The following is a 57,671-nucleotide window of genomic DNA, read 5'->3' as shown; positions in this document are numbered from 1 at the left end:
AAGTCCGCGTGGATTTAAGCCTGCAACAATATAAGTTAGATTTTCCGCGTAATTTTTATGATCCAACTCTAGGTTTTGCAAATGCGCTCGCAATCGAGCTAAACCTAAAACGCTAAGCTCCGATGCAAAAATTGTTGGAACATTCGCTAGAGTTGGAAGACTTTGTAAAAGCCTTCTTGCCGAAAATCCAGATCCAATATCTACAATCACAACGTCGCAAGCTTTAGCAAGACCCCTAATTGCAGCCTCAATAACCCACGGCTTAGGCTCCTGATTTTTCCAAGGTGAGTAGGCCAGAATATCCACATTGTTCCAATGCAAAAGCTCACAACGCAAAACGTAACCGTCTAATCTTCCTAAAGGAGCTTGAACCTCTTGCAATCTTCTGCCTTCGTCTTGCTCCAATCCAAGTAAAACATCTAAACCGCCATTAGAAATATCTGCATCGATTAAAGCTACAACGTATTTTTTACTAGCAATATTGCTTGCAAGAAGTGCAAGAGTAGTGCTTAAGCCAATTCCGCTATTTGCTGCAGAACCAATTACAACATTTTTTGGAAAAGGCTTTAGTGAATAGTTCAAGCTTCCAGTAGTTTCTTGAGCAACACTATTGTCTTTAAGAACACGATTATTTATAACGCCAAAATCTTTGTTAAACGTAGGATTTTCAGCCAGTTCATAACTGCGATTAAAAGATGCAATAACAGTTGAGTCGTTAACATTGTTAGACTGATTAATGGCGTTTTTAAGCGCACTCGCCTGCGGAGGGTACGTGTTAAGTACCCTAGCGGCGTACGAAGGCGCATCGTAGTTATCAATACTCATATTGCTCATGCAGCTATTGAATCGCATACAAAATAAATAAGCAATACTTTTGTAAGAATGTGGTTAAAGGCTCAATAAACGTTGCAAATCCGCCAAAAAGTTATCCACATTGCTGTTTTAGCGTATTTTTGTACAAGCGTATAAGCATATTAACGCACAAGTTTTGGATTGGAAGCCATGTACCTTTCCAGAAGTTCGCCATAGATTGGCTTAGTGTGCAAAATATCGGATACAAGAAGCGCAATAAAAGCAGATGCAGCAACTGGAAGAGTGTGAATCATTGTTCCCGACATTTCTACAGTTAGCAAAATCGAAGTGAGCGGAGCTTTTACAGAAGCCGAAAGCGTGCCAGCCATAACACAAACTGTAAAAATTGGCATTAGCTTTGCGTCAATGCCAAGAATCGGAATGCTTATTATTGTGCGAGAAGCAACGCCGCCTGCAAGTGCTCCAACAGCAAGAATTGGCATAAAAATTCCGCCAGGCGCTCCGCATCCAAAACTTGTAGAAGTAAATAGCATTTTTGCAACAAACAGAATACACAAAAGCGCTATGCTTGCTTTTCCATATTCAGAGAGCTTAACAAGATTCGATCCTCCGCCAAGAACATCTGGCAAATATAAGCCAACAGGAATCGCGATTAAGCATGCTATAGATACAGGAGCCCACTTTGGCAAATATTTATACATCGTTTGCAATCCAAGTAAGGATCTATTCATTAAAGAGCCAATAAGTCCCGCAAAAATGCCAAGCGGAATCAGCCAAAAATGAAGCGTCATTGGCAAGTCTGGAATCTTTCCAAAGTCTAAAACAGGCCGAAGTCCAAAGCATGTTTGAGACACAAAGTCCGCGCAAATAGATGCAGCAGCAGCTCCCATAAGAACTGTAGAAGACAATCCGTGTTGAACTTCTTCCATAGCAAACATAAGCCCAGAAAGTGGAGCGCTAAATGCTGCAGATAAGCCAGCTGCAGCTCCAGCGGTTACAACATAGTGTTCTTGCGTATCGTTTTTATTGCCTTTTCTAAAAATGCGAGACATCATTTGCGCGCCGCAAGCTCCGATTTGAATCGAAGGGCCTTCGCGCCCAAGAGATAAGCCAAATAGCGAACCCAACAATCCGCCTACAAATCGAACAGGCAAAATAGTGTTCCAACACATTTTTAGACCGCGCTGAACGTATCCAACAACTTGTGGAATGCCGCTTCCAGACGCCATGCTTTCTTTGCGACTCATCCAGCCAATAAAGAATCCAGCAACAATCGCAAAAGCTACGCACGGCACAATCCAAAGCATGTTTTGCAATATTCGCACATACATCCATCGCGCAAAATCGGTTCCGTACTCAATCCCAAGTCTATAAGTTGCTACAAGCGCTCCCGAAACAAGGCCAACAACTACGCCTGCAAGAACCATCTTCCATCTAAGATGCTTAAGTGTTTTAAGAATGCGATCCGAAAAGTCGCGCAAAAAGTCGCGTATAAAACCGCCTACGTTCTTTAAAGTCACAATAAACCTATTCTTAAATCAAATCGCAAACAAATACACAAAGCATTTTAACATTTTAATAACACAATAAACGTTAATTAATAAAATACATTAATTAATAAATAAAATACGTCAATTAATAAAATTAAAAACTAAGACTTTAGAAGTAAAAACATTACAAAACACGGTCCAGCGTATGCAATAAATGCGCACAAGAATGGCACTATTAGTTCGCTAATAAAAAGACATAGTCCAAGCTTGATTTTCTTTAGCTTAAACAGGCTTACGACTTCTAAGATTGCGGTTGAAAACGTTGAAAATCCACCTAAAAATCCCAATGCGCACGTGTAGATAATAGTCGAAGCAAAAGTTAAATCGTATATAATCGAAGAACTTAAAAATACAACTAAGCCCATTATAAAAGACGCAAAAGCGTTGATTAGCAAAGTCGCGATTGGAAAATCATGGTTATAAACGCGCCCGATTGCGTCAGATATTGCGCAACGAAGAACGGCGCCAAGTCCCGCAAAAACAAGAGGCAGCCAAAAAAGAACGTATGCGTAAGACATCATTTTGCACCGCCCCTGTTAGCGTCTATTTTATTGATGGCGTTTGCATCACCAGCATTTTTTACGCTGCCATTGCCTTTAAAAGCAAAAATTTTATCTCCAATTAGACTCCCAACAAGCACTGCTAAAACGCCAAGAACCATAGACAACGCCATAATGGCAATTACTTCTACAATGTTCATTGCAGTAAATGCGGAATGCGCGCCCTCAAAGGCAAAAGTAGACATTGTTGAAAGTCCGCCGCAAAATCCTGTGCAAAAGCCGTATTTTATTAAGTCTTTATTTTTGCTGCGCAATCTATTTGCTACAAGCGAACTTACTAAAGCAAGAATAAAACATGCTAAAACGTTAGATAAAAGAGTTGCAAAAGTAAAGCGGCTAAAAAGCATAGAATATCCCGAATCCCAATGCATGCCGTACGTAAAAACGCCTATTTCACTACGCACAAAAGCGCCAAGCAATCCGCCAATAAACACAACAAAATAGATTTTTGCTCCAAGTGTTTTATGCTGGCGCTTTTTAGGCAAGTCTGGGCGATTTTTGCTCGGAACACTCATATTTTTAGCCGCCTTAAATCGCCTTAAATTACTATTTAATAGCCACTAGTCAATCAACGAATGAACGCTAATAATGTGGTCGCGCTGAGGACCAGTACCAATTGCAGAAATGCGGCAATGGGAAAGCTCTTCCAAGCGCTTTACATAGCTTTGAGTGTTTGCAGGCAAGTCTTCAAACTTGTGCACTTTAGAAATATCTTCACTCCAGCCTGGAAGCATCTCGTAAACTGGCTTAGCGCTAGCAAACAAAGACTGATCTACTGGCATCTCGTCTACGCGCTCAACGCTTCCGTCAGTTAAAGTTACATCGTAAGCTACGCAAACTGGAATCTCTTTTAAGCCAGTCAAAACATCTAGCTTTGTAAGAACAATATCAGTTAGGCCATTTACGCGAGTTGCATAGCGGCTAACAACGGAATCAAACCATCCGCATCGACGAGGGCGGCCAGTAGTTACGCCATATTCGTGACCCTGCTCGCGCAGCCAATCGCCGCTTTCGTCCAAAAGCTCTGTAGGGAATGGGCCTTCGCCAACGCGCGTAATATAAGCCTTAGCAACGCCGATTACGCGATTAATGCGAGTAGGACCAACGCCCGTACCCGTGCAAGCGCCTCCAGCTGTAGGATTAGAAGACGTTACAAATGGGTATGTTCCGTGGTCAACGTCTAGCATAGTTGCCTGGCCGCCTTCAAAAAGCACGGTTTTACCATTTTCCATTGCCTGGTTTAGAACAAGCGAAGTGTCGGCAACGTATGGCTTTAAGCGCTTTCCAAGCTCTACAAGCTGGCTGGTAACGTTATCAATATCAATTGGATGTTGGTTGTAAAGCTTAACAAGCATTTGATTCTTTTGATGCAAGCTGGCTTCTACTTTATCTCGCAAATGATCCGCGTTAAACAAATCGTGTACGCGAATTCCAACGCGATTAATCTTATCGGCATAAGTCGGTCCAATTCCGCGACCCGTTGTGCCAATCTTGTGCTTTCCAAGGAATCGCTCCGTAACTTTATCGATTACGCGATGATAAGGCGTAATAACATGCGCAGACTCGCTAACAAGCAACCTCGAGCAATCAACACCACGTGATTCTAGCGCGTCAATCTCTTCAAAAAGAACCTCTGGGTCTATAACGACTCCGTTTCCAATAACAGGAGTTACATTTGGGCTGATTATGCCGCTAGGAAGTAAGTGCAATGCGTAAGATTCGTTTCCTACAACAACAGTGTGGCCAGCATTATTGCCGCCATTAAAACGCGCAACAATATCTACCTTAGAACCAATTAAATCAGTTGCTTTACCTTTGCCTTCGTCACCCCATTGAGCGCCAATAAGCACAATTCCAGGCATGCCGCACCTCCATTTTTTGGGCTAACATTGCCCAAATAAACACAATTCCTACGTGTTAAGACTAGCGCAAAGCCAATACCGAATAATGCTAAATAATGCTGAATAATGCCAAATAATATTTGTGATTACACTATTTTAGAGCTTTTCCAGCAGACCCAAGCTGCACGCATGCTTCAACAACGCGCTGAGCCATTGCTTTTTCTGCCTCTTTGCCCCAAGACCTTGGGTCGTAAAGTTTCTTGGCACCAACTTCGCCGTCGATTTTAAGAACCGAGTCGTAGTTGTGGAACATGTGGTCGGCGATTGCGCGCGTAAAAGCGTATTGCGTATCTGTGTCAATATTCATTTTTACAACGCCATATTTTACAGCTTGCGCTATTTCTTCGGCCGTGGAGCCAGATCCGCCATGGAACACTAGCAAGAATGGTTTTGTTGGCACACCAAACTTGCGATTGCACAAATCAAGCTTGTACTTGTTGTATACAGCGCTTTGAATGTTGTCTAGCAACTGCGGCCTAAGCTTAACAACGCCCGGCTTGTAAGCTCCATGAACGTTTCCAAACGTAAAAGCAGCCATATATTTTGCGCGGTCTTCTAAACCTAATCGCTCAACAACGCGCATAGCGTCCTGTGGTGTGGAATACAACTTTTCGTCAATATCTGCTCTGTGGCCGTCTTCTTCGCCGCCAACTGCGCCGATTTCAATCTCTAGAATCGTGCGCGCTTTATTTGACTCTTCTAGCAATTCTTCTGCAATGTCTAAATTGTGCTCAAGTTTAACTGTGGAGCCATCCCACATATGCGACTGGAAAATCGGCTCTTTGCCGTTTGCAACTTGATCTGCCTCATAAGCTAAAAGTGGCCTAATCCAATCGTCTAAATAGGCTTCTGCACAATGATCTGTGTGCAATGCAACCGTAATGTTTGGGTATTGTGCAGCAACTTGATGCGCGAATTGCGCAAATGCGATTGATCCAACAACGCGATTATTTACGCACTGGCCAGAAAAATATGCGGATCCTCCAACAGACACTTGAATAATGCCGTCGCTTTGTGCTTCGGCAAATCCTTGTAGTGCTGCGTTTAAGGTCTGTGTGCTAGTAACGTTAATCGCAGGGTAGGCGTATCCGCCTTTGCTGGCTGCATCAAGCATTTGTGCGTAACGTTCAACGGTTGCAATAGTCATATTTTTATTATGACTCTAAGCGCGCATATTTTTTAGATTTTGCTAGATTTTTTGCTAGATTTTACTATTTTTGACTAGATTTGATTAGATTTGATTTCTTGATGACGCTTTTTTGCGGCAGCTACAACAAAATGTAGATACTCTAGCGCGATTTCTTCTTTTAATCCAGATTCTTCAGCAATTTTTTTAAGTCGATTCGCCTGGCGATTTTCCCTAGACTTATCTTCTGTAGCCAAATTTGCGCGAGCTTTTATTTCTCCGACTTTTTCCGTAACTTTAAAGCGCTCTGCTAGAAGCGAAACAATTGCATTGTCAATATTGTCAATCGACTGACGCAGCGCAAAAATCTCATTCATTGAATCGTTGCAATCACTATAATCGCTGCAATCGTTGCAATGCGATTCATCAAAATATTCGCGTGCGTCAATCGACTCTTTAGAAAAGTTGAACATGCTATTTTTAGTCAAAATAAGTTTGCAAAACCATTGTTGTTTCTGTGCTAACTGGAACAACACGATGAATTGTGTTGATTAGTTCTTCTAGCTTGCTAGGAGTTGCAACGCGAACAACAAGCATAAAGCTTGGGCTTCCAGTAATCGAATAGCACGCTTCAATGCCGTCAATGTCTTTCAACTTGGTTGGAACGGAAGCTTCTTGCTCAAAATCAAGAGGCGTAACTGCAACGAATGCACTTACAGGCAATCCTCTGCGCTCGTAGTCAATCAAAGCGCGATACCCAGTTATGATCCCTTTGCGCTCGAGCTTTTGAACTCTGGATTGTACAGCGGAAACAGACAGTCCAGAAGCTTTAGCTAGCTTGGTTAATGTTGCACGACCATCGTGCTCAAGAATGTCTACAATGATTGCGTCTGTAGAATCTATTGGAGCAACTGTGCTCGCGCTGGCTTCCAAGCCAGAAGGAATATTGTTTTCAATCCTATGAGAGTTTCCCGTCATGCGACCTCCATCCTCATACAGCGCATCCAAAATCTTTGTTTTGCTTCTTCGACTTTAGCTGCGCCCCCTGCAGTCTCTTTAATCGTATCGTATTTTTTAATGAAAAAGAACAAAATTAGATAAAAAATCACGGTTTTTCACATTATTTAACACATGTTTACGTATATAAACTTTTGGCCATTCTATTTTTATGTATGTTTTTGTATGTTTTATGTATGAGATTATTAAAAATGCCTCATGATTATTAAATCAAGAGGCATTTAATTTAGATTCTTATTTTACGCGTAAAGTTTATGCGATTGCGCCTGTTCCGCCATTTGTGGAATTGTTGGCTTGCTGAACAATAGCCGAAAGAAAATCGCGATTAGAAGCGGTCTTCTTTAAGCGCGGAACTAAAGTCTGATAAGCCTGTTCTGGCTCCAGTCCGCCAAACAATCGCCTCAATCGATAAATAATCGGCAACTCTTGAGCAGGAGTAATCAACTCTTCGCGGCGCGTGCCAGAAGAATTAATGTCTACAGCTGGGAACAGTCGCTTATCTGCCAAATCGCGGCTCAAACGAAGCTCCATGTTTCCAGTGCCCTTAAACTCTTCGAAAATAACTTCATCCATCTTTGAGCCAGTTTCCACCAAAGCGGAAGAAATAATAGTCAAAGAGCCGCCATTTTCAATGTTTCGTGCAGCACCAAAGAACTTCTTAGGAGGGTAAAGCGCTTGAGCATCCACGCCGCCAGAAAGAATGCGGCCAGAAGCAGGAGCTGCAATATTGTATGCGCGAGCAAGGCGAGTCATAGAATCAAGAAGAACAACAACATCTTGGCCAAGCTCTACAAGCCTCTTAGCGCGCTCAATCGCAAGCTCTGCAACAGTAGTGTGGTCTGATGCTGGGCGGTCGAATGTAGAAGAAATAACCTCGCCTTGAACAGTGCGCTCCATGTCGGTAACTTCTTCTGGGCGTTCGTCTACAAGAACAACCATCAAATGTACTTCTGGATTATTAACAGCAATCGCGTTAGCAATATTTTGCAAAGTGATTGTTTTACCAGCCTTAGGAGGTGAAACAATCAAGCCACGCTGACCCTTGCCAATAGGAGCTACAAGATCGATGATTCTGCCAAGCATACGATTTGGCGTAGTCTCTTGCTTTAAGCGTTCATGTGGATACAAAGGTGTGAGCTTAGCAAATTGTGGGCGATTTTGAGCCTCTTCTACGCTCATGCCGTTAATGCTGTCAACACTTTGCAAAGGAACGAACTTTTGACGCTGATTCCTGCGATCTCCCTCGCGAGGAGCGCGAATAGAGCCTTGAACCGCGTCTCCCTTGCGCAAGCCGTACTTTTTGATTTGGCTCATAGAAACATAAACGTCATTTGGGCCAGGCAAATAGCCAGAAGTGCGCACAAATGCGTAAGATTCAAGAACATCTACAATGCCAGCAACTGGAACAAGCTCTTCTTTTGGCTCTTCGCGGCGTTGAGCTTGCTCGTGAACCTCATGCTCTTCACGAATCTCGGAGCGTTCCGAGCGTTCAGCACGTTCTGCACGTTCCGCTTTAGAATCGTAGTCGTCTCTAACGCGTCGCGTTCTGCGCTGGAATCTATCAGATCTGTCTGCTTTAGAATCGTAATCATTTTCTTCGCTAGAGCGATTAGACATACGCATTCTGCGCGATTCCGAATTGCGGTTAGTACTTGAAGCAGAAGACTTTTCGCTTGGCAAAGTGGCAAGAATCTGATCTAAATTAGCATCCACTTCGTCTGTTTTAGCAAAATTACTACCATTATTTTGTTCAGTGTTTGCACTTGCATTTGTACGAGTATTATCTTCTCTCGTAACATTTGTAGAGTTTTCTTTGCGATAGCGATGAGTCTGATTGTCGCGCGCAAAATTGCGATGACGCTCACTCCTATTTGCATTGCTTGAATCAGAAGATTCATCAAAATCGCGATTTGCATCAATGCTCGAGTGCAAATCAACCGAAGACAAATTGTTTTGCGTTTCGTCATCGCTTTGAGAAACACGATTTATTCGTACAGTGCTTTTAGGAACATGAACGCTAACGCCAGCTGGCGCATCCCCACCATTGCGCGCAGCAGTTAGCGTAGCAACCAAATCTGGCTTGCGCATTGTAGACGTACCGCGCAGACCCATTTGCTTTGCAAGATCCTTAAGCTCCGAAAGCTTCATATCATCAAGATTTTGGCTTGTTGCCACAGTTATGCCTTTCCCTAACTCCAAGATAGACTGCTTGGAGCTTTACGTGGAAGATTACGGAAAATCCGTTGTGAATATAACGACAAACACATATCAATGTGTATTAATCGCTGATAAATGTATGCTACTACACTCATACGACTCACAACACACGCGTGGCAATGCAGACGTTATAAACGTTACAAGCGTTACTTCTTTTCGTGATACGACTTTTCGGTATTAACAGACCAAACGTTATCTTTAGACTTCTTACCACTATCGATGTTTTGTACAGCTTCAATAGCAGTTGCCATTGAGTGATCCTGGTTATTGTAGCGGTGCTGGCCATTTCTACCAACGCAATACAAGTTGCCAAAACCGTCTAAGTACTTAACAAGCTCAGGCATTTGAGCATAAGTGTCAAAGTAAGCAGGGTAGGCCTTTGGAACGCGTTCGCGATGAGCGTCTAAAACGTCATCTTCGCTGTCAATAACTTGCATGCGAATCAGCTCGTCAATGGCGTTTTTGCGAGCCTCTTCGTCGCTCATATTCCAAAAATCGTCGCCTTCGCTGCAGAAGTATTCAAGACCAATCCAAACGGTATTATCAACATCCTTAACAAGGTATGGACTCCAGTTGTTAAAGATTTGCAAACGTCCAACCTTGTAGCCAGGGTCTTGAACGTAAATCCAGCAATCTGGCACAATAGGTGGGTTGCCAAGCGTTGGAATGTCGGTAGTGTTGCGCAAACGCATGCGCTTAACAAGCAAGCCAACAGTCACAAAATCGCGGTAAGGAAGGCCAGACGCAACTTTTTGCAAGTCTTGTGGAACTTCCGCATTTGCATCGCCATTAGCGCCTTGCTCAATAGACGCAACTAAATCTTTAATTGGCATAGACGAAATGAACTGATCTGCATGAAGCTCACTGCGATCGCCATTTTGATTTTCAACAACAACGCTGCAAATCTTGCCGTCCGCCTGCTTTATGGCAACAACCTTAGAGCCAGTTAAAACAGTAGCGCCATTTTCTCGGCAACGGCGTTCAACAGTCTCCCAAAGCTGACCTGGACCAAGCTTAGGGTACCAAAATTCCTCAATTAAAGAAGTCTCAACTTCTTTCTGACTTGCCTTCTTTTTAGGCATAAGCTTAGAAATAGCGTTCTTCAAAACTTCAACAATGCTCAAGCCCTTAACTCGCTGAGCGCCCCAATCGGCAGAAATCTGGCTTGGATGCCTGCCCCAAAGCTTTTCGGTGTATCCTTCAAAGAACATGGAATACAGCTTTTTGCCAAAGCGATTAATGTAGAAGTTTTCGAGGTTTGTTTCTGGCAACTTGTGAATCATGGACCAAAGGTAGCTAAAACCAACTTTCATGGTAAGAGCAAAGCCCATAGATCGCAAGGTGGATGCAGAAAGAGAGATAGGGTAGTCAAAGAAATGATGATTCCAGAAGATTCTAGAAACACGATGACGCTTAAGCATAACTTCATCTTCGACTTCTGGGTCTGGGCCTCCAGCCTCTAAATCGTGATGCCTGCCAAGCTTCTTATCGTCGTAAGAAGGAGCGCCCTGAAGAGGCAACATATCTCGCCACCATTGCATAATGCGATCGTCTTTAGAGAAGAATCGGTGTCCGCCAATATCCATGCGGTTTCCGTTGTATTTTACGGTGCGAGAAATGCCACCAAACTCGCTGGTTGCCTCAAGAACAGTCACATCGTAGCGGCTAGAGCCGCCATCTTTTACAAGCTCCCAAGCTGCCGTCAACCCTGCCGGACCGCCACCAATAATCACTACAGATTGTTTCTGGGATTGTGTATCAGCCAATTTTCCTCCATAACTAAAAACCGCTTTATAAAGTCAAAAACGCAAAATTGCAAGCACGTATTTATACTGAAATCTAAATATAAGCTTTACTAGTATACTCTTATCACGCGATAGATTCTGGAATATCAATATCTGTTTTTTGTACTTCTTCCACATTTACGTCTTTAAACGTAACAATACGAACGTTTTTCACAAACCGCGAAGGGCGGTAAACATCCCACACCCAAGCGTCTGTTAATTGAACGTCAAAGTACACGTCTTGACCTGCGGAGCGCACGTTAAAATCAACCTTATTTGCCAAGTAAAATCGGCGCTCTGTTTCTACAACGTACGTAAAAAGCTTAATAACGTCACGATATTCCTTGTATAACGCAAGTTCGGCGTCTGTTTCGTAATTGTCGAGGTCTTCGGCGCTCATTGCTTCCCTTCCGTTGGCGTGATTTGCGTATTTGATGCAGCTTTATTCGCTGCGTCGTCTTCTTGAGCACGCTTGCGGCCTCGTCCTATAATACGCCACCATGCGCGCTTAGAGGAATCGCCTGCCTGCTTAACACTAGACTCGGCTTGTTCGGTTGCTTGCGACTTGCGCGAATCGCCATTTTTAACTGGGATTGCAATCGAATGTTCGTGCGCGCTTAAAGCCTCGCAAACGCCAGGATTATCTTCAATAACGTGTAGTCCAAAAGCGTCTAGTGAACGAATCGCATCGTACTCGTCTACAAGAGTATCCATTACTACAAAATCTTGATACTTTTGGCTTTGAGAATCCCACAAAGCGTCGCGAGCTGTTCCCGTCTTCATAAATCCAAGCGACTGGTACACGGAAAGCGAGCGCGTGTTTGTTGCAGGAACGCCAACCCAAATTCTGTGCAAAGCAAGACCCACCTCGCTTGGTGCAAAACCGTAAGTCATAACTCTAGGCATTGCGTCTCTAGAATATCCACGACCCCTATAATCGCGTCCTAGAATCACTTGAATCCTAGCGGATTTAGACCAACCGTCAATGTCAATCAAAAATATCATTCCAATAATATTGCCATTAGCATTTTCGGAGTCATCAATAAAATCTGGCACAATTGACCATGCGATTGTTGGACGCGATTGAGCGTCGCTAGAGGCGGCATCATGATTAGATTTTGCTTCATTGATTCCAGCCGAAGACCATTGCACAGAACGATTTACCCAAGCGCGAACCATCGCGCGCTCTGATTGCGAATCTTTGCCTGTTATAACGGCAGCTCCATCAAAAGCGTGCAATGCGTCCATTTGCGCCAAATCTTCGATTGTTGCTGGCCTAAGACGTGCCATTTCGCCGCGGATTGGTGGAATCGTAATATTTTCTGGCAACTCGCGGTGGCTTGTAGAATCAGCATTGAATCCTTGCATATTCACCTTTTTCGTACAATCGACTTACGTGTTACAAAAGCTTACAAAAAGCGCTACAGCGATTAGTAAAAACCGCGTTATAAAATCGCACTTTTTGCACCCTATACAATGCTATAAAACACAAAGTTAAAACGCAAAGTATAAAGCGCAAAAAGTGCAAAGTAAAAGCTAATCTAAACTAGCCTTTGATTTTTGCCATTACAATCTTAGTAACGGCCTTAGCGTCTGCTTGACCCTTAGTCGCACGCATAACGGCGCCAATAATAGCGCCCATTGGCTTCATATTTCCAGACTTAAGCTTTTCGGCAACCTCTGGGTCTGCTGCAAGAGCAGCATCAACAGCAGCTTCCAAAGCGCCATCGTCGTTCATAACCTTAAATCCGTGCTTCTTAACAACTTCATCAGGCTTGCCCTCGCCAGCCAAAACGCATGCAACAGTTTGCTTAGCGAGCTTATCGTTAAGCTTACCGTCTGCAATCAGCTTTTCAACTTGCGCCACATCTTGTGGAGTAATAGGCAATTCTTCCAAAGTTACGCCACGAGTGTTTGCTTCGCGAGCAAGCTCACCAAGCCACCACTTTTTAGCACCTGCAGCACTTGCGCCAGCCTTAACGGTTTCTTCAACCAAATCAAGAGCATCCGCGTTAAGAATATCGCGCATTTCAAGATCGCTAATACCCCATTCGCTTTGCAAGCGGTTGCGGCGCTCGCGAGGCATTTCTGGCATTTCGGCCTTCATGCGCTCAATATGCTCCTTAGTGATGTGAAGCATAACCAAATCTGGGTCTGGGAAGTAGCGATAATCGTCGGCGTCGGACTTTACGCGGCCGCCAGCAGTAGTCTGAGTTGCCTCATCCCAGTGACGAGTCTCCTGCAAAATCTCGCCGCCTTCGCTCAAAATAGCAGCCTGGCGACGAATTTCGTATTGAAGCGTCTTTTCGATTCCGCGGAATGTGTTCACATTCTTAGTTTCCGAGCGCGTACCGAATGGATCGGTTGGCTTTCTGCGGAGCGAAACGTTTACGTCTGCGCGCATATTGCCCTGCTCCATACGAGCATGGGAGATGTTGAGAGCGCGAACAATATCGCGAATAGCGCGCATGTATGCGCCTGCGATTTCTGGAGCGCGGCTGCCAGCACCTTCGATTGGCTTAGTTACAATCTCGATTAAAGGAACGCCTGCGCGATTGTAATCAACCAAAGAATGATTTGCGCCTTCAATACGACCGTCAGCGCCGCCAACGTGAGTATTCTTACCAGCGTCATCCTCAATGTGAGCACGCTCAATCGGCACGCGGAACACAGTGCCATCTTCCAGCTCAACATCCAAGTAGCCATTGCCATTAGTAGGCTTATCGTACTGGGAAATCTGATAATCGCGAGGCATATCTGGGTAGAAGTAGTTTTTACGAGCGAACTGGCTCCACTCAGCAATTTCGCAATGCAACGCCAAACCGAGCTTAATCGCGTAATCAACTGCAGTCTTGTTTACAACTGGCAGAGAGCCTGGCAAACCAAGGCTTACAGGTGTTAGCTGAGTGTTTGGTTCGCCGCCAAAAGATACTTCTGCTGGGCAGAACAGCTTTGTGCGCGTGCTAAGCTCAACGTGAGTTTCCAAGCCGAAAACTGGGTCAAACTGCTCCACAGCATCGGCGTATTTCATAAGTTTTTCAGCCATGAGAATCCTTCTTATTTAAGCTTTATTTCACTTTACTTAGCCAATGAATCGAGCCAACCAGCTTTAAGCGACTTCCAGATTGGGCCGCTCCACTTTTCTTCGAGCGCTGCTTCCAACGCTGCTGCAGGCTTGTACATCTTTTCATCATGGCATTGCGGAGCAATAATCTGAATGCCAACAGGCAAGCCATCATCGCTCAAGCCAGCTGGGAGGCTCAAAGCTGGAACGCCAGCCATGTTTGCAGGAATCGTAGCAATATCGTTCATGTACATAGAGAGTGGATCGTTCATCTTCTCACCAAACTTGAATGCCGTTGTAGGGCTTGTTGGGGAGACTAGAACATCTACCTTATTAAACGCTTCTTCAAAGTCGCGAATAATAAGCGTACGAACCTTTTGTGCCGAGCCATACCAAGCGTCGTAGTAGCCAGCGGAAAGTGCGTAAGTGCCAAGAATAATACGACGCTTTACTTCGTCGCCAAAGCCAGCTTCACGAGTTGCAGCCATCATGTTTGCTGCAGTTTGAGGCTTGTCTGCTGGTGGCATTACGCGCAGACCGTAGCGCATGCCGTCGTAGCGAGCCAAGTTGGAGCTAACTTCGGAAGGCATGATTATGTAGTATGCAGATAGCGAGTAAGGGAAGTGAGGGCAGGAGACTTCTGTTACTTCTGCGCCCATATCTTTAAGCAATTGCACAGCCTCATTAAAGCGTGCTTCAACGCCTGGCTGGAAGCCTTCGCCGCTAAGTTCCTTAACAAGACCAACCTTTACGCCCTTCAAATCGCGGCGAGCACCCTCGCGCGCAGCCTGAGCCATTGGAGGAACAGGAGCTGGAATCGAAGTTGAATCGCGCTTATCGTTGCCGCCAATGATTTCCTGCAAAAGTGCAGAGTCAAGAACGGTACGAGAAACAGGACCAATCTGGTCTAGCGAGCTTGCCATGGCGATTGCGCCAAAACGGCTAACTCCGCCGTAAGTTGGCTTTGCGCCGACTGTACCAGTTAAAGCGCCTGGCTGACGAATGGAACCACCAGTATCTGTACCCAAAGCAATAGGGGCTTCGAATGCAGCAACAGCAGCTGCAGAACCGCCGCCAGAACCGCCAGGAACGCGCTCGGTATCCCAAGGATTGCAAGTAGTTTGATAAGCAGAATGCTCTGTAGAAGAACCTTGAGCAAATTCATCTAGGTTAGTCTTGCCAAGAATTGGCATGCCAGCTGCCTTGAGTTTTTCAATAACAGTAGCATCGTAAGGTGGAATCCAGCCTTCGAGAATCTTAGATGCTGCAGTAGTAGGAATGCCCTTAGTAACAATCATGTCTTTAATGGCAATTGGAACGCCTGCAAGCTCAGGTAAGCCTTCGGCTTCGCCATTAGCATTCTTTTTATCAAAAGCATCTGCTTGCTCAAGTGCAATATCTGCAGAAACATGCAAGAATGCTTTGATTTCTGGTTCGGCTGCTTCGATTACTGCCAAGTGAGCTTCAACAAGCTCGCGGCTAGAAACTTCTTTAGCTTTTACAGCTTTTGCCATATCGGCAGCAGAAAGCTTTACTAAATCTTGAGTATTAGTCATGTTTATTCCTCCCCCAAAATTCGAGGTGCTACAAACATGCCAGACTCGCTTCTAGGAGCACCAGAAAGCGCTTCTTCTTGAGTCAATGGCGTAGCTGGCTCGTCTGGGCGCAAATACGCTTCAAGAGGTACTGGATTTGCAGTAGGTGGCACATCTTCGCCAGCAACTTCCTGCACTTTGTTAATAGATTCTGCAATGACGTTTAATTCGCCTTGCAAGCGACTGATTTCTTCGTCGCTAAGCGCAATCTGGGATAGAACGCCCAGATGCTCAATTTCTTCGCGTGTGAATGTTGGCATAACCTCAACTATATGTGTGATGCGTGACCTTCTTATAGAAGAAAAAAGCAATATTGATAAAAGATTTACACACGTTACTGTAGAAATATTTTCCCAATTTTAGAACATGATTGTCGATCCATATTTTCTAGGGAAAATTATGTGTAATATTAAAAAAATTTTATTAGTGAGACAATAAGCGAAATAACAATTATTATCACATACAGTTTTCATAAAATTAACGAGTATAAAATAGTGAAGACGAGGGTCTATGCATGTCAACACGCCATGAAATGGAAATAATTCAATAAAAGAATGTTGGCATTCCAACCTTCTTCATACGTTTATTTGCAGAATAAAAAAATTTGTTTTATTTCACTATCCCAGAAATAAAAAAGCATGTAATAATTAAATGCTATGAGATATTAAGCTAATGCAGCGAAGCATTCCATGCATAGAAGCAAATAAGTTACGGTATCTCATAAAAAATAACATAAAATATAAAATTGAAGGACACATATGAATAACACAAAGTTCTACCGTAATGCAGCAATGTTGCTCCTCGCGGGCGCAACTATTATTCCACAATGCTTAGCAGCACCAGCAATGGCCGCTCCTGCAGCTAAGGATTCTGAGCCAACCGCATCTTGCGCAGCCAAGAAGGACTCGTTGAATAATTATTTGTGGGATTTGCAATACGATAAAACAAACATTCTCGCCCGTCATGGCGAAACCATTGACAACAAATTCTCTAGCGATAGCTTCAACAAGGGCGATGAATTCGTTGTTGTTGAGCATCAGAAGAAGAACATCACAAATACAACTTCAAACTTGTCGGTTACTTCCGCCAACGATGATCGCGTATACCCAGGTGCTCTTTTCCGCGCTGACCAGAATTTGATGGACAATATGCCAAGCCTGATTTCCGCAAACCGCGCTCCAATCACGTTGAGCGTTGATTTGCCAGGCTTCCACGGCGGCGAAAGTGCTGTAACTGTTCAGCGCCCAACCAAGAGCTCTGTAACTTCCGCAGTGAACGGCTTAGTTTCCAAGTGGAATGCACAGTACGCTGCAAGCCATCATGTTGCAGCTCGCATGCAGTACGATTCTGCAAGCGCACAAAGCATGAACCAGCTCAAGGCAAAGTTTGGTGCTGATTTCGCCAAGATTGGCGTTCCGCTGAAGATTGATTTCGACGCTGTGCACAAGGGCGAAAAGCAGACTCAAATTGTGAACTTCAAGCAGACCTACTACACCGTAAGTGTTGATGCTCCAGATAGCCCAGCTGACTTCTTCGCACCATGCACTACGCCAGAAAGCTTGAAGAGCCGCGGAGTAGACAGCAAGCGTCCGCCAGTATATGTGTCCAACGTAGCTTACGGCCGTTCAATGTACGTAAAGTTCGACACCCGCAGCAAGAGCACCGATTTCCAGGCTGCTGTTGAAGCTGCAATCAAGGGTGTTGAAATCAAGCCAAATACCGAGTTCCACCGCATTTTGCAGAACACTTCTGTAACTGCTGTAATTCTCGGCGGCAGCGCAAACGGTGCAGCCAAGGTTATTACCGGCAACGTCGACACGTTGAAGGCTTTGATTCAAGAAGGCGCAAATTTGAGCAACTCCAGCCCAGCAGTTCCAATTGCTTACACCACTTCCTTCGTCAAGGATAACGAAGTAGCAACTTTGCAAACCAATAGCGATTACGTTGAAACCAAGGTTTCTTCCTACCGCGACGGCTACTTGACTTTGGATCACCGTGGAGCTTACGTAGCTCGCTACTACATCTACTGGGATGAGTACGGCACCGAAATTGACGGCACTCCTTACGTGCGTTCTCGCGCTTGGGAAGGCAATGGCAAGTATCGTACAGCTCACTTCAACACCACTATTCAGTTCAAAGGAAATGTACACAATCTACGAATCAAGCTGGTTGAAAAGACTGGCTTAGTTTGGGAACCATGGCGTACAGTATATGACCGTTCCGATTTGCCACTGGTTCGCCAGCGCACAATCAAGAACTGGGGCACCACCTTGTGGCCACGAGTTGCTGAAACTGTGAAGAACGACTGATACTTATCACAATTTCAAAAAATAACTTAATAAAGATAATTTAATAAATAATAAATTAAATATAAGTGAATACAATTAAGGGCTTTATCTTGTAGTCGGTTACGAGATAAAGCCCTTGTTGGTTGCTAAATATTATTTGTAGTTAAATATCGCGATGTTTTTCAACAACGTGGCCAATTGCATACATGACTACGCCCCAAGCGAGAACCACCAAGCCTGATTGCCACCATGTAAAAACATATGCGTTTGGTGGAAGTTGCCGCCCAGAACTAGCGGAGACTCCTAAGAATTGGCTTGCAGCATTGCCTGGCAAAATCTGAATAAGTATTGAAGTCCACTTCGCAAAATTGCTTGCAAGCATAATAATGCTAACAATGGCCTGCAGAATCATCACGGCTCCAATAACGCACATAATTCCGCCAGCAGTTGACTTGCAAATCATGCCAAAACCGTAGGCCATTGCTGACACAACAACCATAATTGCAGGAGAGCCAAGGAACAGAGTAAGCGGCAATTTCCACACGTTGCTTCCCGATAATCCGGAAATGTTATCTCCCATAAAAGCTAATTCTGCAGCAGCTAAAGAAACTGCCATTGCAATAAGTTGGGCTACAAAAACATAGATTGCAACCGCAATAAACTTAGCCGTAAAGAACATACCCCTTTTAGGTACAGCCGTAAGAGAAGCCTGAATTGAAGTCGTAGAATGTTCCGCAGTTACAGCAAGCACTGCAAAAATCGCCAAAACAATCAAAGATATAGAAGCAAAGCTAACGACCAAGCGGAAAATGCTTTCTTGAGATGCAATAAGGTCACTTTTATCGCTCGGTCCAACAGTAATTGCAGCGCTTGATTTACTTTGATTTGCTCCATTCTTAATGTCAACTTTAGACATTGCTTTCTGCACAAGCGCGATTATAAAGCTGAAAATTACTGGCAAAACAATTGTTAATGCCATGCACCACCACGTAGACGCAAGTCCGCGCAGCTTAACAATTTCAGATTTAAGCGTGTGCATAAATGTAAGGCGTAAGTGCTGAGCGTTCATGCTACGGCCAGTCTTGTATGCGTTAGATTGATATGCATTAGATTGGTGTGCGTTAGATTCAGCCAATTGCACTTGCTGATTTGCTACTTGCTCACTCATTTTGCACTCCCCTGATTATTAAATTGAGCTACACTTTGCTCAGCAGGATTTAAGTTTCCGGAAGGAATAGTCCTAGTCACGTACTGCTCTTGGCCATGCGTAAGAGCCAAATATGCTTCCTCAAGCGATGCATGCTCTTGATTCAGCTGATAAACCATGATTTGATTATCTGCAATTTCGCGAGCAAGCTGATTAAGCTCGCATCCTGTTATTCTGAGGAGCTCGCCTTCTTGAACGTCTTGAGGAGTGCGAACATCTTGCAAAATCTTGCATTCAGGATGATTTTGAGCAAGCACAGACTTTAGCTTTTCGCCTTCTGGAGTCACAAGTCGCACAGCGTGCTGCGAATGTGCATTAACAAAATCTTGTACTGTTGTACGCTTCAAAATTTCGCCATGCGCAATAATCACAAGGTTATCTGCAGTAAGCGCAACTTCGCTCATTAAGTGCGAACTAAGTAGTATTGCTCGACCTTGGCTTGCGTAATACTTGCACAATTCGCGAACCCACTTAACGCCTTCTGGATCCAAACCGTTAATTGGCTCATCCAAAATGAGATTGTGCGGGTCTGCTAAAAGCGCTGCAGCAATCGAAAGACGCTGGCTCATGCCAAGCGAGAACGAACCTGCTTTGCGGGTTTTAACACTTGATAATCCAGTAATATCAATCACTTCGTCAACGCGCTTTTTTGATATTCCATGAGTTAAAGCCAATGAATACAAGTGATTGTAAGCGGAACGACCTCTGTGGGCAGACTTTGCATCAAGAACTGCTCCAACTTCCATCATTGGGGATGCGATTTTTGCGTAAGGTTTTCCGTCAATAAGAGAAGTGCCACTATTGGCGTGAATAAGATTTAACGCGCAACGCATGGTAGTAGATTTACCAGCGCCATTAGGACCTAAAAAGCCCGTGACTCTACCGTCTTCGGCGACGAAAGAAACGTCGTTAAGCGTTGTTTTTGCGCCGAAACGCTTTGTAATATGTTGGAATTCTAACATAGCTTAACAGTATCACAAATAAAAAAAAATACACATTAAATGTAAGCGTTTATGAGTACAGACTGTTGAATTTTAATTAATATTTAGCAATTTGGTGCTGCATGTTGCGCAATCCACGCGTGCATGGAAACAGCCGCAGCAGCTCCTGCGTTTAGAGAGCGAACAGAGCCAAATTGCGAAATATAAACAACGTCATCCGCCATCTCTAGTGCTTTTTTAGAAAGACCTGGACCTTCCGCGCCAAAAAGCATAAGGCAACGTTTAGGGAACTTGTAGTTTTCCATAGCAACAGCGCCTGGAATAATGTCGAGCGCTATAACGCGCGCGTTTTTAGCGTCTTGTTCCTTAATATTTGCGATTTTTTCGGCTTCTTTATTGCCTTCTGCTTGTGCTTTAAGCAAAAGTTGATGCGCTTCTTCTGCTTCTTTAAGCATATTTTCGCGCCAATTAGTTACTAGAGTTTCAATAGTTGGGCAGCATTCAACGTATTGGTATAGCTCGGTCATTAACGAGCCTTTACGATTCCATTTATGAGGCCCTACGATATACACTTTTTTCGCAGTAAACGCGTTTGCAGTGCGAACCATAGAGCCTATATTAAAATCGTGAGTCCAATTTTCTACAGCTACTTCAAACTCATGACGGCCTTTAGAATCGAGATCCGCTTTTATGGCTTCTACTTTCCAGTACCGGTAACGGTCTAGGACGTTACGTTGGTCGCCTTCGTCTAGTAATTCAGTGCTAAACCGCGCATCATAATTTGGCGATTCTGGATTATCTGGACGAGGTTCACCTGGATGCTCGTCTTCCCATGGGCCAACTCCTATAGGTCGAAATTCTGGCTCATCGGAAGCTTTTGCAGCCAAAGTAATTGGATTCGGTTCGTGCATGTGTGAGTTTTGCTCCGTTTAATACTTTTTCTTAGTATTGGCAGCTAGTAATTGCAACTAATCTTGGCAGCCGTCAGTTGCGCAATCGCCTGTGCAACCTGACTTGCAATGACCGCCACAGCAATTGTCTTCACAGCAAGGCTCAGTGCAACCATCGTGAGCGCAATCACCAGTGCACTCTACTTTGCAATGACCACCGCAGCAGTTATCTTCACAGCATGGCTCAGTGCAACCATCATGCTTGCAATCACCAGTGCATTTAACCTCGCAATGACCGCCACAGCAGTTGTCGTTGCAGCAATCGTCGCGATCTGCATCTGCACGTAATTCTTCTTCATCGAAAGCTTGAACAAATGCCATTTTAGTACTCTCCTCACTTATTGGATTTACTAATTGAAGATGCCTTGTGCCTTGTTCGTCGGCGTCAACACCACCAATTAATGCAACTATAGCAAGAATTTGCGCGCCTTGCTGATTAACAATGCCAAAATCAAGACTTAATTCATTTCCGTGTCGTAAAGTCACAAGCGAAGAAGTTTGAACATACGATTTTTCAGAGAGCCAAGAGTCAAGTAACAATACTCGCTTGCCTTTAACAGACGGACCTTTTGTTGCAGGAAAAACAAAATCCATAACAAAGCCGTCGAGTGCAATTCCTTTACGTTCTGCAGCATGAATAAGTGCAAAAACCATAGGCATTGCAGCAGCAGTTAACGCTCCAACTGCGTCAACATCGCGTTCTAACGAATACCCAGCTTTCTCAATCGCATCAAAAAGAACATCTCCAACCAACTTGGAGCCTCGCTGATTAAAAGTAACAGAAAACAGTTCGCTAAATGGTTTCGCACTCATATCTGCGCAAAGCATGCGCTTAAGTTCCGCGCGTTCCTCTTGTAATTCTGTCATTTTGCACTCCTTAGCCTTTAGAGTTGTTCAATTTTTGACGCTTTGTTGTTTTTATGCTTAATGATCTTCTACTGATACTTCCGGAGCGCTCAGCTCTTTAACATCAGCTTTATCGGAATCTATAAGATCTATTGAAGCAATAACTTTACTTTGGTCTAACTTCTGAAGTTTACGCGCTGTTACCAACACTCTAGACTCAAGTGAAGAAGCAAATTTATTGTAAGCTGCGACTGTTCTTGCCAAAGATACGCCAAGCTTTGAAGCATTTTCTCCAAGAACCGCAAAGCGATCGTACAATTCTCGAGATAGATCGAAAAGTTCTTTTGCGTCATCTGTAAGACTTTGCTGCTGCCATGCGTATGCAACAGACTTAAGCACGGCCCACAAAGTAACTGGGGAAGTGAGGGCTACTTTTTGCGCAAAAGCATCATCCATAAGTGTTGGATCCGCCTCAAGGGCCGCCTGAAGCAATGCTTCGTTTGGAATAAATGCAACTACAAAGTCTGGTGCTGTTTCAAAAGCCTGCCAATATGCTTTAGCTCCTAATGCTCTAACGTGCTCTCGCAAAGCCTTAGCGTGCGCTTTTAGAAGCTCACTTCTTCTAGCTAATTCTTCGTCGCTTGCGTTATCTGGGATTTCGCAAGCGCGCTGATAATCCGCATATGGAACTTTTGCATCAACTGGAATTGTTTTGCCTCCTGGCAGATGCACAACCATATCTGGCCTCTGCTGTTCGCCATTTACTCCCGTTACAACAACCTGCGTATCAAAATCAACATGCTCAAGCAAACCTGCAGATTCCACAATATTCTTTAGTTGAGCCTCGCCCCAAGCTCCGCGAACCTTATTGTTTCGCAATGCTGCAGAAAGCGAACTTGTTTCGCGGTCAAGCCTTGCTTGCTGCTCGCTTAAGCCTTTAAGCTGAGTGTTCAGCGCACCCATTTCTTGCTTACGCCCTTCTTCAATCTGCGAAACTTTATTCTTCAAAGCTTCGAGATTGTCTTTTACTGGAGCAAGCGCTTCCAAGACTTTGCCTTGCTCTTTCAAAGTTTTCTCACGATTTAACCGTTCGCGTTCTTCTCGCTCTGTGCGCAATTGCTCTTCGCGATTCACTCGCAATTGCTCTGCTTGCTGCGCTTTTAACAACTCAGACTCAACAAATTTCAATCGCTCAGCAAGCTGCTCTGCTTGTGTGCGATATCGTATAGCCTGATTGCCATTTTCTTGCGCTTGAGCGCGCGCTTGTTCATACTGAGAGTGCAATTCGTTAAATTCGCGCTGGTTTACGCCATTAGCGCCTTGCGTTCCAGAGTTGTGCTTAACAATAGCCAGCACAACAATGGCGGTTATTACAACAGCAACCACCATTAAAACAAACATCACAATATTATCGAACATACGTTCTATTAAACACTACTGGTTCGACTTTTGAAACATAATTAGACACGCGTATTATTGCATAGAAAAATAAGCGTTATGCAACAAAATAGCGCGCTGCCTACTGGAAAATAATCCAACAAGCAGCGCGCTTTGTTTTATTTGACTACATTATTTGGCTACATTGAAGAATGCAGGCACTACGCAATCTTTAGGGTCACATGGTCGCTAGTATTCTCACAATCCGCAACTACGCGAGCACCATCATGCACCTTTCCAGAAAGCAGCAATCGAGCAAGCTGATCGCCAATTTCCGTTTGAACCAATCTACGCAAAGGACGAGCACCATAAACTGGATCATAGCCATGCTCCGCAAGCCAAGCGCGAGCAGAGTCACTCACATCCAAGCTAATGCGGCGGTCGCTCAAGCGTGCAGCCACTTGACGAACTTGAATATCCACAATTCCACCAAGCTCTTCGCGGCTCAACGGATGGAACATAACAAGCTCATCCAAACGGTTGATGAACTCTGGCTTAAACTCAGCGTGAACAGCGTTCATAACAGCCTTGCGTTTAGCAGTATCGTCCAAGCCTTCTTGCACAAGGAATTGCGAGCCCAAGTTTGATGTCATAATCAAAATCGTATTCGTAAAATCAACCGTTCTACCCTGACCGTCAGTCAAACGACCATCATCCAAAACCTGCAACAAAATGTCGAATACTTCTGGATGTGCCTTCTCAACTTCGTCAAAAAGCACTACAGAATACGGGCGCCTACGCACAGCTTCAGTAAGCTGACCGCCTTCCTCGTAGCCAATGTAGCCAGGAGCAGCACCGATTAGACGAGAAACGGAAGCCTTTTCCATGTACTCGCTCATATCGATGCGAACCATTGCACGCTCGTCGTCAAACAAAAAGTCAGCAAGAGCCTTTGCAAGCTCCGTCTTACCAACGCCAGTAGGACCCAAGAATAGGAACGAACCAGTTGGGCGATTTGGGTCTGCAATTCCAGCACGGCTTCTGCGCACAGCATCCGCTATAGCCTGGATTGCTTCGCTTTGGCCAACAACGCGCTTAGAAAGCTCCTTTTCCATGTTTAGCAGCTTCTCATTTTCGCCTTGCATTAAACGACCAACAGGAATACCCGTCCATTCGCTAACAACTCCAGCAATAGAATCAGCATCAACCTGGTCTGGAACCATTGGCTCTTTCGCTTCACTCTTAGCATTAGCAGCCTGTGATTCCGCTTCTTCCAAAGCTTTTTGAATGCTTGGAATTTCGCCATACAAAATACGGCTTGCTTGCTCCAAATTGCCTTCGCGCGTGAATTTGTCGGCTTCTACGCGCTTAGCATCGAGTTGCGCTCGCAAATCGCCAACCTTGTTATGGCCAGCTTTTTCCGCATCCCAACGCGCTTTCAATCCAGAAAGCTTTTCACGAGAGTTAGCTAATTCTTCCTGCAACTTTTCTAAGCGTTCGCGCGCAGCAGCATCTTCCGCTTTCTTTAATTGCATTTCTTCCATTTCAAGACGCGTAACTTTGCGCTGCAATTCGTCGATTTCTTCTGGCTGAGAATCAAGCTCCATACGCAAGTGAGCTGCCGCTTCATCCACCAAATCAATCGCCTTATCTGGAAGTTGTCTACCAGTAATATAACGGTTTGAAAGCGTTGCTGCAGCTACGATTGCATCGTCACTAATCGTCACCTTGTGATGCGCTTCGTAACGTTGCTTAAGCCCACGCAAAATCGTCACCGTATCTTCAACAGAAGGCTCGCCAACAAACACTTGCTGGAATCTGCGCTCAAGAGCGGAATCCTTTTCAATATGCTCGCGATACTCGTTAAGCGTAGTTGCGCCAACCAAGCGCAGCTCGCCGCGCGCAAGCATTGGCTTAAGCATATTGCCAGCATCCATTGAACCTTCTGCAGATCCTGCGCCAACAACAGTGTGAATTTCGTCAATAAACGTAATAATTTGACCGTCTGATTGTTGAATTTCCTTCAACACTGCCTTTAAGCGTTCCTCAAACTCGCCGCGATACTTCGAACCTGCAACCATCGAAGCTAAGTCGAGGCTGATAAGACGCTTATTTTGCAAAGTCGTAGGCACATCTCCTGCAACAATTCGCTGAGCCAATCCTTCTACAACTGCCGTTTTACCAACGCCAGGCTCGCCAATTAGCACAGGATTGTTCTTCGTGCGGCGAGAAAGAATCTGAATCACGCGACGAATCTCCTGATCGCGCCCAATCACAGGGTCAAGCTTTCCCTCACGAGCGCGCGCAGTCATATCAACCGAATACTTTTCGAGCGCTTTGTAGTTGCCTTCCGCGTCCGGACTTGTCACTTTCGCACCTCCGCGCACAGTTGGCACAGCCTTGCGCAACGCATCTGCCGAAACATTGTGCTTTTTGAAAATATCTGCAACAGAATTCGGCGCGCTTGCAACTATGCCAATAAGCATGTGTTCCGTAGAAACGTATTCGTCTCCCATTTCGCGCATCTCTTTTTCGGCTTGACTTAGCGCAGCTAAAAGCTGACGACTTGCATCTGGCTTAGTTGTAGTTGAGCCAGTAGATGAAGGCAATGCCACTAATGCGTTGCGAATTTCAGCTCCGATTTGTTGCGCATCTGCACCAGCCTGAGCAATAAGCGCGCGCACGACGCCCTGCTCTTGGCGAAGCAAGGCATCGGCCAAATGTAACGTATCAACTTGCGCATTGCCAGCTGCCGCCGCGCTTTGCACAGCATCACTTAATGCATCTTGCGCTAAGGTTGTAAACTTTTGTTCCATATTTACCCCCATTTGCACCGCTATCTAGCGGATTTTAGGTGATTTGCGTGCGATTTTTGCAATTACACTCAAACCACATTCTGTCAATTTCTAAAACTTGAGTCTACTACACTCAAGTTTTGTTTTCAAGATGTTTGTGGCGTTTCCTTAAATCTTCGGTTGCTTGCGACTTTTCCGCAGCAAAGTCGTCAATCGCAAAGTCGTCAGTCAAATATCAAAAATAAATAAGTATCAAAAATAAATAAGTATCAAAAATAAATAAGTATCAAAAATAAATAAGTATTAAATATGTCGTAATCTTAAAAATATGAGAATTGCACGTTTTTCCTATAATGAAGTTCCTCAATACGCGTTTGTTCAAAAAGACGAAGCAGACGGCAAGGATTATTTAGTAGCGCTAGAAGGTCATCCACTAAGCCCTCAAGGAGTTAAGCCAACAGGCAAGCGCTACGAGTTAGATGCCGATGGCGTGCGCCTGCTTGCGCCAGTGATTCCTTCAAAAGTCTACGGATTGGCAAAAAACTACGATACGCGTTCTGCTGAAGAGCGCGCATCTTCTGCTGCGGCCGCGTCGCATACTGCAGCGGATATGGTGATTTTTACAAAGCCAAGTACTTCTGTAGTCGGTCCAGACGATCCGATTGTTATTCCTGCTTTTTCGAACGATATGAATTTTGAGCCAGAAGTGGCTGTTGTTATGGGCAAAATCGCCAAAAATGTGTCGGCAGATGCTGCAATGGACTATGTTTTTGGCTTTACTTGCGTAAATGACGTGACTTTGCGCGATTGCGCAGGCAGCGACCCAATGTTTACGCGCGCAAAGGGCTTTGACACTTCTTGCCCACTTGGCCCATGGATTACAACAGAGCTAAATTGGCGAGACGCGCATATATCCTTTACGCTTAATGGTAAAGATGTGACAGAGGCGGACGGCACTACAGCACGATTAATCCACAGTATTCCAGAGCAAATTGCTGCGATTTCAAGCTTCTCAACGCTTCTTCCAGGAGATGTGATTTTGACTGGAACGCCGTATCCAGCAGGAACTTTGCGCGCTGGTGACGAAGCGATTGTGCATGTAGATGGCATTGGTTCGCTGCGCAATGTGATTATGCATGCGTAACGGCAATAAAAGTAAAAGATAAAAATCAGAAGCTAGACAAAACTTAATACTACACAAATGCGCGCGGGCCAAAGATTGCCGAACCGATTCGAACCATCGTCGAACCTTCGGCAATCGCCCACGCAAAATCGCCGGACATTCCCATTGAAAGCTCTAATTTTGCAGAGTTTCCATCATGATCTTGCGCTAGTTGTTCACTCACGCAATCTCTAATTTCTCGCAATTTTGCGAAACCACTTCTCACTATTTTTTCATCATTCACGCGCGCTCCAAGCGTCATTAATCCGCGCAAATTAAGCGATGGCAAACTAGATATAGCGAGTGCTTCGTCAATCGCACGTTCTGGAGCGCACCCAGATTTCGTAGCTTCTCCCGAAACGTTCACTTCCAGCATAACGTTTGTGCAAAGTCCCAAATTTTGCGCGCGAGCAGATATTTTTTGTGCAAGATCAATGCCATCAACCGACTGAATCCCATTTGCAAGCGGCAAAACTTTGTTTATTTTATTGCTTTGCAGCTGACCAATTAAGTAGAGCGGAATTTCGCCGTTTACACCAACGCTTAAGCCTTCTTTAGCAGCCTCTGCGCGTAAAATCTCGGCTTTTGCAACAATTTCTTGCGTACGATTTTCCCCAATTACGCGCACTTCAGCACGAAGCGCTGCCATGATTTCGCCAACATCGCGCGTTTTAGTTGCAGCAAGCAGCGTAACAGACCCAGCTTTGCGCCCGTAACGCGATTCGGCTTGAGCAATGGTGTCTTGCACGATGTGCACGCCGTCGGCAATTTGACGCGTACGAACACAATCAACCTCAGTATTCGCTAAATCTTTTTGCGTCATATATGCCATTTATTGCCCCAATCTATCAGTCTAAATACATAGTTTAGTCGAGGAATGGCACGGATTTGTCGGCTAGGTTTGCGCGAACAGAATCCCACGGCGTTTCGTCGTTTTCAAACAACGCAAGCGCATCTGCAGCGCTCATGTCTACAGGCTGATTTTGCTCAGGATTCTTGTATCCCAAAAGATACATGCAATAGCCAATAATGCGCTCGGCGCTCCATCCAGATTCGCGAAGCGCACCAACGTCTAAAGAATGCTTACTTTTTGCGAGTCGCTCGCCTTGAGCGTTATCGATTAGTGGCAAGTGCGCAAATTGCGGACGCACGTAATGCACGTCATGAGCCGCAAAAAATCCCGATTTTTCTAGCAGCTCACCAATCCAAATTTGAAGCGCCGCCGAACGCAGCAAATCGCGTCCGCGCACAATATCATTTACTCCCGAAAGCACATCGTCAACAACAACCGCAAGTTGGTAGGAAAAAACGCCATCTGCGCGACGAATCACCATGTCTCCCAAATCGCGATTAATGTTAAACGATTGCGCGCCAAAAATCGCGTCCATAAAACTCACATTTGCTTGCGGCGAATCATCCGAGGGAACAGCAAGTCGCAAAGAATGTTGCTGATTATTTTGCAAACGCTTTTCGATTTGCGCCAAGCCTTCCGCGTTTTCGCGAAGATTTCTGCACGTACTCGGGTAGCGTATAAAGCCGTCGCCTTCTTGCGGAGCTGCAATCGCTCGAATATCGGAACGCGAGCAAAAACAAGGGTAAATCAGGGAATTTCCGTCGTCGTCTTGCAAAGATTCTAGCGCCTCAAGAGCTTCTTGGTAGATAGCATTGCGATTATGCTGATAAGTCGGCTCTCCAATCCAATCAAGACCAGCCCAATGCAAATCGTCAATAACTCGCGCGCTGGCATCCTTCGGCATTCGCGCAATATCAAGATCTTCCAGACGCAAAATCATGCTTCCACCTTGCGATTTTGCAGAAAGCCAAGCAGCCAACATTGCTACCATATTGCCAATATGCATACGCCCAGAAGGAGTTGGCGCAAAACGTCCAATTGCAATAGTTGACTTTGAAAACATTATTCCGTCTTTCTTAATGTCTTTCTTAAAATCTTTCTTAATAAGCACAAGCTTGCAGGGCACAAGCTTGCAAAATAAAAGCGCGTAACGCATTCATACTAGCATTACGCGCTTCTTACAACCGCAATTAATCACAATCAACCGTAATCAATAACAGTTAAAAGCAACCGTTTTACGCAAATAGCGACTTAAATATAAGCACGCCCAAAATCGCGCCAGCAGTAGGAGCAACCACTGGAATCCACGCCTCGCCCCAGCGAGAAGAACCCTTGTGTAGAATCGGCAAAATGGCGTGAAGTAAGCGCGGCATAATGTCTCGAGCAGGATTCAAAGCAGGACCAGTAGGGCCGCCCATAGAAGTCACCAATCCCCAAACAACAAAGCCAACTACGATTGAAGCGCCAGCCAAATTCTTCTCTCCCCAAGGAGAAGTTAGGCAGCAAAGAGCTGCCAAAACAAGCACGAGCGTGCCAAAGAATTCGTTGAGGAAGTAGTTAAGCTTGTTATTGTAAGCGTCTGTAGTGCAGAACGTGCCAAGAATTGCTTCTGGCTCCTCAGTCTCGTTGTAATGTGGCAAATAAGTTACGTACACAATAAGCTGGCCAACAAGCGCGCCTAAAAGCTGAGCAACAATATAAGGTGCAACATTTTGCCACGGGAACATGCCATTTACGGCTTGCGCAATAGTCATAGCAGGATTTATGTGTGCGCCAGAAATTCCGCCAAACATTAGCACTGGGAACATAACACCAAAACCGTAGCCCATAGCAATGTTTAGCCAACCTGCGTGATGACCTTTAGTGTTTTTAAGTTCAACATTGGCAACGGCTCCATTGCCAAAAATCATAAGAATGGCAGTGCCAATAAACTCAGCTGCCAACATTACTGTAAACGAGTGCTGCATGGTTCTTCGATCCTTCTTAATTGTTTTGCTGTTTTGCTCTTATTTAATAAATCATTTTCAAAGAAGCTAAGAAAATGAATTTCAACAATATTGTTTCAGCAATTGTTCTTTGATAGTTTCCCCTAAGAGCCAGACAGTGTGAGGAGTATGGCGCGTGCAATGCGTGTAGTGGGAGACTTAGCAGATGGCGGCGAACTAAAATCCACATCAAAAGAGGCTCACCACCTTGGCGAGCCTCTTACTACAAAAACAATCTTGCGGATTCATCTGCACAACATCCTCGTTGCAACGGTAAAAGTCTTAAGTATCCGTCCAACGTAATTGGAATCTAACATCCATACATTTTTGTGGGTTACCGCTCTTTTAATTTGTTCTTGTGATTATTATTATCGCTGCTTTTTACTTAAGAGTAAAGTGCAAAATCGCTTTTGTTAATATATTGTAATTAGTGTTCATTCGCACGCGGGAAAGTCGCAAGTTTTGCATCATTTTGTGAACATGCAATGGTTGTCATGTTCAAATGCGTTCACATATTGAAGATATCGGCGTGTCGAGCACTCGCAGCCGCCGACACTCAGTCGCGCACATCCCTTACAGCGCATACAATTACGGAGTATGGTACAAATTTTTGACGCTCCCTCAAAGGCGATTCTGCGCGGACAAATTGCAGAGCACATCGCCGAAGACGAAAAGGCAGAAAAGCGTGAAGCTCGTGAGGGCGAGCTACCGTTGCCAAAAGATCGCTTCTTTGACCGCGAGCTTAGCTGGTTAAAGTTCAATCGTCGCGTGCTTGAGCTAGCGCAAAATACTGATTTACCACTTCTTGAACGCGCTAATTTTGCAGCCATCTTTGCGTCCAACCTAGACGAGTTCTTTATGGTTCGAGTTGCAGGCTTAAAGCGTAGAATCGACTCGGGAATCGCAGTAACCGCAGCAAGTGGGCTTAGTCCGCGTCAACAATTGCGCGCAATTAGCGAGGTTACGCATCGTCGTCAAGATGAGCATGCGCATTATGTTATTGACCACATTTTGCCAGAACTTGCTAAGCAGCGCATTGTTATGCTCAGTTGGGATAAGCTTACGCAATCCGAAAAAGATAGACTTTCAGACTATTATCGCAAGCAGGTTTTCCCAGTATTAACGCCACTTGCGGTGGATCCTGCTCACCCATTCCCATATATTTCTGGCAAGTCAATCAACTTGGCTGTTATTGTAGAAAATCCAAATTCTGGAAAGTCGCATTTTGCTCGCGTGAAGATTCCAGATAATTTGAATCGTCTTGTTCCAGTTGACGATTTAACAGACGAAGAAGGTCGCGAAGAGCGCTACGGCTTTATTACTATGGAAAAGTTGATTGCAGCACATTTGGAATCGCTTTTCCCAGGCATGATTATTAAGGAAGCACGATCTTTCCGCGTTACGCGTAACGAAGATATTGATGTTGAGGAAGACGATGCAGAAAACTTGCTCAACGCTATGGAAAAGGAGCTTTTGCGTCGTCGTTTTGGGCCGCCTATTCGTCTTGAGATTTCCGACGAAGCTAGCCCATTCTTATCGCAGCTGCTGGCTAATCAATTGCGCGTAAGTCCAGAGGAAGTCTATCGTTTGCCTTCGCCGCTAGATATGACGGTTCTTTTTGAGTTGCAAGCGCTAGATCGCCCAGATTTGAAGTATCGTCCATTTATTCCTACTACAAATCGCCAGATTGCAGAAGTCGAAACTAGCCACGCGCAAGATATTTTCGCTTCGATTCGCGAGCACGATATTTTGTTGCATCACCCTTACGATTCGTTCTCTACTTCTGTTCAGGCGTTCTTGGCGCAGGCGGCGGCAGATCCAAAAGTGCTTGCAATTAAGCAAACGCTGTACCGCACGTCTAGTAATTCGCCAATTATTGACGCTCTTGTAGACGCGGCTCACGCTGGCAAGCAGGTGCTTGCGCTTGTTGAGATTAAAGCGCGATTCGACGAAGACGCCAACATTGCTTGGGCGCGCAAGCTTGAGCGCGCAGGCGTTCACGTTGTGTATGGCATTGTTGGATTGAAGACGCATTGCAAGCTTTCGCTTGTGGTTCGTCAAGAAGCCGAAGGATTGCGCCGCTATTGCCACGTTGGAACTGGCAACTACAATCCTAAGACTGCTCGCCTTTACACAGATTTGGGCTTGCTTACTTGCGATCCTGTAGTTGGTCAAGATTTGACTCGTTTGTTTAATCAGCTTTCGGGTTACGCTCCAAAGTCAAGCTTCCATCGTTTGCTTGTGGCTCCTCGCACAGTTAGAACGGGCATTATTGAGCGAATTCGCAGGGAAGAGGCAGCGGCTCTTGCTGGAAAAGAAGCGTGGATTAAGATTAAAGTCAATTCTGTTGTTGACGAAAAGACGATTGATGCTTTGTACCGTGCGGCTCAAGCTGGCGTAAAGATTGACATTGTGGAGCGTGGAATTTGCTCGCTAAAGCCTGGCATTGAGGGCTTGAGTGAGAATATTCGCGTTCGTTCTATTCTTGGCAGGTTCCTTGAGCACAGCCGAATCTACGCTTTTGCTAATTCTTGCGGTCCGCAAATTGGTGACGGCCCTGCAAGTGGCCCAGAAGTGTGGATTGGCTCGGCCGATTTGATGCATCGCAATCTTGATAGGCGCGTTGAAACGCTGGTTCGCATAAGTGCTCCAGACCAGGTGGAAGCGTTGATTCAGTACATTGATTTTCAAATGGCGGATTCAACGGTTTCTTGGTGGATGGATGGCGACGGCACTTACACGTTGCATTCTCGCGATGCAGAGGGCAGGCCATTGGTAGATAGCCAGGAATACTTGATCCGCACGCATACGCGTAAGCCGCGCGGCGTTAATTAACTTACGATTAGCAAAAGCCAGGGCATTTAGCTCTGGCTTTTTGCGCTCCGAATTCGTTATATTTGTCTCGCTCGCGAGACATTTGTAACGTTTTTTGGCCTACTTTTGTTAGATTTGTCTCACTCGTGAGGAATTTGTAACATTTATAGCATTTATAACGCAAAATAGTGTATAACTTGTACAAAAATGCCGCGCAAGATTTATTCAAGCGCGGCATAACATTAATCGCAGTTTAATCGCGAGTTAAATCGCAACTAATCACGAAGCGTAGAGAATATCTACAACAAAGTAAAGAGTTGAATTTGCAGGAATAGTTACATTTCCTTTTGCGTCCTTCTTATCTTCTTTGCCGTATCCATCTTCTGGTGGGATTACCAAAAGAACCTGTGACCCAACTTTCTTTCCAGCTAAGCCTTTAGTCCATCCTGGAATAACTTGACCAGCCAGCGAGAAGTCTGCAGGAGTGCCGCGCTTCCATGATGAGTCAAATTGGTACAATTTTCCGTCTTTGTCTGTAGTCCATCCAGTGTAGTGAGCGGTTACTGTGCTTTTTTCGGTAACCACTTTGCCGTTGCCTTCAATCAAAGTTTGAGAAATCAACTTTCCATTTGGCACGTAGTTATTCTTATCTAATGACGGTGCGCCAGACTTATCGAGAGTTACCTTCGGCAGATTTTGCGGAATATCTTTAACTTTGTTGCCTGTTGCGCGATCAAGAGTTTTCATTGCAGAAACAAGAGTTAACACCATTACGTACGCGTCTTGCTTAGTTTGTGGATTTGCAGGAATTCCAAACGCAATCGTGGAATTAATCTTCCTGCCCTTAAGCAGCGTGTAGTAAGACTTGCTAGTAACACCCTTTTTAACAACAATTGAGCAGTCTGGCTTTCCTTGCTTCCATGTGTTCATAAGCTCTTTGCCGCTTTTAGCGTTGTACACAATGCCATTAGCGCATACGCGACTATTTTCTGGGATTTTAGTGCCATTTCCATCTTGCAAAATGGCGTAAGAATTTGGCTTAACATCTATAGGTGCTGTTAACTCAACCTTTGGCTGCTTTCCTAAAGCTCCGCTAGCCTTAACGCCACTTAAAACGCTCATTCCAGCTGCGTTTGCTTCGCTACTTGCTGCGCCATTGCTTGACTCGCTGTTTGCGCTACAAGATGCTAATCCAAAGCACATGGCAATTGCGCTCGCAGTACAAATTACTCGAGTTATAACTGATTTAGTCAAATTTAATTTGGTTTTTGTCATAAGTTTAAGACTATAACTTGCATGTGATTTTGGTGTGATTTAACTAGCGATTTGTGTGCGATTTTAGTGTGATTTAACTAGCGATTTTAGCGCGATTTAAGAGCGATTTAAGAGCGATTTAGTCGCAATTCCAGCGTGATTTATTGCGCAAAACATCAAACCTTATAAAAGATTAGTAAAGATTGTAGAATAGATAGCAGTGGATAAAATATAACGAATTTAGAATTACGTTAATAAGTTTGTGCGCGTGCGGGGTGCCTAATTGGCGGCGTGCCAAGCTTAAGAAAGAGGTTTGATGCAACGTCCTACAAAACGAGCTAGGTTTATGCGAGGAGTAGTGGCCCCAATTTTTGGCCTTCTTGCTGCTCTTAGTATTGTTCTTGGTGTGCTTAACGCAACTGTTTGGAAGCCAAGCTCTATTGTTTCGGCGCATGCAAACGTGTATGGGTCTAGATACATTGTTACAGATCCAGGCGTTTTGAATCTTGTTGACTATAGAGTAAAGATTAGCGTTGCGGCACTAAATAGTCGCAAGCCGATTTGCGTTGCAGTTGGCTTAGCTAAAGATGTTCGTGGATGGACTAAGGGTTATTCCGTTCAGCGAATAACGGGCCTTAATAACTGGAGTAGTCTTTCTACCGATGTTATGAAGGCAGACGATAATGCGCGTGTAGATAGCGCAAAAACGGCCGATTCTAAGGTTTCTAAAGACGTTTCTAAAGATGCTTCTAAAGACGTTGATTTTAAGGATTCCGATTTATGGACTAACGCCACTTGCCAAATGGGTTTGGCAAAGTTGTTTGTAAATGCTGCCGACTTTGAGCAAGTGGGGAATGCGGCGGATTTAGCGTTAAAGCAGGAGTCGCAAGAGCAAAATAGTGCGCAAAGCAATGCTCAAAATGGCGCGCAATCGCAGACTTCTCATCAAAAATTGTCGTCGGAGTTGCAATCAAAAATTGCACGCAGGGTTCTTATAATCGATCTTGGTAAGAATTCTCCCGAAGCTTTTGTTGAATTGCGTTGGCGCAGGCATAATCTTCCTGATTTTGCTACTCCTATGTATTTTGTAGGAGCGTTGTTTATTTTGCTATGTGGCCTTTCGGCTTCTGTGTTTGCAATGGCTCCGCATCGCAGGCGAAACAAGCGACTTGTTGCAAGCAGAACGGGATTGATTAGTGTTGAAAACAATAGCCAAGAAGAAGTTAAGTTCTCGGAGGCTTTGGCTGGAACAATAGCTGGCGTTTTTGGTAGCAATAAAGACAAAAAGTCTAAGCATAAAGTGGGCTCTGGTGCGCATGCGCGTCACGGAGTTCACGCAAGAACGCGTACAACAAAGTCGCAAGCCGCTGGAGATTCTTCTATAAGCGTAAAGTCTGGTCTAAATTCTTCCCCTACTGCGGCTTTAGACGAAACAACTGTTATTTCTAAAGATGATTTGCAAGCTTATTTTGCAAGGCTTGCGAGCGAGTCGGGTTCTGATTTTAAGGGCGATTTTGCAGCAGGGAATAATGCTGCAGGGAATAACGTTGCAGGGAATAACGCTGCGGAGAATAATGCAGCGGAGTCTTTCGACTTGTCTAGCGCGAATCAGTCGGAGCAATCGAAGGATTTGCATGAATCTGCGGAATCTAGCGAATCTAGCGAATTTAGAAATTCGGGAATTGCAGGGAAGTCTGGAAAATCACAAAAATCACAAGGCGCATCTAAATCACAAACTGGGTTTGCAAAAAAGCGCTACAAGAAGGAATCGTATAAGGATCGCAAGAATCGCAACGATTGCAAAGAAAATTTTGCTGACGACTCCAAGAAGACCAATCGCGGTGAACATAAAAATCGAGATGGCATAATGGATGCAGAGTATCGTAAAGACAACGATAATCGTAAGCGCGATAATCGCATTGGCGAAAATCTTGGCAAATCGTCGGAGGCTGGCGATTCGAGTAGCGCAAAGCCTGGTGAAGCAAGGCGCAAGTCGCGCAACCAGTTTAACCAGCGTGACAACAGAAGCCAAAATCGTGGCAAAAATCGCAAGTATAAAGGCTCAGAGAATCGCACGAGTGGCTATGCAAGTGGCGGAAATACCAACGGCAACAAGGTCAGCAATAACGCCAGCAATAATGCCAATCGTGGTGCAAATGGCTCTAATAATGCTAGCCATCAAAATGGCAGCCGCCAAAACGGTCCTCAAAGTGGCTCCCAAAGTGGCTCCTCAAAACCTTCAAAAAACCGCAAAAAGTAACGTATTTTGGAAAGTGTGACTATGTTTTATGCGCATAAAATCAAGCACTACGCGCGTTTTGCGTGTGCTTCGGTAATTGCTTCGTCAATGTGCCTTACGCTTTGCGCTTGCGAAGGCCAAGTTCCTAAAGCTGCAGAAGGCTCTAGCGTTAAAGAGCTTCCAGATGTAACTCCAATCAAAGAAAAAGATATACGTTTAAGAGTTTTGCGCTCTTTAGAAAAAGCTAACGAAGAGAAAAACGCAAGTAATCTTGCGGAATACATGAGTGGCCCTTCGGCTCTTGTGCGCGCAAGTGAGCTGGCGATTGCTGCAAAAACGGGCAAGCTAGATGCAAAAACCACTATTCCGCGTGAAGTTGCTCAAACAATTGTTCCAACAAACGCAAGTTGGCCGCGCGATTTAATGACAATTACTACAACAACAAAAGACCAGCAGTCTAAACGTTTGTTGGTGATTCGCCAAGATAGCGCGCGCTCAAACTACAAGCTTTGGGCTGTTGCAAGGCTTTTCCCTGGTGTGCATTTGCCAAAATTCCCAGTTCCTTCAATCGGAGCTTCTATGGGCAAAGCTAATGATTCGGGGCTTGTTATGTCTCCACACGCGGCTGCGACTGCATATGCGGATGTTTTGCAAAGGGGAGAATCGAGCAAGTTTGCAAAGTATTTTGCTAATGATTACTTGCGATCGAAACTAAGCGAGCTTTCTAAAACAGTTCAAGCTGGAATGGAGCGAAATAAGGGATCTCAAGAACAAGTTTTTACTCCTATAACAAACCAGATTAGCGTTATGCGTGCAAGCGATGGGAGTGATTTGGTTATTGCTCGCATTGATTCAGTTTGGACTAGAAAAGCTGGAGAAGGCCGCGAATCTAGGCCAGCTTCCGACGAAGAAAAAGCGTTATTTGGGGATTCTAAAGCCACTTCTACAATGCGCGTAACTTATGTGAACGTTGTTGCTATGGTTGTACCTCCTGCTGGCTCGGATGCAAAGATTATTCCTGTTGGAGCGGAGCGTCAGCCTATAAAAGTGGAAGCGCTGTAAGCGTTGTAGAAGCGCCTTAGGCTTTCGGTAATGCGTTTAACGCTTTAGAGATATTTGTAAAGCAATACAAGCAAAAGAGGAAATATGGTTGATTCACAATCTATGGGCATGAATCCAGGCGGATTTTCGCTTGCTGGAGCAGTAGACCTAGAAGGCGTAAAGCGCAAAGCGGAGGCTCTTGCAAAGCGCGAAGCTGCCGAAAAATCTGGCAAACCGCAGTCTAAAATTCCGCTTGCAGGCGGATACGTGATTGATGTTAACGATCAAACTTTCCAGGCAATGGTTCAAACTTCCGTAAGTTTTCCAATTATTTTGCTTGTTTGGCAAAAAAGTGACGAAACTTCTTACGACTTAGCGCAAAAGCTTGCGGATTCTGTTAGCGCCTTAGATGGCAGAATGCAGCTTGCGCGAATTGATGCGGATGAAAGCCCATCGATTGCTCAAGCTTTGCGTGCGCAGCAGCTTCCAGCTGTATATGGATTGGTTGGGGGCAGGCCAATGCCTATTTGCCAAGGATTGCCTAGCGAAGATGAGTTGAATCAGATTTGTAGTGCCATTTTGCCGCAATTAGTTAAGGTTGCGGAAAAGTCTGGTGTTGCTGGAACGGCTCCTTATGTTGATTCGGCAGATTCTGGTGTAGACGATAATGCGGCGGATTCTGGCGACTCTGCGGATTCTGGCGATTCCTCCAGCATTCCCCCTGAACACAAAATTGCGCACGATGCAGCTATGAATGGCGATTATGCTCTTGCTGCGCGCGAGTATGAAAAAGTATTACAAGCTAATCCGAATGACGAATTGGCATCTCGTGAGCGCGCTAAGGCTTTGCTTCTTAGCAGAAATATGAATACAAACGTGGAGGTTGTGCGCAAGGCTGCTGGCGATAATCCTGGCGATGCTTCCGCTCAGCTTGCTGTAGCAGATGTAGATATGATTGATGGTCACATTGACGATGCTTTTGGCAGACTTCTTGATTTTCTTGCTTCTCACAAAGATTGCGCAGAGGTGATTAAAAACCGCATGCTTGAGTATTTTGCAATGCTTCCTGCTGACGATGAGCGTTTGAATCGTGCTCGCCGCCGCCTAGCGATTCTTCTCTACTGATATATCAGATATACCACGCAATTACTCCGCCAACTAAAAAGATTAAAAGAAAAGCCAAGATTCGCATTCGTGAGAAATATGCGATTCTTGGCTTTCTCGTAGCGGGGCATGGATTTGAACCATGGACCTCTGGGTTATGAGCCCAGCGAGCTACCGAGCTGCTCCACCCCGCGTCGGCTACTTTTAGCAGCTCTATCTACGATAGGGGCAAATTTGGATTTGTCAAGTCTTCGGCGTGTTTCTCGCATAATTTTATCGCGCAAGCAGTTTAATTTTAAACAAATGTGGAGTATAATAAACAAGTGACTAAAGCGAGTTATTAAGAATTTGCGTACTTGCTATAATCGCAACACTCGTTAATAATCAGCAATATAACTCAAATATAACTCAAATGTACAAACTAAGAGTAGAATCAGCTTTTTAGAGATATGTTTTCGTTTCGCACATACGTCAACGAATGAATTTACAGGATTTACGGTTTTACAAACTAGCTTGTGAATAACTTTAATATTTAGCGCAACTGTATTGTAAAAGAGTCCTACAAGGAGGCACGAATGAGTGGAGCTATCGAAGTTTTAGCGAAAGCTGCGCATATAAATGTTGCGGCGTTGCTAGCTTCAGCAAAGCCAGAGATGCCAAGCATTAATGACTTTTTGCCGCCAGAGATTTTATTCCAAGGCACACCTTTTGCCATGAATCGAATTATTATGGTGCGTCTTATTATGGCCGTAATCGTTATGATTATTTTTGGCATTGGAGCAGCCCGCGCAAAAGTGGTTCCAGGAAGATTCCAAAGCGTGCTAGAAATTCTAATGGACTTTGTGCGATTTAACATTGTGTACGAAATGATTGGCGAAGAGCGCGGAAAGCGTTATGTGCCAATGATTACAACTCTTTTTATAACAATATTCTTCTTTAATCTTTGCTCAGTTATTCCAGGCTTAAATATAGCTGCAACCGCAACTATTACAGGGCCATTAGTGTTTGCTCTTTGGGTTGTGTGCCAATACTTAATCACTGGAATTAGAGAAAAAGGATTCCTAACGTTCTTCCGCGAATCCTTGTTCCCAGCAGGCGTGCCATGGCCGATTTACTTTATTCTTACGCCATTGCAGCTGCTGGAATTGTTGATTGTGCGACCACTTTCGCTTACAATCCGTTTGTTTGCGAATATGATTGCTGGCCATTTGCTGGTGGCCACTTGCCTAGTATTCACCAACTTCTTTGTGGTGGATTCCAGCAATAAACTCCTTGCCTTAGGCGGTGCATTGTGGCTGCTTGGTGGCATTCTGTTTACAGTATTCGAAATAATAGTTGCAGGCTTGCAGGCATTTATTTTTACCGTTCTTGCATCTGTGTATATTTCGGAAAGTTACCCCGAGAAAGAAGAAAAATCTGCTGTTGCTGTTGCATAGATAGTTAAAACTAATTAAAGCAAACAAATAAATCAGGTTTAATAATCTTAGGGTTTATAACTGGTTACTGTTCCTAAAGAAAGGAAACCAATGAATAGTATCATCGCTCTCGCAGGATTGACGGGCAACCTTAGCATTCTCGGCTTTGCCGTTGCTACTCTTTCCCCTGCTATCGGAATGGCAATGGTTGTATCCAAGGCTATGGAATCCACTGCACGTCAGCCAGAAGTCGGCAACCGTATTCAGTTGTTCATGTTTATTGGCTTGGCATTCATCGAGGTTCTGGGCTTGCTCGGATTCGTTGCCTACATTATGGGAAGCTGAACCGAACGAAACAACTCGTTCCAACGCATACAAGTGTTGAAAGAATAGAAAGGACAAGCCATGGCATATGCAGCCGAAACTAATAAACTGGCGTTGTTCTTGCCGGAGCCTTACGACGTTATATGGTCGCTGGTTATTTTAGTTGTTCTTGCAGCGTTTTTCTACAAGTTCGTTATGCCTAAATTCCAGGCAATTCTTGATGAGCGTGCAGAGAAAATCGAAGGCGGAATGTCTAAAGCAGCCAATGTGCAGCGTGAAGCTGATGAGCTAAAGAGCCAGATGGAAGAAGAACTCGCCCAAGCTCAAGCAGATGCTGCGAAGACTCGCGAACAGGCTCGTGCACAAGCTTCCAAGATTGTTGATGAAGCAAGACAGCGTGCAGAGAAAGATGCTGCGAAGATTATTAGTGAAGCTCAGCATTCCATTGAAGCTCAGCATAAGCACGCCATGACTAGCCTCCAAGGAGAAGTCTCGGTACTCGCTGCGGCGTTAGCTGGAAAGATTCTTGCTTCTAAGCTAGATGACGATACCGTAGGCTCCAAGATCATTGATCATGTGATTGATGAAGTAGGAGACGTTAAGGATTCGGCGCAAAACAAGTAGTCAAAGCAAGCTTTCACTAAGTCTTAAGTTTTAAGTCTTATGTCTTAAATCTTAGTGTTGCTAATCGCTACTTAGTTTTGCATAAATGAGGAGGTACGGATGCCAGAAAAGGCATCGCGAGTGAGCGAAAACTTATCGCGTTCTTCGCTTGCGCAAGCCATTTCAGATGCTCATGACGAAGCTCAGCGCATATCTGATGAGCTTTCAACAATGATGGATACGCTAGAAAAGTATCCAGAGCTTTCTGACGCCATTACCGATCCAAATAGGTCTTCGGAAGATAAATCTCGCTTAATAGACGAGCTTATTGGAGGTAAGGCGCATCCCGTTGTTTTGCGCATTATGCACTACCTGGTAGGAACTTGGCATGGTGGCGCAGAAAGTGGCAAGACGGGCAGCTTTGGCGGCGCATGGTCTGGTTTTGAGCGCGAAGCAGGCGAAACTTTGGTTACTGTTACAACCGCTCAGCCTCTTACGGATAAGCAAATCAAGCGTTTGATTGAGATTTACACCAAAAAGTTGGGTCATCGTGCATACATAAACCCAATCGTAGATCCAAACGTGCTTGGTGGAATGCGTATACGTATTGGCGATCAAGTAACAGACCGCACAATGTTAATGCAGCTTAAGCAGTTGCAGCGTTCTGCGCGCAATGGCGCTTGGACACAGGCAGTGAAGTAATAAATTAAGGAGAATTATGGCGGAACTATCTATTGATCCCGCCCTTATACGCAAGGCACTTGACGGGTTTGTTGACTCGTACAAGCCAGCAGACATGCCAACGCAAGAAGTTGGCTATGTTGTTACGGCTGGTGACGGCATTGCGCACGTAGCTGGATTGACTGGCTGCATGGCAAACGAGCTGCTCACCTTTGAGAACGACACCTTGGGTCTAGCGTTTAACCTTGATGCTCACGAAATCGGCGTGGTTATTCTAGGCGATTTTACGGGCATTGAAGAAGGGCAGGAAGTTTACCGCACTGGCGAAGTGTTATCTGTGCCAGTGGGAGACGCCTATCTTGGTCGTACAGTAGACCCATTGGGTAATCCAATTGATGGTCTTGGCGCGATTGAGTGCAAGGAGCGTCGTATTCTTGAAGCCCAGGCTCCAGACGTGATTCATCGTCACCCTGTGGATGAGCCTTTGTCTACTGGCCTAAAGGCCATTGACGCGATGACGCCAATCGGCCGCGGTCAGCGTCAGTTGATTATTGGTGATCGTCAAACTGGTAAAACCGCAATCGCAATCGATACGATTATTAACCAGCGCACAAACTGGGAAAGTGGAGATCCAAAGAAGCAAGTTCGTTGCATTTACGTAGCAATCGGACAAAAGGGTTCAACAATCGCATCTGTACGTCAAAGCCTAGAAGAAGCAGGCGCTATGAAGTACACAACAATTGTTGCAAGCCCAGCTTCGGATTCTGCAGGTTTTAAGTACATTGCTCCATACACTGGTTCTGCAATTGGCCAGCATTGGATGTACAACGGCAAGCACGTTTTGATTGTTTTCGACGACTTGTCTAAGCAAGCAGAAGCATATCGTTCGATTTCTTTGCTTCTTCGTCGCCCACCTGGGCGTGAAGCTTACCCAGGCGACGTGTTCTATCTTCACTCTCGTCTGCTAGAAAGATGCGCAAAGCTTTCCGACGATATGGGCGGCGGCTCAATGACTGGCTTGCCAATTATTGAGACCAAGGCAAATGACGTTTCTGCATACATTCCAACTAACGTGATTTCCATCACCGATGGTCAGATCTTCTTGCAGTCCGATTTGTTCAACGCAGGTCAGCGTCCAGCAGTCGATGTTGGTATTTCTGTGTCTCGTGTTGGTGGCGCAGCTCAGGCTAAGGCTTTGAAGAAGGTCTCTGGCATGCTTAAGATTTCGTTGGCTCGTTACAAGTCTTTGGAATCCTTTGCAATGTTTGCTTCCGATTTGGATGCAGCTTCTAAAGCTCAGCTCACTCGTGGCGCTCGCTTAACCGAGTTGCTTAAGCAGAAGCAGTTCTCGCCTCGCTCTATGGAGCAAGAAGTTGTTTCCGTGTGGGCTGGTACTCATGGAAAGTTAGACGACATTCCTGTAAAAGACGTGCTTCGCTTTGAAAGCGAGATGTTGGATTATCTCGATAAGGGAACCGACATTTTGCAGGTGATTCGCGATACCGAGGACTTTACAAAAGAGACAGAAGCAAAGCTTGATGCCGCAATCGAAGATTTCCGTAGAACGTTTAAGACTTCTGCAGGAAAGCCTTTGATTGTTAAGGATTCTTTGCCTCCTGCTGAGAATCCTGCTCCTGTTGAGAAGGAAAAGCTTGTTGCAAAGCCAAAGTCGGATGGTCGCGATTCAAGCAATAACGAGTCTGAGGGGAAGTAGCGTATGTCTTCCCAACTTGCATTGAAATCGAGAATTATTTCCACACAGTCTTTAGGTAAAATCTTTAAGGCTCAGGAAATGATTGCGTCTTCGCATATTGCAAAAGCGCGAGATATTGCGCTTAACGCTAAGCCATACAGTGACGCAATTTTCGATGCCGTGCAGGCGTTGGTAGCTCATCACGAAGCAAACATTAAGCATCCAATCTTTGGAAAAGAGCGTGCGGGTAATCGCGTAGCCGTTCTGGCGTTGACTTCCGACCGCGGAATGGCGGGCGCGTTTACGTCTTCGATTATTCGAGAAACCGAGGCGCTGCTTACAAAGCTAGACGCCGAAGGAAAGCACGCAGAGTTGTACGTGTATGGTCGCCGAGGTGCAACCTATTACAAGTATCGTAATCGCGACGTTGCAGGCACTTGGGAAGGGTCTACGGATCATCCTGATGTAACAATTGCAGAGCGAATCTCCGATACTTTAATGGACGCGTACATGACTCCCGAAGAAGATGGTGGCGTTAGCGAGCTTTACATTGTGTTCACTGAGTTTATAAACATGGTGAGGCAAAAGGTTCGTACTCTGCGCATGCTTCCAGTTGAGCTGGTTCCGTTAAAAGACGGCGAAGAGTTTGCTATGCATCGTCCTGACTACGAGGCGGCTTCTGGCCCTTCGGCTTCGCTTTCTTCTACGGGTGCGGTTTCGGCGCGTGAAGAAGCTGTTAGTCGCAGTAATCCAGATGCTGTGGAATATTGCTTTGAGCCTAGCCCAGACGAAGTTTTGGATGCAGTTTTGCCAAAGTATATTCAGTCGCGTATTCACGAATGCTTGCTTACATCTGCAGCTTCCGAGACGGCTAGTAGACAAAATGCTATGCATACGGCTACAGACAACGCCCGCAATTTGGTGGATGATTTAACGAGAAAGCTTAATGCTTCTCGCCAGGCTTCCATCACACAAGAACTTACCGAGATTATCGGCAGCGCTGATGCGCTGAATAATGAGGAGGAATAGGAGCATATGGCTGAAAATCAGACCACAGCACCTCCAGAAGATGCAAAGGAAGACGACCCAACGGCTGGCCGCGTAACCCGTGTTCAGGGTTCCGTGATTGACGTTGAGTTCCCAGTTGGCTATCTTCCAGATATTTACAATGCTCTCAAGGTTGATATCAACACCGTTGGAAACACGGAGGGAGATACCGTCCACGAGATTACGCTGGAAGTTGAGCAACACCTTGGGGATTCAACTGTGCGAGCAGTGGCGCTTAAGCCTACGGACGGTTTGGTTCGTGGTGCTTTAGTGCGAGATACTGGTGGCCCAATTTCTGTGCCTGTTGGAGATGTTACAAAAGGTCACGTTTTTGACGTTACTGGCAACATTTTGAACGCTAAACCAGGTGAAAACATTGAGGTAACTGAGCGCTGGCCAATCCACCGCAACCCACCTGCTTTCGATCAGCTTGAGTCTAAGACTCAAATGTTTGAAACGGGCATTAAGGTTATCGATTTGCTTACCCCTTACGTTCAGGGCGGTAAAATTGGTCTGTTCGGTGGTGCAGGCGTTGGTAAAACTGTGTTGATTCAAGAGATGATTCAGCGCGTTGCTCAGAACCACGGCGGTGTGTCTGTGTTTGCTGGCGTTGGCGAACGTACTCGTGAGGGTAACGATTTGATTGGCGAAATGGCAGAGGCTGGCGTTTTGGAGAAAACGGCGCTTGTCTTTGGCCAGATGGATGAGCCTCCTGGGACTCGTCTTCGCGTGCCTCTTACCGCTTTGACTATGGCTGAGTACTTCCGCGATGTGCAGAATCAGGATGTGTTGCTGTTTATTGATAACATCTTCCGCTTTACTCAGGCTGGTTCCGAGGTTTCTACGTTGCTTGGTCGTATGCCTTCTGCAGTTGGTTATCAGCCAAACTTGGCAGATGAGATGGGTGCGTTGCAGGAGCGTATTACTTCTACGCGCGGCCATTCCATTACCTCGCTTCAGGCTATTTACGTGCCTGCAGATGATTACACCGATCCTGCACCTGCAACAACGTTTACGCACTTGGATGCAACTACTGAGCTTTCGCGAGACATTGCAGCTAAGGGTATTTACCCAGCTGTGGATCCTTTGGCTTCTACTTCTAGAATTTTGGATCCTCGTTATGTTGGCCAGGCTCACTACGATTGCGCTAACCGCGTAAAGGCCATTTTGCAGCGCAATAAGGAGCTTCAAGACATCATCGCTTTGATTGGTATTGATGAGCTTGGTGAGGAAGATAAGACCACTGTGAGCCGCGCTCGTAAGATTGAGCAGTTCCTTGGTCAGAACTTCTACGTGGCCGAAAAGTTTACTGGCCGCCCAGGTTCTTATGTTCCAGCAGACGAGACGATTGAGGCGTTTACGCGCATTTGCGATGGCGTTTACGACGAAATCCCTGAGCAGGCGTTCTCTGGTATTGGTGGCATTGACGATCTTGAGCGTCGTTGGCACGATATGCAGCAAGAGTTTGGTGCGTGATTATGGCAGAAAAGCAAGTGAAAACGCTGCACGTTAGTGTGGTTGCAGCCAGGCATCCTGTTTGGGAAGGCGATGCCAAGTTTGTTGTTATTCCTTCTGTGAATGGCACAATGGGCGTTCTTCCTGGGCATGAGGCTGTGCTTGCGTTGATTGATCACGGATTTGTAAAGGTTGACGATTTGCAAGGCGTTCGTCACGTTTTTAAGGTGACTGACGGCTTTTATTCCGTTGACAACGATCACATTACGATTGCTGTTGAGCATAGTTGCAATGTTGATAAAGACGGCAACGTTTTGCCCAATGCAAAAGTGATTTAAGGCTAACTCTTACGGTTTTATAAGGCCTAAGTTTCATATATTGCAGGAGTTTGCGATTATTTATCGCGACTCCTGCTTTTGTTTTATCTGTTTTATCTGTTTTAGCGTTTGATCTGTTTTATTTCTGTTTTATCCCTGTTTATCTGTTATGGAAAGGTTATAACAATACATTAGGGGGGTAGGGTATCTGTATACTTTGTAATGATTTAATTTAAGCCTAAATTGAATCACTTATTGTGCTGTTTTAGCAAATAGGCTCTTCGCATGATGATTCGTGATGAGAGGAAAGGAAAAGTATGTTAAGTAAAAAAGCGATTGCCGCATTTGCAGCGGTAGCGACTTTTGTTTCGGGAATTGCGTTTGCAATGCCAGCGTTGGCTAATAGCGCGACTACAGTTCAAACGAATAGCGGTGGAGAATCTGCTAAGCATCCTTCTGTAGCGAAGCTCGAAAACCGTGTAAAAAACTCTGGTCTTCTTAAAAGTGAAATTGATGAGCTTTTAAAATATGTTAGCAAGAACGATTCAAAGGTTACTGGTAGCGGTGATGCTAACAATGCTGTTGTTAAGTACGTAGACGACAAGATTGTTGAGTATCGTGCTAGGCATCTTGACGTTATTGGTTTGCATGATCTTGCTAATAAGATGCGTAAAGCTAACGACTTTAAGTCAGCGAATGGAATTTTCTACGGTAGTCAAGGTGATCGCGATAAGGCTCAAAGCGCATACGTTAATGGCAAAGCTGCTTTAGCTAAGAAAGCTGAAGATGAGGGTCTTACTTTAGTTGCTAACAAGATTAAAGAGTCTAATTACAGTTCTTTATCTTCTTTAGAGAATTTGCTTAACGAAGCAGAAAAGTATGCTAAGGAAGACTTAGTTAAGCAAGCAAAAGCTAAAAAATTCAACTTTACTGCTACTCTTATAAGCAAAGCTGCGACTCTTAATGGCGCTCGTGCCTTGTTTAATGAAGCTCAAAAAACAATTACAGATAGCGCAATTAAAGGCATTGTAGACCTAGGGACATCAGAGGAAGATTTTCTGGAGTATTTAAAAAAAGTTGGTAAAACGGCTACGCCTTCCCAGATTGAATTATTTAGAAAAGAATTGCAAAAGCGTCGCGATGGCCAAGAAAAATCTTATACTAATGCCGTTGAATTGGCTCAGCTAGTTAACACGGGAATGTTTACTGCTACTGGTGATGAAAAGGCTGCTGTTGCAAAGTTCCTTGGAGTTGTAAAGAGTTTTGGTAATAAGACTTTTGCTGACTTTACTACTGCTGAAGCAAATCAAGCTGGTGCTGCTGCCGTAGAATTTAATAATAAGATTTCTGCAAATCTTAAGAAAGCTATTAAAAACTATAAGGAAGAAAAGGAAGATTTAGCTAAGCAAGCAGATGATCAAGGCTTCCACTTTATAGCTAATTTGATTCGCAACTCTAAGAAGTCTAGATTGGTTGCTTTAGAGAATCTTCTTGCAGAAGCTAAGAAGAGCAAGAATAGTGCGCGTGAAAAGAATCCAGGAGCTTCTGGTGATGTTCTTCCAGATAAGCCTGGTGATAAGTCTGCAGATAAGCCTGCAGAAAAAGCTCCATCTGCTCCTTCCGCTTCCGATTCTGATGATGCTCAAGATTCTTCTGCAAAGCCTGGATTAGCAAAACCTGAGTCTTCTGAAAAGCCATCTCAAACTAAAGCTGTAGTTCCTTCGGCTCCTGCTAGCGTTGATCAGCTTAAGCCAGAATTAAAAGGTACGCTAAAGGTTGGCTCCAACAACATTGCTGTTGCAGGTTCTGCAAACAAGGTTTCTGTGAACGTTAACAACAAGGCGTTCCTTAATCGCTTGCATAGCGAGGGCTCTGTGCGTGCTTATGCGTTCATTTATTCCACTCCTAAGCTCTTGCGTAGTGTGGATGGTAGTGATTTTGTGACTGTTAAGCTTGGTGCTGATGGTGTTCCTTATTTTGATGCGCAGTTCCCTGCTGGTTATTCTGGTAAGCATACTGTTGTTCTTGTTGATGAAGATGGTAATCAGCTTGCTTGGACGGATATTACTGTTGCGAATAGTACGTCTGGCCAGGGTGATGGTAAGGGTGTTTTGCCTGTTACTGGTGTTGGTGGCGCATTTGTGGCTTTTGCTGCTTTGATGTTTGCTGCTTCTGGTGCAGTGTTGCGTAAGGTGCGTAGCTAGGTTTTGCTTGCTACGTGTTAGCGCTAGTGTTTTAGGGCTTTCGCGTGTGTTCGCTTGCATTCACACTCGAAGGCCCTTTTGTATTCTATTTAATGCGTTTTTCGATTGTGTTCTGTTTATTGCACATAAATGCATTGCGAATAGTAAAATAGTGCGTAGTTGTTTTTGATTTTAGCGCGGGTGCTGGCAGGGAGTAGAAATGATTGATAAAGAAACGCAACGTAAACGTCAAGAGAATTTGGGTCTTGCAATAGCTTCAGGCAGACTTGAAGGCAATTCACCTTCAAAAGAGTTTCTTTATGACGCAAATCAATATGCTAAAGGTCTTATAACCAGTGACGAATTTGTTGCTAGAATGCGTTCTAGATATAGTGTAACGGATTAAGTTATTCGGATTGTGTTAGTGCTATGGAAGCAGTTTTTGACCCATATCTTATTCCTCACACAAAGGTATTAAAGAACAAATCTAATATAAATAATCAAATTGAATTAGATAAATATGAGAACGATGCTGTTCTTACAAGATGTTCTATTTTGTATGAACACTTGCCGCATGCTGAAGGAACTGTTAAACAATTGCAGTGGATTCATCATTATCTTTTTCAGGATGTTTATGATTGGGCTGGTCAGATTCGTACTATAGACATGACTAAAGGTGGTGGCGAGCCGTTTCATCCGCTTGAATACATGGGCGTTGGGATTCGTTACTGTGAGCAAACGCTTAAAAACGATAATTTATTGCAAGGCTTATCTATTGATGATTTTATTAGTAAGCTAAGCGTAAATTACAATAATTTTAATGTTTTGCATCCATTTCGTGAGGGAAATGGTAGAACGCAGCGCGTTTTTTGGGATATTGTTGCGCGAGATGCTGGGTACCATTTTGATTGGGGTTTAATAACTCAGCGCGTAAACGATAATGCTTCGATTCGATCTAAAGATGCTAACGATACTAAGCTTCTTGAAGACATGTTCCACATTATTACAAAGCCTTTGCAGGTTGATCTTTTGGCTCAGCAGCAGTTTGCTCATCTTGTTGAAGAAGAATACAAATACGCGCCGAATGTTGCTAGTGTTTTGCAAGATAAGGATTACGCGGCGTATAAAACGCGTTACGGCATAGATTGATTAGGGCTTTTGTTTATCTTTACTTTTGCGTGTATAAATCGCAATTATCTTTACTTTTGATGTTCATTATGGGAAAATAAGTAAAGATTTTGCTATAAAAATTTAGCTATAACATGGCTCCAGTATGTAAATTTGCAATAATTCATCTCGACAAAACAAGGCAGACAGAAGAAAGAGAAGTGTTAAAAATGTATGATTACACGGGATTAGTTAACAGGCTGCGAGAAAAAGGCGTTAAAAAATCGCAGTTAGCAGCCGAGTTACATATTTCTTCTCGTACGATTGCAAAAATCTCAAAAGGTGAAAAACTGTCAAATTCAGTAATCGCAAAAATCAGCAATTATTTACAATGCAAGCCTAGCGAATTGTATCGTGTAATCTCAGGTAATGCTATTTTGCAAAGGTTTAGGGAAGAAAAGGCGCATCGTATTCCAGGCGGAATTTATCACGAGCTTCAAATTCGCATGACGTACAACTCGAATCATATTGAAGGAAGCCAGCTGAGTGAAGATCAGACTAGGCGAATTTTTGAAACTAATACTATCTGCTCCGAAGAAAAAGCGGATGGTGTAGTTGATAGCGCGGATTCAAGTGTTGGCGTAGTAGGGAATACGGGTATTAAGGTTGACGATATTGTTGAAACAGTGAATCATTTTCGCGCGATTGATTACTGTATTGACGTTGCTGAAGAGCCTCTTAGTGAAGACATGATTAAGCATTTACATTTGTTGCTTAAACGTGGAACAAGCGACGAGCTTCTTCCTTGGTTTAGTGTTGGCGACTACAAGTTGCGCGCAAATGTTGTAGGCGGTGTGCAAACTTGCGATCCGAAAAAAGTGCATGAGGAGATTAGCAAGTTGTTGGCAGAATACCTTGCTAAAACTGATTTGCAGCTAGAAGATATAGTTGATTTTCACTACAGGTTTGAGCGAATACATCCATTTCAGGATGGAAATGGCAGAGTTGGGCGTTTGATTGCTTTTAAGGAATGCTTAAAACATAATATTGTGCCGTTTATTATTGAGGATAGAAAGAAATACTACTATTATCGCGGTCTCAAAGAATACAGCAATGAGCGCGGATTCCTAGTTGAAACTTGCTATGATGGTCAAGATACGTTCCGAGCGCTGTTGAAGCTTTTTGGGTTGTGACGCGAGCTTTTGTAAAGAGACTGTATTGCGTAACGTATGTGCGGCGTGGTAGCGTGTTTCATGCGATTTGAAAACGAAAGTTTTGCGGGCGATGCATTTATGCGTCGCCCGATTTTTTTTTCTGCTTACCCAAAAATTTTCAACCTTGCGAAGTGGTATTTGCTCAGCATTAAAGCGTGTAAATCATGCTACGACGAAACGAGTGGCGTGATGTTGCCAATACTGGATTCGTCAAATCGCAAAATGTCGTAGTCACGTTGAAGGTTGAGCCAGAAGTCTGGGGTTGTTCTAAAAGCTTTAGATAGCTTGTATGCCATTGCTACACTGATTGCACGTTTACCGTTTAAAATTTCTCCAATAGCTGTTTGCGATGTGCCAATAGTGTGAGCAAGCTTGTATGAGCTTATTTTAAGAGGTTCCATAAATTCTTCGCGCAAGATTTCGCCTGGAGTGCTCAAGTGTTTGTTTAGTTCCTTTTCTCTGGTTTCCATAAAACTATGGTAATGCATTGCGTTACTAACGTCAAGCGTTAGTGTTGCTTGAATAGTGGATGCGCGATGTTGCCGATGCTGTCAATATTTCTATACCGCTGTTTTGCGAAAATGTAGGTATAGATGAGTATTTTTTGCGTGCTATGCCTTCATTTTGCCAAAATGTAGGTATAGAATAGACTTTTATATTAGTTATGCAATCATTTTGTGATAAATGCATTATTTGCGTATAGGCAAAGATATCGCAAGCAAGATATAGCAAGCAAAATATTGCAAGACATTACTACAAAATCTTCAATAACATAAACGCAATAATGTAAACGCAATAACATAAATGGAGTCGCATTATGGATTACAAAACAATACGCAAAATAGTTGCGATGTCTAAAAGTAATGCGAAACCTTGTTGTATTGCGGAAGAAGAGTATCGTTTGCGCATCGATAATCCAGTGACGTATCGTTCTGGAATCGTATTTGATGCGCATGAAATTTTTGCAATGTGCGTAACGGATCTTGTGACGCACATGAATGATATTGCGTATGCTGAAAAAGCGGTTGAAAAAGCGTGGAGCAGGTTGCCGCGGTTTGCTCAGCGCGAGTATTTAATGCAACTTATTGCAAAAGAAGTGCAAAATACCAACATTATTGAAGGTGTTCACAGTACTAGAAAAGAGCTTTCCAAAGCGCTTGCTGCTGCGAGTGAGCAGAATAAGCATACGCGTTTTAGTGAATTTACTAAGCTTTTTCTTGAGCTTGCAGATTCTAAAGAAAAGTCGGTTGCGGAATCTGTTGCGGATTTGAATGTAAAGTCAGTTGCAGACTCCAATAAGAATGGCACTTCAATTCCGCAAACATTGCAAGATATACGAAAAATCTACAACAGCATTATGCAAGGTGAATTAGAAGCAAATAATATTCCAGATGGTGAGATTTTTAGGAGTGGAAAAGTAAGTATTCGTGATGCTGCAAATAATGTAGTGCATGATGGCGATGCAACGGAAGCGGAAATTCAAGATCATTTAACGCAGATGTTGAGTTTGATGAATAGTAACAAAGTTCCAACGCTTATTAAGGCGTGCATGTGCCATTATGCTTTTGAGAGCGTGCACCCGTTTTATGATGGGAACGGCAGAACTGGGCGGTTTTTACTTGCTTTGCAATTGCACGAGCAGCTTTCGATGCCAACAATTTTGAGCTTAAGCTCTGTAATTTACGCAGAGAAATCTGGATACTATGCCGCTTTTTCTAAAGCTCAAGAACTGTTTAATTGCAATGATTTAACTATGTTTTGCTGCACAATGTTGAAATATATTAAAAAAGCACAGAACGAAGTATTCAACAATATTATTTTGCAATTAAAACAGATTATTTACTGTATGAATAAGCTATTCGAGTTCTCCAAAAAAACAGCGATTTCTAAAGTGCAGTACGAAGTTATGACCATTTTGTTGCAAAATAAGCTTTTTTCGTATAATCCAACTCCGATGACTCGCAAGCAATTAAGCGAATATGTTGGCAATGCAATTGCTGAGCAGGTTGGTGAGAGAAAGATTGTGAGTGCGCTTAACGGCTTGATTGAGCTTGGAATGGTTGATTCTATTGGCGAACGCCCTATTAGGTATGAGCTTTCTAAAAAAGCGAATGAAATGTTTGCGTGAGGCAAATAATGTTTGGGAATGTAATGGCGATTGAGCGCGCGCTTGGCACGGGGATTATTATCTCTAGCAGCGTGCCGATTTCGCAGCGCGTTGAGCAGCGGATTCGCGATTTTGTTGAAGAGTATGAATCGGTGCTTTCGCGCTTTCGTGCGGATTCCCTTGTTTCGCGCATGGCTCGTGCAAAGCGCGGCGGCGAGTTTGAGTTTCCAACGTGGGCTCAGCCTCTTTTTGCTCTTTATAGCGAGTTTTACGCTGCTACGCACGGTGCTTTCGACGCGTGCATTGGCGCGGATTTGCTTGCGCTTGGCTACAACAATTCGGTGCAATTTATCCCACAATCGGAAGCTGGCGAAGGTAAGGATGAGAATATCAGCAGCGGCAGCTGGAGCAAATATCATCGCGCTCTGCCAGTTATGTGGGCAGATATTTCTCGAGATGACGGCAGTACAACGCTTTGCACAAATCAGCCAGTGCAGCTTGATTTTGGTGCAGCTGGAAAAGGCTATTTTGTAGATCTTGTAACACAGATTATTAAAGAGGAGTTTAGCGGCGATTCGCTTTCGAATAGCGATTCGCCTGCCGATTTTGATTTTTTGGTAAACGCAGGCGGAGATATGCGCGCTTGCTTTAGCAAAGAGAATAGTCAAATAAAAGTGGCTCTGGAAAATCCTTTTGACACAGCTCAAGCAGTTGGAGTTGCATCAATCGCAAGCGGAGCATTGTGTGCTTCGTCTGCTGCAAGAAGGCGTTGGAATGTAAAAGATAAAAATGGCTTTGAGTCTAATTTAATTGCGACTCACTTGATTAATGCGCTTGATGGCATTCCTGCTTGCGATTTATGCGCAAGCTGGGCGTATGTGCCTAGCAAAACTTGCGATTTTCCAACTGCTTACGCCGATGCGCTCGCAACTGCGTTGTTTGTATCGCAAGGAAGCGATTTGCAAAAAATCGTGCAAACTACTGGCGCTGAGTTTGCTGTAATCTCGCCAAATAATGCGCTTCGCAAAACGCGCGCATTCCCAGCGCACTTTTTTGCCGAATGATGCCGAATGATGCTGAATAATGCAGGATAATGCCAACTAATGCCCAATAATTACTATGCGAGCTATCTTGCTTGCAAGAATCGAAGCTAGACGCAAGCGATGCGAGTGGCGTTGCTGCTGATTGTGCGCGTTTACAGTAGAATATTAAAGAACGCTTATTTAATTATTGCGTAATATTGCGTAGTATTGCGCTTATTTAATTAGCTTATATATTGCACATGCGCTTGCGCGAATTGCACGAATAGGGAGCAGTAAAATGGACACTCGCAAAGAAGAAGAACGCGCGGAATTGCATCGCACTATTTGGAAGATTGCCGACGATTTGCGAGGTTCCGTTGATGGTTGGGACTTCAAAGCATACGTATTGTGCACAATGTTTTATCGCTATATTTCCGAGAATTTATGCGATTATATTAATAAAGATGAGCATGAATCTGAAGGCGGAGATCCAAACTTTGATTATGCAAAAATAAGCGATGAAGATGCAGAGCCTCTTCGCGGTGACATGATTAGTGAAAAAGGCTTCTTTATACTTCCTAGCGAACTGTTTTGCAATGTGCTTAAGAACGCTCCTCAAGATAGCAATCTGAACGAAACATTAAGCCGCGTGTTCCGCAATATTGAAGCTTCTTCTCAAGGCACTGATTCCTCTGACGATTTTAAGGGATTATTTTCCGATTACGATGTGAATAACATTAAGCTTGCAGACACTGTTGAAGGCCGCAATAAGCGCTTTGTTAAGTTATTACAAGTGATTAGTGAGATGAAGCTTGGTAGCGTAAACAACAACGTGATTGAGGCTTTTGGTGACGCTTATGAGTATTTAATGGGCTTGTATGCGTCGAACGCTGGCAAGTCTGGCGGCGAATACTTTACGCCTGCAGAAGTCTCAATGCTGCTCACGCGCCTTGGAACTGTTGGAAAATCAAGCATTTCAGACGTGTACGACCCAGCATGCGGATCCGGGTCGCTTCTGCTAAAAGCGAAAAAAGTGCTCGGCATTGAAAATATTAATGGCGGTTTTTACGGTCAAGAAAAGAACGTTACTAGCTACAACTTGTGCCGCATGAATATGTTTTTGCACGATGTGAATTTTGATAAGTTTACTATTACGTGCGGCGATACTCTTATAAATCCGCAAATCGAGGATAATAAAAAGTTTGAGCTAGTTGTTTCTAATCCGCCTTATTCCACGAGTTGGGAGGGGGATTCTAATCCGTTGATGATTAACGATCCTCGTTTTGCTCCAGCTGGAGTTCTTGCTCCAAAAAGCAAGGCAGACATGGCGTTTGTTTTGCACTGCTTGGCGTATTTGGCAGAAAATGGTGCTGCCGCAATTGTTTGCTTCCCTGGAATTATGTACCGCGGCGGAGCCGAGCAAAAGATTCGCCAATATTTAATTGAGCATAATGCTGTTGATTGCGTGATTCAACTTCCAAGCAACTTGTTCTTTGGCACTTCGATTGCTACGTGCATTATGGTTTTGCGCAAAAACAAGCAAAACGACACTTCTATATTATTCGTTGATGCTAGCCAAGAGTTTGTAAAGTCAACTAATAGCAACAAGCTTTCGGACGAGAACATTGAGCAGATTGTTAAGTGGTACACTTCTAGGCAAGATGTGGAGCATATTGCGCACGTAGCGTCTTTGGAAGAAGTGGAGTCCAATAAATACAATCTTTCCGTTTCTACATACGTTGAAGCAGAAGATACTCGCGAAAAGATTGATATTACAGAGCTTAACGCGCAAATTGCGTCTGTTTGTGCTAGAGAGCAAGAGTTGCGCGAACAAATTGAGAAGATTGTAAGCGAGATTGAAGCTGGCGATGTTAACTCTGATAATAGCGAGGTGACTCAATGACTAGCAAACTTGAGGATTTAATCGCTGAGCTTTGCCCGAATGGTGTAGAGTATAAGAAAATTGGCGATATTGCAGATGTAAAAACTGGGAAAAGTAACGGTAATGAAGCAGAAGAAGATGGTCTATATCCATTTTTTGTGCGTTCTGAAAACATCAAGCGTAAAAACGATTGGGAATACGACGAAGAAGCAATTATAATACCTGGTGAAGGTGGGGTTGGTGATATTTACCATTACATAAAAGGTAAATATGCATTGCATCAACGTGTATATCGTGTACATTTTGAGGACCCAATAGTTAATACGCGTTTTGCATATTACTATTTTAAGTCTAATTTTAAGCGATTTATTATTCGTAAAGCAGTAAGCGCTACCGTTACTTCAATACGGAAACCAATGATTGAAGATTTTGAAATCCCAGTCCCGCCGCTTGACGTGCAAGCGGAGATTGTGCGGATTTTAGATACGTTTACAGAGCTTACAGCAGAGCTTACAGCAGAGCTTACAGCTCGTAAAAAGCAATACGAATACTACCGAGATACCTTGCTTACATTTGACGACAACAATCCTCTTCACTCCCTTATCTCGCGCTACTGCCCGAATGGTGTGGAGTATAAGAATCTTAAAGAATTAGGTTCATTCTTTGGTGGATTGACTGGTAAGAATAAGAATGATTTTGTTGATGGAAATGCTCGTTATATAACCTATAAAAATGTGTATTGTAATGCAGCTGTAAATTTCTCTACAAATGATTTTGTTAAGGTTTCTGATGGTGAAAAACAAAATGTTTTACAATATGGTGATGTAATTTTTACTGGCTCCTCTGAGACTCCTGATGAATGTGGTTTTTCATCTGCTGTTACATGTCACCTAAATGAAGAAGTATATTTAAACAGTTTTTGTTTTGCTTTTAGATTCAATGACGCAAGTGTAATGAATCCTGATTTTTCCAAGTATCTGTTTCGTTCAACCGCGTTGCGTTCTCAAATAAAGCGAACTGCTAACGGTGTTACGCGATTTAATGTATCTAAAGCATTAATGAGTAAAGTAACAATCCCCGTGCCGCCTCTTGAAGTACAGAATCAAATCGTACAAATTCTGGATCGTTTTGACGCGTTGTGCAATGACTTAACTCAAGGCTTGCCTGCAGAAATCGAAGCTAGACGCAAGCAGTACGAGTACTATCGCGATCAACTCCTAACCTTCAAGCGTGCGTAATTTAAAATTCGAGTGTGAGTAGATAAGAAGGAAGCAAAATGAAAATTGTGTTAGAGAATCAAGATAGCACTGTAATGTCTACATTTACGCCGAGTGCGCGCAACGACGGAAGCTATCAAAGCGAAGCACAGCTCGAAGAAGAGTTTATTAACATTTTGCAATCTCAAGGCTATGAGTATGCTCACATTCACAACGAGAAAGATCTTATAGCAAATCTTCGCGTGCAAATCGAAAAGCTCAACGACTATCATTTTTCAAATGACGAGTGGGAAAGATTTTTCAAAGAAAATATTGCAAACAGCACTGACGATATAGTTAAGAAAACAGATACTATTCAGCGAGATAACGTTAAAATACTCAAAAAAGATGACGGCACAGATAAGAACATTACTATTATTGACAAAGAAAATATTCACAAGAATATTGTGCAAGTAATCAACCAGTATGCTGTTAATGCAAGCGATAGCGCAAACGATAATGATGCAAATGGCCCTGCGCGTAGTAATCGTTACGATGTGACTGTTCTAGTAAACGGCTTGCCAATGGTTCACATTGAGCTAAAGCGCAGAGGTGTGCCTATTAGAGAAGCGTTCAATCAAATTAACCGTTATGCTCGTGACTCATTTTGGGCTGGAAGCGGACTATTTGGATACGTGCAAATTTTCGTAATCTCAAACGGCACTGAAACAAAGTATTACTCCAACTCAACTCGCAATAATGCTTACAACGAGCAGAAAAGTAAAGGATCTAGCAAAACAACAACAAGCAACAGTTTTGAATTTACAAATTATTGGTCCGATGCTCAAAACACTATAATCTCCGACTTATGCGATTTTGCTAAAACCTTCTTTGCAAAGCACGTAATTCTTAACATTCTTACAAAATATTGCGTTTTTAATG

At 44.1% G+C, this 57,671-nt stretch carries 50 protein-coding genes and 1 tRNA gene (2 of these 51 cut by a window edge); 24 read left to right on the top strand and 27 right to left on the bottom strand.

The annotated features are described in order from the left end of the window. The 15 genes from HXT45_RS00500 to gatC form a co-directional block, all read right to left on the bottom strand. On the bottom strand, window positions 1-834 hold the 5' portion of the coding sequence (locus tag HXT45_RS00500; protein WP_421781828.1) for a hypothetical protein. Its footprint begins 291 nt before the window's first position; only the first 834 of its 1,125 coding nucleotides appear in the window; the start codon lies at window positions 832-834; the stop codon falls past the left edge of the window. Window positions 835-974: 140 nt separating this feature from the next. After that, window positions 975-2,333, bottom strand: a complete 1,359-nt coding sequence (locus HXT45_RS00495) for a ClC family H(+)/Cl(-) exchange transporter (RefSeq protein WP_116689897.1) — start codon at window positions 2,331-2,333, stop codon at window positions 975-977. Window positions 2,334-2,464: 131 nt separating this feature from the next. Further along, on the bottom strand, window positions 2,465-2,884 hold the full coding sequence (locus HXT45_RS00490) for a fluoride efflux transporter FluC (RefSeq protein WP_018632995.1): 420 nt from the start codon (window positions 2,882-2,884) through the stop codon (window positions 2,465-2,467). Then, complete coding sequence (locus tag HXT45_RS00485; RefSeq protein ID WP_415691402.1) at window positions 2,881-3,438, bottom strand: fluoride efflux transporter FluC; 558 nt, start codon at window positions 3,436-3,438, stop codon at window positions 2,881-2,883. The genes HXT45_RS00490 and HXT45_RS00485 overlap by 4 nt, the downstream gene beginning before the upstream one ends. A 45-nt stretch (window positions 3,439-3,483) precedes the next feature. Then, the gene (locus HXT45_RS00480) at window positions 3,484-4,785 is read right to left on the bottom strand and encodes an adenylosuccinate synthase (RefSeq protein ID WP_421781825.1); all 1,302 of its coding nucleotides are present in this window, start codon (window positions 4,783-4,785) and stop codon (window positions 3,484-3,486) included. A 130-nt stretch (window positions 4,786-4,915) separates the two neighbouring features. Continuing rightward, a complete protein-coding gene (gene fbaA / locus HXT45_RS00475; protein WP_004132305.1) occupies window positions 4,916-5,971 on the bottom strand; it encodes a class II fructose-bisphosphate aldolase in 1,056 nt (351 codons plus the stop codon). 74 nt (window positions 5,972-6,045) lie between these two features. After that, a complete protein-coding gene (locus HXT45_RS00470) occupies window positions 6,046-6,423 on the bottom strand; it encodes a chorismate mutase (RefSeq protein WP_421782343.1) in 378 nt (125 codons plus the stop codon). A gap of 7 nt (window positions 6,424-6,430) precedes the next feature. Beyond that, entirely contained in the window at window positions 6,431-6,928 is a 498-nt protein-coding gene (locus HXT45_RS00465; protein WP_004131477.1) for an Lrp/AsnC family transcriptional regulator, read from the bottom strand. Between the two features lie 291 nt (window positions 6,929-7,219). Next, window positions 7,220-9,142, bottom strand: coding sequence for a transcription termination factor Rho (gene rho, locus HXT45_RS00460; RefSeq protein WP_248901434.1), 1,923 nt, complete (start codon window positions 9,140-9,142; stop codon window positions 7,220-7,222). 188 nt (window positions 9,143-9,330) lie between these two features. Further along, window positions 9,331-10,950 carry an NAD(P)/FAD-dependent oxidoreductase gene (locus HXT45_RS00455; protein WP_421781822.1) on the bottom strand — a complete coding sequence of 540 codons (1,620 nt, stop codon included), beginning with the start codon at window positions 10,948-10,950 and terminating at the stop codon, window positions 9,331-9,333. 103 nt (window positions 10,951-11,053) lie between these two features. Beyond that, window positions 11,054-11,368, bottom strand: coding sequence for a DUF2469 domain-containing protein (locus HXT45_RS00450; protein ID WP_004105898.1), 315 nt, complete (start codon window positions 11,366-11,368; stop codon window positions 11,054-11,056). Then, complete coding sequence (locus tag HXT45_RS00445) at window positions 11,365-12,336, bottom strand: GNAT family N-acetyltransferase (RefSeq protein WP_020757990.1); 972 nt, start codon at window positions 12,334-12,336, stop codon at window positions 11,365-11,367. Before HXT45_RS00445 ends, HXT45_RS00450 begins: the two co-directional genes overlap by 4 nt. A 178-nt stretch (window positions 12,337-12,514) precedes the next feature. Next, window positions 12,515-14,014, bottom strand: a complete 1,500-nt coding sequence (gatB, locus tag HXT45_RS00440) for an Asp-tRNA(Asn)/Glu-tRNA(Gln) amidotransferase subunit GatB (protein WP_102704820.1) — start codon at window positions 14,012-14,014, stop codon at window positions 12,515-12,517. A 32-nt stretch (window positions 14,015-14,046) separates the two neighbouring features. Beyond that, window positions 14,047-15,588 (bottom strand): Asp-tRNA(Asn)/Glu-tRNA(Gln) amidotransferase subunit GatA, encoded by a 1,542-nt coding sequence (gene gatA / locus HXT45_RS00435; protein ID WP_004131494.1) that lies wholly within the window; start codon window positions 15,586-15,588, stop codon window positions 14,047-14,049. Window positions 15,589-15,590: 2 nt separating this feature from the next. Beyond that, window positions 15,591-15,887, bottom strand: a complete 297-nt coding sequence (gatC, locus tag HXT45_RS00430; RefSeq protein ID WP_004114131.1) for an Asp-tRNA(Asn)/Glu-tRNA(Gln) amidotransferase subunit GatC — start codon at window positions 15,885-15,887, stop codon at window positions 15,591-15,593. 498 nt (window positions 15,888-16,385) lie between these two features. Here gatC and vly point away from each other — a divergent pair, with 498 nt between their 5' ends. Further along, the gene (gene vly, locus HXT45_RS00425) at window positions 16,386-17,936 is read left to right on the top strand and encodes a cholesterol-dependent cytolysin vaginolysin (protein WP_421781819.1); all 1,551 of its coding nucleotides are present in this window, start codon (window positions 16,386-16,388) and stop codon (window positions 17,934-17,936) included. Window positions 17,937-18,078: 142 nt separating this feature from the next. On the opposite strand, the gene HXT45_RS00420 is transcribed toward vly, so the two are convergent. The 6 genes from HXT45_RS00420 to clpB form a co-directional block, all read right to left on the bottom strand. Next, window positions 18,079-19,083 (bottom strand): ABC transporter permease subunit, encoded by a 1,005-nt coding sequence (locus HXT45_RS00420; protein WP_004114129.1) that lies wholly within the window; start codon window positions 19,081-19,083, stop codon window positions 18,079-18,081. Beyond that, on the bottom strand, window positions 19,080-20,084 hold the full coding sequence (locus HXT45_RS00415) for an ATP-binding cassette domain-containing protein (protein WP_421781816.1): 1,005 nt from the start codon (window positions 20,082-20,084) through the stop codon (window positions 19,080-19,082). Before HXT45_RS00415 ends, HXT45_RS00420 begins: the two co-directional genes overlap by 4 nt. An 83-nt stretch (window positions 20,085-20,167) precedes the next feature. Further along, window positions 20,168-20,974, bottom strand: a complete 807-nt coding sequence (locus HXT45_RS00410) for a TrmH family RNA methyltransferase (RefSeq protein ID WP_004114127.1) — start codon at window positions 20,972-20,974, stop codon at window positions 20,168-20,170. Between the two features lie 57 nt (window positions 20,975-21,031). Beyond that, window positions 21,032-21,880 (bottom strand): hypothetical protein, encoded by an 849-nt coding sequence (locus HXT45_RS00405; RefSeq protein ID WP_421781814.1) that lies wholly within the window; start codon window positions 21,878-21,880, stop codon window positions 21,032-21,034. 57 nt (window positions 21,881-21,937) lie between these two features. Beyond that, window positions 21,938-23,278: a DNA recombination protein RmuC gene (locus HXT45_RS00400; RefSeq protein WP_016830016.1), complete on the bottom strand. Its 1,341-nt coding sequence runs from the start codon at window positions 23,276-23,278 to the stop codon at window positions 21,938-21,940. Window positions 23,279-23,457: 179 nt separating this feature from the next. After that, window positions 23,458-26,052, bottom strand: coding sequence for an ATP-dependent chaperone ClpB (clpB, locus tag HXT45_RS00395; protein WP_032840367.1), 2,595 nt, complete (start codon window positions 26,050-26,052; stop codon window positions 23,458-23,460). Window positions 26,053-26,359: 307 nt separating this feature from the next. Here clpB and HXT45_RS00390 point away from each other — a divergent pair, with 307 nt between their 5' ends. Then, window positions 26,360-27,175 (top strand): fumarylacetoacetate hydrolase family protein, encoded by an 816-nt coding sequence (locus HXT45_RS00390; RefSeq protein ID WP_115761464.1) that lies wholly within the window; start codon window positions 26,360-26,362, stop codon window positions 27,173-27,175. 49 nt (window positions 27,176-27,224) lie between these two features. On the opposite strand, the gene HXT45_RS00385 is transcribed toward HXT45_RS00390, so the two are convergent. The 3 genes from HXT45_RS00385 to HXT45_RS00375 form a co-directional block, all read right to left on the bottom strand. Further along, complete coding sequence (locus HXT45_RS00385; RefSeq protein ID WP_115761465.1) at window positions 27,225-28,025, bottom strand: YggS family pyridoxal phosphate-dependent enzyme; 801 nt, start codon at window positions 28,023-28,025, stop codon at window positions 27,225-27,227. Between the two features lie 34 nt (window positions 28,026-28,059). Continuing rightward, entirely contained in the window at window positions 28,060-29,109 is a 1,050-nt protein-coding gene (locus tag HXT45_RS00380) for a glutamyl-Q tRNA(Asp) synthetase (protein WP_032816068.1), read from the bottom strand. Between the two features lie 172 nt (window positions 29,110-29,281). Continuing rightward, entirely contained in the window at window positions 29,282-30,013 is a 732-nt protein-coding gene (locus tag HXT45_RS00375) for an MIP/aquaporin family protein (RefSeq protein ID WP_421781810.1), read from the bottom strand. 147 nt (window positions 30,014-30,160) lie between these two features. On the opposite strand from HXT45_RS00375, the gene HXT45_RS00370 reads away from it, so the two are divergent. Next, window positions 30,161-30,334, top strand: a complete 174-nt coding sequence (locus HXT45_RS00370; protein ID WP_421781808.1) for a hypothetical protein — start codon at window positions 30,161-30,163, stop codon at window positions 30,332-30,334. 294 nt (window positions 30,335-30,628) lie between these two features. Beyond that, window positions 30,629-32,866: an RNA degradosome polyphosphate kinase gene (locus HXT45_RS00365; protein WP_016635630.1), complete on the top strand. Its 2,238-nt coding sequence runs from the start codon at window positions 30,629-30,631 to the stop codon at window positions 32,864-32,866. A gap of 258 nt (window positions 32,867-33,124) precedes the next feature. Here HXT45_RS00365 and HXT45_RS00360 read toward each other — a convergent pair whose 3' ends face one another. Continuing rightward, window positions 33,125-34,120 (bottom strand): FKBP-type peptidyl-prolyl cis-trans isomerase, encoded by a 996-nt coding sequence (locus tag HXT45_RS00360; protein WP_415680894.1) that lies wholly within the window; start codon window positions 34,118-34,120, stop codon window positions 33,125-33,127. Window positions 34,121-34,415: 295 nt separating this feature from the next. On the opposite strand from HXT45_RS00360, the gene HXT45_RS00355 reads away from it, so the two are divergent. The 3 genes from HXT45_RS00355 to HXT45_RS00345 all read left to right on the top strand — a co-directional run bounded on the left by HXT45_RS00355 (window position 34,416) and on the right by HXT45_RS00345 (window position 38,504). Further along, entirely contained in the window at window positions 34,416-36,359 is a 1,944-nt protein-coding gene (locus HXT45_RS00355) for a hypothetical protein (RefSeq protein ID WP_415691405.1), read from the top strand. Window positions 36,360-36,380: 21 nt separating this feature from the next. Beyond that, window positions 36,381-37,400, top strand: coding sequence for a hypothetical protein (locus tag HXT45_RS00350; protein WP_415691406.1), 1,020 nt, complete (start codon window positions 36,381-36,383; stop codon window positions 37,398-37,400). Between the two features lie 84 nt (window positions 37,401-37,484). Continuing rightward, window positions 37,485-38,504 (top strand): tetratricopeptide repeat protein, encoded by a 1,020-nt coding sequence (locus HXT45_RS00345; RefSeq protein WP_060785814.1) that lies wholly within the window; start codon window positions 37,485-37,487, stop codon window positions 38,502-38,504. Between the two features lie 99 nt (window positions 38,505-38,603). Here the strand turns inward: HXT45_RS00345 and HXT45_RS00340 are convergent. After that, a tRNA-Met gene (locus HXT45_RS00340) sits at window positions 38,604-38,677 on the bottom strand. Window positions 38,678-39,058: 381 nt separating this feature from the next. Between HXT45_RS00340 and atpB the strand changes: the two genes are divergently transcribed. From atpB to HXT45_RS00280, 12 genes are all read left to right on the top strand, one after another. After that, window positions 39,059-39,919, top strand: coding sequence for a F0F1 ATP synthase subunit A (gene atpB, locus HXT45_RS00335; RefSeq protein ID WP_060785815.1), 861 nt, complete (start codon window positions 39,059-39,061; stop codon window positions 39,917-39,919). Window positions 39,920-40,009: 90 nt separating this feature from the next. After that, on the top strand, window positions 40,010-40,243 hold the full coding sequence (atpE, locus tag HXT45_RS00330; protein WP_004105752.1) for an ATP synthase F0 subunit C: 234 nt from the start codon (window positions 40,010-40,012) through the stop codon (window positions 40,241-40,243). A gap of 60 nt (window positions 40,244-40,303) precedes the next feature. Then, on the top strand, window positions 40,304-40,846 hold the full coding sequence (locus HXT45_RS00325) for a F0F1 ATP synthase subunit B (RefSeq protein WP_004131533.1): 543 nt from the start codon (window positions 40,304-40,306) through the stop codon (window positions 40,844-40,846). 99 nt (window positions 40,847-40,945) lie between these two features. After that, entirely contained in the window at window positions 40,946-41,527 is a 582-nt protein-coding gene (locus HXT45_RS00320; RefSeq protein ID WP_102704814.1) for a F0F1 ATP synthase subunit delta, read from the top strand. A gap of 16 nt (window positions 41,528-41,543) precedes the next feature. Next, the gene (atpA, locus tag HXT45_RS00315) at window positions 41,544-43,220 is read left to right on the top strand and encodes a F0F1 ATP synthase subunit alpha (protein WP_128813821.1); all 1,677 of its coding nucleotides are present in this window, start codon (window positions 41,544-41,546) and stop codon (window positions 43,218-43,220) included. Between the two features lie 3 nt (window positions 43,221-43,223). Next, on the top strand, window positions 43,224-44,228 hold the full coding sequence (locus tag HXT45_RS00310) for a F0F1 ATP synthase subunit gamma (RefSeq protein ID WP_004131536.1): 1,005 nt from the start codon (window positions 43,224-43,226) through the stop codon (window positions 44,226-44,228). A 6-nt stretch (window positions 44,229-44,234) separates the two neighbouring features. Next, window positions 44,235-45,722: a F0F1 ATP synthase subunit beta gene (gene atpD, locus HXT45_RS00305; RefSeq protein ID WP_004131537.1), complete on the top strand. Its 1,488-nt coding sequence runs from the start codon at window positions 44,235-44,237 to the stop codon at window positions 45,720-45,722. Window positions 45,723-45,724: 2 nt separating this feature from the next. After that, window positions 45,725-46,039, top strand: a complete 315-nt coding sequence (locus HXT45_RS00300) for a F0F1 ATP synthase subunit epsilon (protein WP_004131539.1) — start codon at window positions 45,725-45,727, stop codon at window positions 46,037-46,039. A 296-nt stretch (window positions 46,040-46,335) separates the two neighbouring features. Then, on the top strand, window positions 46,336-48,222 hold the full coding sequence (locus HXT45_RS00295; RefSeq protein WP_421781803.1) for a hypothetical protein: 1,887 nt from the start codon (window positions 46,336-46,338) through the stop codon (window positions 48,220-48,222). Between the two features lie 199 nt (window positions 48,223-48,421). After that, window positions 48,422-48,607, top strand: coding sequence for an antitoxin VbhA family protein (locus HXT45_RS00290; RefSeq protein ID WP_018638022.1), 186 nt, complete (start codon window positions 48,422-48,424; stop codon window positions 48,605-48,607). A 23-nt stretch (window positions 48,608-48,630) separates the two neighbouring features. Beyond that, a complete protein-coding gene (locus HXT45_RS00285) occupies window positions 48,631-49,350 on the top strand; it encodes a Fic/DOC family protein (RefSeq protein ID WP_018638020.1) in 720 nt (239 codons plus the stop codon). Window positions 49,351-49,463: 113 nt separating this feature from the next. Continuing rightward, a complete protein-coding gene (locus tag HXT45_RS00280; RefSeq protein ID WP_421781800.1) occupies window positions 49,464-50,501 on the top strand; it encodes a Fic family protein in 1,038 nt (345 codons plus the stop codon). A 188-nt stretch (window positions 50,502-50,689) separates the two neighbouring features. On the opposite strand, the gene HXT45_RS00275 is transcribed toward HXT45_RS00280, so the two are convergent. Further along, a complete protein-coding gene (locus HXT45_RS00275) occupies window positions 50,690-50,992 on the bottom strand; it encodes a HigA family addiction module antitoxin (RefSeq protein ID WP_018638016.1) in 303 nt (100 codons plus the stop codon). Window positions 50,993-51,339: 347 nt separating this feature from the next. Here HXT45_RS00275 and HXT45_RS00270 point away from each other — a divergent pair, with 347 nt between their 5' ends. From HXT45_RS00270 to HXT45_RS00250, 5 genes are all read left to right on the top strand, one after another. Beyond that, window positions 51,340-52,650 carry a Fic family protein gene (locus HXT45_RS00270; RefSeq protein WP_020757703.1) on the top strand — a complete coding sequence of 437 codons (1,311 nt, stop codon included), beginning with the start codon at window positions 51,340-51,342 and terminating at the stop codon, window positions 52,648-52,650. A gap of 23 nt (window positions 52,651-52,673) precedes the next feature. Further along, window positions 52,674-53,693 carry an FAD:protein FMN transferase gene (locus HXT45_RS00265; RefSeq protein WP_421782340.1) on the top strand — a complete coding sequence of 340 codons (1,020 nt, stop codon included), beginning with the start codon at window positions 52,674-52,676 and terminating at the stop codon, window positions 53,691-53,693. A 256-nt stretch (window positions 53,694-53,949) separates the two neighbouring features. Beyond that, window positions 53,950-55,554, top strand: a complete 1,605-nt coding sequence (locus HXT45_RS00260) for a type I restriction-modification system subunit M (RefSeq protein WP_421781797.1) — start codon at window positions 53,950-53,952, stop codon at window positions 55,552-55,554. Beyond that, window positions 55,551-56,771, top strand: coding sequence for a restriction endonuclease subunit S (locus tag HXT45_RS00255; protein ID WP_421781795.1), 1,221 nt, complete (start codon window positions 55,551-55,553; stop codon window positions 56,769-56,771). The genes HXT45_RS00260 and HXT45_RS00255 overlap by 4 nt, the downstream gene beginning before the upstream one ends. 38 nt (window positions 56,772-56,809) lie before the next feature. Continuing rightward, window positions 56,810-57,671, top strand: the beginning of a protein-coding gene (locus HXT45_RS00250; RefSeq protein ID WP_421781793.1) for a type I restriction endonuclease subunit R. It continues 2,438 nt past the right edge of the window; the window shows 862 of its 3,300 coding nt (coding positions 1-862); the start codon lies at window positions 56,810-56,812; its stop codon lies off the right edge, out of view.

Source organism: Gardnerella sp. DNF01199S, from assembly GCF_049244155.1.
Lineage (GTDB): Bacteria > Actinomycetota > Actinomycetes > Actinomycetales > Bifidobacteriaceae > Bifidobacterium > Bifidobacterium piotii.
Note: the sequence above shows the minus strand (reverse complement) of the source record. Positions and strands in the feature narration are given on the sequence as shown.

Bases quoted from the DNA above. Each gene is read 5' to 3' on its own strand.
- HXT45_RS00450 (WP_004105898.1), bottom strand. From the start codon at position 11,368: ATGAGCGCCGAAGACCTCGACAATTACGAAACAGACGCCGAACTTGCG.
- HXT45_RS00445 (WP_020757990.1), bottom strand. From the start codon at position 12,336: ATGCAAGGATTCAATGCTGATTCTACAAGCCACCGCGAGTTGCCAGAA.
- HXT45_RS00400 (WP_016830016.1), bottom strand. From the start codon at position 23,278: ATGTTCGATAATATTGTGATGTTTGTTTTAATGGTGGTTGCTGTTGTA.
- HXT45_RS00385 (WP_115761465.1), bottom strand. From the start codon at position 28,025: ATGGCATATATGACGCAAAAAGATTTAGCGAATACTGAGGTTGATTGT.
- HXT45_RS00365 (WP_016635630.1), top strand. From the start codon at position 30,629: ATGGTACAAATTTTTGACGCTCCCTCAAAGGCGATTCTGCGCGGACAA.
- HXT45_RS00320 (WP_102704814.1), top strand. From the start codon at position 40,946: ATGCCAGAAAAGGCATCGCGAGTGAGCGAAAACTTATCGCGTTCTTCG.
- HXT45_RS00480 (WP_421781825.1), bottom strand. From the start codon at position 4,785: ATGCCTGGAATTGTGCTTATTGGCGCTCAATGGGGTGACGAAGGCAAA.
- HXT45_RS00470 (WP_421782343.1), bottom strand. From the start codon at position 6,423: ATGTTCAACTTTTCTAAAGAGTCGATTGACGCACGCGAATATTTTGAT.
- HXT45_RS00420 (WP_004114129.1), bottom strand. From the start codon at position 19,083: ATGAGTGAGCAAGTAGCAAATCAGCAAGTGCAATTGGCTGAATCTAAC.
- HXT45_RS00465 (WP_004131477.1), bottom strand. From the start codon at position 6,928: ATGACGGGAAACTCTCATAGGATTGAAAACAATATTCCTTCTGGCTTG.
- clpB (WP_032840367.1), bottom strand. From the start codon at position 26,052: ATGGAACAAAAGTTTACAACCTTAGCGCAAGATGCATTAAGTGATGCT.
- HXT45_RS00490 (WP_018632995.1), bottom strand. From the start codon at position 2,884: ATGATGTCTTACGCATACGTTCTTTTTTGGCTGCCTCTTGTTTTTGCG.
- HXT45_RS00275 (WP_018638016.1), bottom strand. From the start codon at position 50,992: ATGGAAACCAGAGAAAAGGAACTAAACAAACACTTGAGCACTCCAGGC.
- gatC (WP_004114131.1), bottom strand. From the start codon at position 15,887: ATGCCAACATTCACACGCGAAGAAATTGAGCATCTGGGCGTTCTATCC.
- HXT45_RS00325 (WP_004131533.1), top strand. From the start codon at position 40,304: ATGGCATATGCAGCCGAAACTAATAAACTGGCGTTGTTCTTGCCGGAG.
- HXT45_RS00270 (WP_020757703.1), top strand. From the start codon at position 51,340: ATGGATTACAAAACAATACGCAAAATAGTTGCGATGTCTAAAAGTAAT.
- HXT45_RS00290 (WP_018638022.1), top strand. From the start codon at position 48,422: ATGATTGATAAAGAAACGCAACGTAAACGTCAAGAGAATTTGGGTCTT.
- HXT45_RS00410 (WP_004114127.1), bottom strand. From the start codon at position 20,974: ATGCACGAACCGAATCCAATTACTTTGGCTGCAAAAGCTTCCGATGAG.
- HXT45_RS00265 (WP_421782340.1), top strand. From the start codon at position 52,674: ATGGCGATTGAGCGCGCGCTTGGCACGGGGATTATTATCTCTAGCAGC.
- HXT45_RS00285 (WP_018638020.1), top strand. From the start codon at position 48,631: ATGGAAGCAGTTTTTGACCCATATCTTATTCCTCACACAAAGGTATTA.
- HXT45_RS00390 (WP_115761464.1), top strand. From the start codon at position 26,360: ATGAGAATTGCACGTTTTTCCTATAATGAAGTTCCTCAATACGCGTTT.
- atpB (WP_060785815.1), top strand. From the start codon at position 39,059: ATGAGTGGAGCTATCGAAGTTTTAGCGAAAGCTGCGCATATAAATGTT.
- atpD (WP_004131537.1), top strand. From the start codon at position 44,235: ATGGCTGAAAATCAGACCACAGCACCTCCAGAAGATGCAAAGGAAGAC.
- HXT45_RS00310 (WP_004131536.1), top strand. From the start codon at position 43,224: ATGTCTTCCCAACTTGCATTGAAATCGAGAATTATTTCCACACAGTCT.
- atpE (WP_004105752.1), top strand. From the start codon at position 40,010: ATGAATAGTATCATCGCTCTCGCAGGATTGACGGGCAACCTTAGCATT.
- vly (WP_421781819.1), top strand. From the start codon at position 16,386: ATGAATAACACAAAGTTCTACCGTAATGCAGCAATGTTGCTCCTCGCG.
- HXT45_RS00345 (WP_060785814.1), top strand. From the start codon at position 37,485: ATGGTTGATTCACAATCTATGGGCATGAATCCAGGCGGATTTTCGCTT.
- HXT45_RS00415 (WP_421781816.1), bottom strand. From the start codon at position 20,084: ATGTTAGAATTCCAACATATTACAAAGCGTTTCGGCGCAAAAACAACG.
- gatB (WP_102704820.1), bottom strand. From the start codon at position 14,014: ATGGCTGAAAAACTTATGAAATACGCCGATGCTGTGGAGCAGTTTGAC.
- HXT45_RS00255 (WP_421781795.1), top strand. From the start codon at position 55,551: ATGACTAGCAAACTTGAGGATTTAATCGCTGAGCTTTGCCCGAATGGT.
- HXT45_RS00350 (WP_415691406.1), top strand. From the start codon at position 36,381: ATGTTTTATGCGCATAAAATCAAGCACTACGCGCGTTTTGCGTGTGCT.
- HXT45_RS00280 (WP_421781800.1), top strand. From the start codon at position 49,464: ATGGCTCCAGTATGTAAATTTGCAATAATTCATCTCGACAAAACAAGG.
- HXT45_RS00260 (WP_421781797.1), top strand. From the start codon at position 53,950: ATGGACACTCGCAAAGAAGAAGAACGCGCGGAATTGCATCGCACTATT.
- HXT45_RS00300 (WP_004131539.1), top strand. From the start codon at position 45,725: ATGGCAGAAAAGCAAGTGAAAACGCTGCACGTTAGTGTGGTTGCAGCC.
- atpA (WP_128813821.1), top strand. From the start codon at position 41,544: ATGGCGGAACTATCTATTGATCCCGCCCTTATACGCAAGGCACTTGAC.
- HXT45_RS00405 (WP_421781814.1), bottom strand. From the start codon at position 21,880: ATGACAGAATTACAAGAGGAACGCGCGGAACTTAAGCGCATGCTTTGC.
- HXT45_RS00485 (WP_415691402.1), bottom strand. From the start codon at position 3,438: ATGAGTGTTCCGAGCAAAAATCGCCCAGACTTGCCTAAAAAGCGCCAG.
- HXT45_RS00355 (WP_415691405.1), top strand. From the start codon at position 34,416: ATGCAACGTCCTACAAAACGAGCTAGGTTTATGCGAGGAGTAGTGGCC.
- fbaA (WP_004132305.1), bottom strand. From the start codon at position 5,971: ATGACTATTGCAACCGTTGAACGTTACGCACAAATGCTTGATGCAGCC.
- HXT45_RS00370 (WP_421781808.1), top strand. From the start codon at position 30,161: ATGGCGCGTGCAATGCGTGTAGTGGGAGACTTAGCAGATGGCGGCGAA.
- HXT45_RS00375 (WP_421781810.1), bottom strand. From the start codon at position 30,013: ATGCAGCACTCGTTTACAGTAATGTTGGCAGCTGAGTTTATTGGCACT.
- HXT45_RS00295 (WP_421781803.1), top strand. From the start codon at position 46,336: ATGTTAAGTAAAAAAGCGATTGCCGCATTTGCAGCGGTAGCGACTTTT.
- HXT45_RS00360 (WP_415680894.1), bottom strand. From the start codon at position 34,120: ATGACAAAAACCAAATTAAATTTGACTAAATCAGTTATAACTCGAGTA.
- HXT45_RS00380 (WP_032816068.1), bottom strand. From the start codon at position 29,109: ATGTTTTCAAAGTCAACTATTGCAATTGGACGTTTTGCGCCAACTCCT.
- gatA (WP_004131494.1), bottom strand. From the start codon at position 15,588: ATGACTAATACTCAAGATTTAGTAAAGCTTTCTGCTGCCGATATGGCA.